Source organism: Salmonella sp. K21076 (genome assembly GCF_039650795.1).
Taxonomy (GTDB): domain Bacteria; phylum Pseudomonadota; class Gammaproteobacteria; order Enterobacterales; family Enterobacteriaceae; genus Salmonella; species Salmonella enterica.
The window spans coordinates 57,672-115,342 of the sequence record NZ_JBCLYA010000047.1 but is presented as its reverse complement, the minus strand read 5'-3'; the positions used below and the strand labels follow the sequence as shown (position 1 = coordinate 115,342).

At 54.1% G+C, this 57,671-nt stretch carries 47 protein-coding genes and 1 pseudogene (2 of these 48 cut by a window edge); 29 read left to right on the top strand and 19 right to left on the bottom strand.

The features are described 5' to 3' along the window. The 9 genes from livM to ugpQ form a co-directional block, all read left to right on the top strand. Positions 1-771, top strand: the 3' portion of a protein-coding gene (gene livM / locus AAYN39_RS15455; protein WP_000803764.1) for a branched chain amino acid ABC transporter permease LivM. Its footprint begins 507 nt before the window's first position; only the last 771 of its 1,278 coding nucleotides appear in the window; the start codon falls outside the window, past its left edge; the stop codon is at positions 769-771. Continuing rightward, positions 768-1,535, top strand: coding sequence for a high-affinity branched-chain amino acid ABC transporter ATP-binding protein LivG (gene livG / locus AAYN39_RS15450; RefSeq protein ID WP_000082083.1), 768 nt, complete (start codon positions 768-770; stop codon positions 1,533-1,535). The genes livM and livG overlap by 4 nt, the downstream gene beginning before the upstream one ends. A gap of 1 nt (position 1,536) precedes the next feature. Next, positions 1,537-2,250 carry a high-affinity branched-chain amino acid ABC transporter ATP-binding protein LivF gene (gene livF / locus AAYN39_RS15445; protein WP_000416114.1) on the top strand — a complete coding sequence of 238 codons (714 nt, stop codon included), beginning with the start codon at positions 1,537-1,539 and terminating at the stop codon, positions 2,248-2,250. A gap of 163 nt (positions 2,251-2,413) precedes the next feature. Continuing rightward, on the top strand, positions 2,414-2,692 hold the full coding sequence (locus tag AAYN39_RS15440) for a hypothetical protein (RefSeq protein WP_000621260.1): 279 nt from the start codon (positions 2,414-2,416) through the stop codon (positions 2,690-2,692). A 231-nt stretch (positions 2,693-2,923) separates the two neighbouring features. Further along, positions 2,924-4,240, top strand: coding sequence for a sn-glycerol-3-phosphate ABC transporter substrate-binding protein UgpB (gene ugpB / locus AAYN39_RS15435; protein ID WP_000624747.1), 1,317 nt, complete (start codon positions 2,924-2,926; stop codon positions 4,238-4,240). A gap of 104 nt (positions 4,241-4,344) precedes the next feature. After that, on the top strand, positions 4,345-5,232 hold the full coding sequence (gene ugpA, locus AAYN39_RS15430; RefSeq protein WP_000099302.1) for a sn-glycerol-3-phosphate ABC transporter permease UgpA: 888 nt from the start codon (positions 4,345-4,347) through the stop codon (positions 5,230-5,232). Further along, the gene (gene ugpE, locus AAYN39_RS15425) at positions 5,229-6,074 is read left to right on the top strand and encodes a sn-glycerol-3-phosphate ABC transporter permease UgpE (protein WP_000572199.1); all 846 of its coding nucleotides are present in this window, start codon (positions 5,229-5,231) and stop codon (positions 6,072-6,074) included. The genes ugpA and ugpE overlap by 4 nt, the downstream gene beginning before the upstream one ends. A gap of 2 nt (positions 6,075-6,076) precedes the next feature. Then, a complete protein-coding gene (locus AAYN39_RS15420; protein WP_000907851.1) occupies positions 6,077-7,147 on the top strand; it encodes a sn-glycerol-3-phosphate import ATP-binding protein UgpC in 1,071 nt (356 codons plus the stop codon). Beyond that, on the top strand, positions 7,144-7,884 hold the full coding sequence (gene ugpQ / locus AAYN39_RS15415; RefSeq protein WP_000073552.1) for a glycerophosphodiester phosphodiesterase: 741 nt from the start codon (positions 7,144-7,146) through the stop codon (positions 7,882-7,884). Before AAYN39_RS15420 ends, ugpQ begins: the two co-directional genes overlap by 4 nt. On the opposite strand, the gene AAYN39_RS15410 is transcribed toward ugpQ, so the two are convergent. Continuing rightward, entirely contained in the window at positions 7,881-8,252 is a 372-nt protein-coding gene (locus AAYN39_RS15410) for a DUF2756 family protein (protein WP_000826039.1), read from the bottom strand. The two genes, ugpQ and AAYN39_RS15410, sit on opposite strands and share 4 nt — an antisense overlap. A gap of 125 nt (positions 8,253-8,377) precedes the next feature. Between AAYN39_RS15410 and ggt the strand changes: the two genes are divergently transcribed. Beyond that, positions 8,378-10,120 carry a gamma-glutamyltransferase gene (gene ggt, locus AAYN39_RS15405; protein ID WP_000805086.1) on the top strand — a complete coding sequence of 581 codons (1,743 nt, stop codon included), beginning with the start codon at positions 8,378-8,380 and terminating at the stop codon, positions 10,118-10,120. A gap of 44 nt (positions 10,121-10,164) precedes the next feature. On the opposite strand, the gene AAYN39_RS15400 is transcribed toward ggt, so the two are convergent. The 5 genes from AAYN39_RS15400 to yhhY form a co-directional block, all read right to left on the bottom strand. Next, complete coding sequence (locus AAYN39_RS15400; RefSeq protein ID WP_000675710.1) at positions 10,165-11,199, bottom strand: phosphotriesterase; 1,035 nt, start codon at positions 11,197-11,199, stop codon at positions 10,165-10,167. After that, entirely contained in the window at positions 11,196-12,167 is a 972-nt protein-coding gene (locus tag AAYN39_RS15395; protein WP_001038946.1) for a DMT family transporter, read from the bottom strand. The genes AAYN39_RS15400 and AAYN39_RS15395 overlap by 4 nt, the downstream gene beginning before the upstream one ends. Before the next feature lie 53 nt (positions 12,168-12,220). Further along, on the bottom strand, positions 12,221-12,982 hold the full coding sequence (locus AAYN39_RS15390; protein ID WP_001066512.1) for a glutamine amidotransferase: 762 nt from the start codon (positions 12,980-12,982) through the stop codon (positions 12,221-12,223). Positions 12,983-12,997: 15 nt separating this feature from the next. After that, entirely contained in the window at positions 12,998-14,212 is a 1,215-nt protein-coding gene (locus AAYN39_RS15385; protein WP_000667442.1) for a PfkB family carbohydrate kinase, read from the bottom strand. Positions 14,213-14,476: 264 nt separating this feature from the next. Then, positions 14,477-14,965, bottom strand: a complete 489-nt coding sequence (gene yhhY / locus AAYN39_RS15380; RefSeq protein ID WP_001290280.1) for an N-acetyltransferase — start codon at positions 14,963-14,965, stop codon at positions 14,477-14,479. Between the two features lie 466 nt (positions 14,966-15,431). Here yhhY and AAYN39_RS15375 point away from each other — a divergent pair, with 466 nt between their 5' ends. The 5 genes from AAYN39_RS15375 (at position 15,432) to gntU (ending at position 20,659) form a co-directional block, all read left to right on the top strand. After that, complete coding sequence (locus AAYN39_RS15375) at positions 15,432-16,469, top strand: oxidoreductase (RefSeq protein WP_000172399.1); 1,038 nt, start codon at positions 15,432-15,434, stop codon at positions 16,467-16,469. A 123-nt stretch (positions 16,470-16,592) separates the two neighbouring features. Next, on the top strand, positions 16,593-17,288 hold the full coding sequence (locus tag AAYN39_RS15370) for a pirin family protein (RefSeq protein WP_000639789.1): 696 nt from the start codon (positions 16,593-16,595) through the stop codon (positions 17,286-17,288). A gap of 366 nt (positions 17,289-17,654) precedes the next feature. Next, positions 17,655-18,650 carry a gluconate operon transcriptional repressor GntR gene (gntR, locus tag AAYN39_RS15365; protein WP_000730239.1) on the top strand — a complete coding sequence of 332 codons (996 nt, stop codon included), beginning with the start codon at positions 17,655-17,657 and terminating at the stop codon, positions 18,648-18,650. 138 nt (positions 18,651-18,788) lie between these two features. After that, entirely contained in the window at positions 18,789-19,322 is a 534-nt protein-coding gene (gene gntK, locus AAYN39_RS15360; protein WP_000108342.1) for a gluconokinase, read from the top strand. Continuing rightward, positions 19,319-20,659, top strand: a complete 1,341-nt coding sequence (gene gntU / locus AAYN39_RS15355; RefSeq protein ID WP_000105950.1) for a gluconate transporter — start codon at positions 19,319-19,321, stop codon at positions 20,657-20,659. The genes gntK and gntU overlap by 4 nt, the downstream gene beginning before the upstream one ends. Here gntU and AAYN39_RS15350 read toward each other — a convergent pair. Beyond that, positions 20,582-20,956, bottom strand: a pseudogene (locus tag AAYN39_RS15350) (MarC family protein); the annotation flags it as partial. The gene gntU and the pseudogene AAYN39_RS15350 overlap by 78 nt on opposite strands. A gap of 125 nt (positions 20,957-21,081) precedes the next feature. Here AAYN39_RS15350 and asd point away from each other — a divergent pair. The 6 genes from asd to glgP all read left to right on the top strand — a co-directional run bounded on the left by asd (position 21,082) and on the right by glgP (position 31,921). Next, positions 21,082-22,188, top strand: a complete 1,107-nt coding sequence (asd, locus tag AAYN39_RS15345) for an aspartate-semialdehyde dehydrogenase (RefSeq protein ID WP_000799940.1) — start codon at positions 21,082-21,084, stop codon at positions 22,186-22,188. A 375-nt stretch (positions 22,189-22,563) separates the two neighbouring features. Beyond that, entirely contained in the window at positions 22,564-24,750 is a 2,187-nt protein-coding gene (gene glgB, locus AAYN39_RS15340; RefSeq protein WP_000098552.1) for a 1,4-alpha-glucan branching enzyme, read from the top strand. After that, positions 24,747-26,711: a glycogen debranching protein GlgX gene (glgX, locus tag AAYN39_RS15335; RefSeq protein ID WP_000192475.1), complete on the top strand. Its 1,965-nt coding sequence runs from the start codon at positions 24,747-24,749 to the stop codon at positions 26,709-26,711. Before glgB ends, glgX begins: the two co-directional genes overlap by 4 nt. A 14-nt stretch (positions 26,712-26,725) precedes the next feature. Beyond that, positions 26,726-28,021, top strand: a complete 1,296-nt coding sequence (glgC, locus tag AAYN39_RS15330; RefSeq protein WP_000253993.1) for a glucose-1-phosphate adenylyltransferase — start codon at positions 26,726-26,728, stop codon at positions 28,019-28,021. Further along, entirely contained in the window at positions 28,021-29,454 is a 1,434-nt protein-coding gene (gene glgA, locus AAYN39_RS15325; protein WP_001197660.1) for a glycogen synthase GlgA, read from the top strand. The genes glgC and glgA overlap by 1 nt, the downstream gene beginning before the upstream one ends. Positions 29,455-29,473: 19 nt before the next feature. Beyond that, positions 29,474-31,921 (top strand): glycogen phosphorylase, encoded by a 2,448-nt coding sequence (glgP, locus tag AAYN39_RS15320; protein WP_000993423.1) that lies wholly within the window; start codon positions 29,474-29,476, stop codon positions 31,919-31,921. A gap of 91 nt (positions 31,922-32,012) precedes the next feature. On the opposite strand, the gene glpD is transcribed toward glgP, so the two are convergent. Then, on the bottom strand, positions 32,013-33,521 hold the full coding sequence (gene glpD, locus AAYN39_RS15315) for a glycerol-3-phosphate dehydrogenase (RefSeq protein ID WP_000448178.1): 1,509 nt from the start codon (positions 33,519-33,521) through the stop codon (positions 32,013-32,015). A gap of 198 nt (positions 33,522-33,719) precedes the next feature. On the opposite strand from glpD, the gene glpE reads away from it, so the two are divergent. The 3 genes from glpE (at position 33,720) to AAYN39_RS15300 (ending at position 35,803) form a co-directional block, all read left to right on the top strand. After that, a complete protein-coding gene (gene glpE / locus AAYN39_RS15310; RefSeq protein ID WP_000434523.1) occupies positions 33,720-34,046 on the top strand; it encodes a thiosulfate sulfurtransferase GlpE in 327 nt (108 codons plus the stop codon). A 75-nt stretch (positions 34,047-34,121) separates the two neighbouring features. Next, complete coding sequence (glpG, locus tag AAYN39_RS15305) at positions 34,122-34,952, top strand: rhomboid family intramembrane serine protease GlpG (RefSeq protein WP_000928705.1); 831 nt, start codon at positions 34,122-34,124, stop codon at positions 34,950-34,952. A gap of 92 nt (positions 34,953-35,044) precedes the next feature. Further along, entirely contained in the window at positions 35,045-35,803 is a 759-nt protein-coding gene (locus AAYN39_RS15300) for a DeoR/GlpR family transcriptional regulator (protein WP_000815087.1), read from the top strand. A gap of 73 nt (positions 35,804-35,876) precedes the next feature. Here the strand turns inward: AAYN39_RS15300 and malT are convergent, their stop codons facing one another. Continuing rightward, positions 35,877-38,582, bottom strand: coding sequence for an HTH-type transcriptional regulator MalT (gene malT / locus AAYN39_RS15295; RefSeq protein WP_000907046.1), 2,706 nt, complete (start codon positions 38,580-38,582; stop codon positions 35,877-35,879). 593 nt (positions 38,583-39,175) lie between these two features. On the opposite strand from malT, the gene malP reads away from it, so the two are divergent. Then, positions 39,176-41,569 carry a maltodextrin phosphorylase gene (gene malP, locus AAYN39_RS15290; protein ID WP_000082255.1) on the top strand — a complete coding sequence of 798 codons (2,394 nt, stop codon included), beginning with the start codon at positions 39,176-39,178 and terminating at the stop codon, positions 41,567-41,569. Positions 41,570-41,578: 9 nt separating this feature from the next. Next, complete coding sequence (gene malQ / locus AAYN39_RS15285; RefSeq protein ID WP_000428711.1) at positions 41,579-43,660, top strand: 4-alpha-glucanotransferase; 2,082 nt, start codon at positions 41,579-41,581, stop codon at positions 43,658-43,660. Positions 43,661-43,778: 118 nt separating this feature from the next. Here malQ and gntT read toward each other — a convergent pair whose 3' ends face one another. From gntT to gntX, 3 genes are all read right to left on the bottom strand, one after another. Further along, on the bottom strand, positions 43,779-45,095 hold the full coding sequence (gene gntT / locus AAYN39_RS15280; protein ID WP_001131741.1) for a gluconate transporter: 1,317 nt from the start codon (positions 45,093-45,095) through the stop codon (positions 43,779-43,781). A 376-nt stretch (positions 45,096-45,471) separates the two neighbouring features. Further along, positions 45,472-46,047, bottom strand: a complete 576-nt coding sequence (nfuA, locus tag AAYN39_RS15275) for a Fe-S biogenesis protein NfuA (RefSeq protein ID WP_000619394.1) — start codon at positions 46,045-46,047, stop codon at positions 45,472-45,474. 58 nt (positions 46,048-46,105) lie between these two features. After that, on the bottom strand, positions 46,106-46,789 hold the full coding sequence (gene gntX / locus AAYN39_RS15270; RefSeq protein WP_000958739.1) for a DNA utilization protein GntX: 684 nt from the start codon (positions 46,787-46,789) through the stop codon (positions 46,106-46,108). 37 nt (positions 46,790-46,826) lie between these two features. Here gntX and bioH point away from each other — a divergent pair, with 37 nt between their 5' ends. After that, positions 46,827-47,597 (top strand): pimeloyl-ACP methyl ester esterase BioH, encoded by a 771-nt coding sequence (gene bioH / locus AAYN39_RS15265; protein ID WP_000998145.1) that lies wholly within the window; start codon positions 46,827-46,829, stop codon positions 47,595-47,597. 35 nt (positions 47,598-47,632) lie between these two features. Here bioH and AAYN39_RS15260 read toward each other — a convergent pair whose 3' ends face one another. The 6 genes from AAYN39_RS15260 to greB all read right to left on the bottom strand — a co-directional run bounded on the left by AAYN39_RS15260 (position 47,633) and on the right by greB (position 54,946). Next, on the bottom strand, positions 47,633-48,559 hold the full coding sequence (locus tag AAYN39_RS15260) for an Rpn family recombination-promoting nuclease/putative transposase (protein ID WP_000235943.1): 927 nt from the start codon (positions 48,557-48,559) through the stop codon (positions 47,633-47,635). A gap of 234 nt (positions 48,560-48,793) precedes the next feature. Beyond that, positions 48,794-49,030, bottom strand: coding sequence for a [Fe-S]-dependent transcriptional repressor FeoC (gene feoC / locus AAYN39_RS15255; protein ID WP_000157589.1), 237 nt, complete (start codon positions 49,028-49,030; stop codon positions 48,794-48,796). Positions 49,031-49,042: 12 nt separating this feature from the next. Next, entirely contained in the window at positions 49,043-51,361 is a 2,319-nt protein-coding gene (feoB, locus tag AAYN39_RS15250) for a Fe(2+) transporter permease subunit FeoB (RefSeq protein ID WP_000736984.1), read from the bottom strand. A gap of 18 nt (positions 51,362-51,379) precedes the next feature. Beyond that, positions 51,380-51,607 carry a ferrous iron transporter A gene (gene feoA / locus AAYN39_RS15245; RefSeq protein WP_001160955.1) on the bottom strand — a complete coding sequence of 76 codons (228 nt, stop codon included), beginning with the start codon at positions 51,605-51,607 and terminating at the stop codon, positions 51,380-51,382. A 436-nt stretch (positions 51,608-52,043) separates the two neighbouring features. Further along, positions 52,044-54,374, bottom strand: coding sequence for a Tex family protein (locus AAYN39_RS15240; protein ID WP_000980674.1), 2,331 nt, complete (start codon positions 54,372-54,374; stop codon positions 52,044-52,046). A gap of 98 nt (positions 54,375-54,472) precedes the next feature. Beyond that, entirely contained in the window at positions 54,473-54,946 is a 474-nt protein-coding gene (greB, locus tag AAYN39_RS15235) for a transcription elongation factor GreB (RefSeq protein WP_000856695.1), read from the bottom strand. A 225-nt stretch (positions 54,947-55,171) separates the two neighbouring features. Here greB and ompR point away from each other — a divergent pair, with 225 nt between their 5' ends. Next, on the top strand, positions 55,172-55,891 hold the full coding sequence (gene ompR / locus AAYN39_RS15230; RefSeq protein WP_001157751.1) for a two-component system response regulator OmpR: 720 nt from the start codon (positions 55,172-55,174) through the stop codon (positions 55,889-55,891). After that, complete coding sequence (gene envZ, locus AAYN39_RS15225; protein WP_001253815.1) at positions 55,888-57,240, top strand: two-component system sensor histidine kinase EnvZ; 1,353 nt, start codon at positions 55,888-55,890, stop codon at positions 57,238-57,240. Before ompR ends, envZ begins: the two co-directional genes overlap by 4 nt. A gap of 74 nt (positions 57,241-57,314) precedes the next feature. Here the strand turns inward: envZ and pckA are convergent, their stop codons facing one another. Then, positions 57,315-57,671, bottom strand: partial view of a phosphoenolpyruvate carboxykinase (ATP) gene (gene pckA / locus AAYN39_RS15220; RefSeq protein ID WP_001265689.1) — the end only. It continues 1,263 nt past the right edge of the window; 357 of the gene's 1,620 nt are visible here — the last part of the coding sequence; its start codon lies beyond the right edge, outside the window — the gene reads right to left on this strand; the stop codon is at positions 57,315-57,317.

The following is a 57,671-nucleotide window of genomic DNA, read 5'->3' as shown; positions in this document are numbered from 1 at the left end:
CTGGCGGGACTGGTCTCCGCCGCCGCCGGTTTCCTGCTCGGCTTCCCGGTACTGCGCCTGCGCGGCGACTATCTGGCGATTGTGACGCTCGGCTTCGGCGAAATCGTCCGTATCCTGTTGCTCAACAACACTGAAATTACCGGCGGCCCGAACGGCATCAGCCAGATCCCCAAACCGACGCTGTTTGGTCTGGAGTTTAGCCGCAACACCCGAGAAGGCGGCTGGGATACCTTCAGCAATTTCTTTGGCGTGAAGTACGACCCATCCGACCGGGTCATTTTCCTCTATCTGGTGGCCCTGTTGCTGGTGGTCCTGTCGCTGTTTGTCATTAACCGCCTGCTGCGTATGCCGCTGGGCCGGGCGTGGGAAGCGTTGCGTGAAGATGAGATCGCCTGTCGCTCATTAGGTTTAAGCCCGACGCGCATCAAGCTGACCGCTTTTACTATCAGCGCCGCGTTTGCCGGTTTCGCCGGGACGTTGTTTGCCGCCCGCCAGGGCTTTGTCAGCCCGGAATCCTTCACTTTCGCCGAATCCGCCTTCGTGCTGGCGATTGTGGTGCTGGGCGGAATGGGCTCGCAGTTTGCGGTGATCCTGGCGGCGGTTCTGTTGGTGGTGTCGCGCGAGTTGATGCGCGATTTCAACGAATACAGCATGTTGATGCTCGGCGGTTTAATGGTGTTGATGATGATCTGGCGCCCGCAGGGATTGCTGCCGATGACGCGTCCGCAGTTGAAGCTGAAAAGTGGTCAGGCGAAAGGAGAGCAGGCATGAGTCAGCCATTATTAGCGGTTAACGGCCTGATGATGCGCTTTGGCGGTTTGCTGGCGGTCAACAATGTATCGCTGGAATTGCGTGAGCGGGAAATTGTGTCGCTGATTGGCCCTAACGGCGCGGGTAAAACGACGGTGTTTAACTGCCTGACCGGTTTTTATAAGCCGACAGGCGGTACGATCACGTTGCGCGAGCGGCATCTGGAAGGATTGCCGGGCCAGCAGATCGCCCGCATGGGCGTGGTACGCACTTTCCAGCATGTGCGCCTGTTTCGCGAAATGACGGTGATTGAAAACCTGCTGGTGGCGCAGCACCAGCAACTGAAAACGGGCCTCTTTTCCGGCCTGTTGAAAACGCCCGCTTTCCGCCGCGCGCAAAGTGAAGCGCTGGACCGCGCGGCGACCTGGCTTGAGCGTATTGGCCTGCTGGAACATGCCAACCGCCAGGCCAGTAATCTGGCCTACGGCGACCAGCGCCGGCTGGAGATTGCCCGCTGCATGGTGACGCAGCCAGAAATTCTGATGCTCGACGAACCGGCGGCCGGCCTTAACCCGAAAGAGACCAAAGAGCTGGATGAGCTGATTGCCGAACTACGTAACCATCACAACACCACTATCTTGCTGATTGAACACGATATGAAGCTGGTGATGGGCATTTCCGATCGCATTTACGTGGTGAACCAGGGCACGCCGCTGGCGAACGGCACGCCGGAAGAGATCCGCAACAACCCGGACGTCATCCGCGCTTATCTGGGTGAGGCATAAGATGGAAAAAACGATGTTAACGTTTGAAAAAGTCAGCGCCCACTACGGCAAGATTCAGGCGCTGCACGACGTCAGTCTGCACATCAACCAGGGGGAAATCGTTACCCTGATTGGCGCTAACGGCGCGGGGAAAACGACGCTGCTTGGCACCTTGTGCGGCGATCCGCGCGCCTCCAGCGGACGGGTGGTGTTTGACGGTAAAGACATCACCGACTGGCAGACGGCGAAAATCATGCGTGAAGCGGTGGCGATAGTGCCGGAAGGGCGGCGCGTCTTCTCGCGGATGACGGTGGAAGAGAACCTGGCGATGGGCGGTTTTTTTGCCGAGCGCGATCGGTTTCAGGAGCGTATCAAATGGGTGTACGAGCTGTTTCCGCGCCTGCATGAACGCCGTATCCAGCGAGCGGGCACCATGTCCGGCGGCGAACAGCAGATGCTGGCGATTGGTCGCGCGCTGATGAGCCAGCCGCGCCTGTTGCTGCTGGATGAACCGTCGCTGGGGCTGGCGCCGATCATCATCCAGCAGATCTTCGACACCATTGAGCAGTTGCGCGAGCAGGGTATGACCATCTTCCTTGTCGAGCAAAACGCTAACCAGGCGCTGAAGCTCGCCGACCGCGGTTATGTGCTGGAAAACGGCCACGTGGTGCTATCCGATACCGGTGATGCGCTGCTGGCGAACGAAGCGGTGCGCAGCGCCTATCTGGGCGGATAAGGCGCAGTTTACAGCTGCCATCTGGCAAACGCGCCCGGTGGCGCTACCGCTTACCGGACCTGGCGGATTACTCGGCATTCGGCAAATCAGTAGAACATTTTTCGTACCAATATGTTATAGTTGAGAATAGTTATCAACTATAACCACCGAAGAAGGAGCAAGGATGATACGTTCAGGCGCCTGCATAATGGGAACGCTGTTGTTCGCGGCTTCGTTCAGTGTTAACGCCTTAACCTCAAACGATTTTGATCCCCGCGATCCTGCTATCTGGCAAGAAGAAACCGCAACGCCTTATCCACTGGCCGCAACGACCTGCGAAGTGCGTCATCATCCGGATTGTGCAACGTGGGAGGATGAAAAATCCGACATTCAGCGTGAACGCGAGCGGCGAGATCAGCGGCGCTTACAAAATCTGTACAAAAAGTATTCTCATCGTGATTAACTGCTGACGCCAGCCAAATAACGCATGTCTGGTCAGCATTACGCTGTCAGACGTGCCGTAGCTCCCACTTTTCTTTTCCGGCGCTTTCACTGCCTTGCCATCTCTCTGTCGCCTTACTATCTTTTTTTGTAATAAAAAAGTTATTTTTCTGTCATTCGAGCATGTCATGTTACCCCCGCGAACATAAAACGCGTGATATCGCGCATCCCGGCACAAAAAGAGAGATAACCGATGATATCGTTACGACATACAGCTTTAGGACTGGCGCTGAGTCTGGCATTTACGGGTCAGGCGTTGGCCGTCACCACTATTCCATTCTGGCATTCAATGGAAGGGGAGTTAGGCAAAGAAGTTGATTCACTGGCGCAACGTTTCAACCAGGCCAATCCGGATTACAAAATCGTTCCGGTCTATAAGGGGAACTATGAACAGAACCTGAGCGCCGGGATCGCGGCATTCCGTACCGGCAACGCGCCGGCAATATTGCAGGTTTATGAGGTTGGGACAGCGACCATGATGGCCTCGAAAGCCATTAAGCCGGTTTATGAAGTGTTTAAAGACGCCGGTATTAACTTTGACGAGTCCCAGTTTGTACCAACCGTTGCAGGCTACTACACCGATGCTAAAAGCGGGCATCTGCTCTCCCAGCCCTTTAACAGCTCCACGCCGGTACTGTACTACAACAAAGACGCCTTTAAGAAAGCCGGTTTAGATCCGGAGCAGCCGCCGAAAACTTGGCAGGAGCTGGCTGACTATACCGCGAAATTGAGAGCGGCAGGCATGAAATGCGGTTACGCCAGCGGCTGGCAAGGCTGGATCCAACTGGAAAACTTCAGCGCCTGGAACGGTCTCCCCTTCGCCAGTAAAAACAATGGCTTTGACGGTACAGATGCGGTGCTGGAGTTTAATAAGCCAGAGCAGGTGAAACATATCGCGCTGCTGGAAGAGATGAATAAGAAAGGCGATTTTAGCTATGTTGGGCGTAAGGACGAGTCTACCGAGAAGTTTTATAACGGTGACTGCGCGATGACAACCGCGTCCTCCGGCTCGCTCGCCAATATCCGCCAGTATGCCAAATTTAACTATGGCGTGGGTATGATGCCGTATGACGCTGATATCAAGGGCGCGCCGCAAAACGCCATTATCGGCGGAGCCAGCCTATGGGTCATGCAGGGTAAAGATAAAGAAACCTATACCGGCGTCGCCAAATTCCTCGACTTCCTGGCAAAACCGGAAAACGCTGCTGAATGGCATCAAAAAACCGGCTACCTGCCGATTACCACCGCCGCCTACGAGCTGACCCGAGAGCAGGGTTATTACGATAAAAACCCCGGTGCGGATATCGCCACTCGCCAGATGTTGAATAAGCCGCCGTTACCCTTCACCAAAGGCTTGCGTCTGGGCAATATGCCGCAGATTCGTACCATCGTGGACGAAGAGCTGGAAAGCGTCTGGACCGGGAAGAAAACCCCACAACAGGCGTTGGATACCGCGGTGGATCGCGGGAATCAGTTACTGCGTCGTTTTGAGAAAGCGAGCAAATCTTAAGTGTATAAGTGCCTGATGGCGCTGCGCTTATCAGGCCTACAGCGTTTGTAGGCCGGATAAGGTGCTTGCACCGCCATCCGGCACCTTCCAGGAAAAGAACCTTCATGTCATCATCCCGTCCGGTGTTCCGCTCGCGCTGGCTGCCGTATTTACTGGTTGCTCCGCAGTTGGTTATCACCGTTATTTTCTTTATCTGGCCTGCGGGCGAAGCGCTGTGGTATTCGCTGCAAAGCGTCGATCCGTTTGGTTTTTCCAGCCAATTTGTCGGGCTGGAGAATTTCGTCGCGCTTTTTCACGACAGTTATTATCTCGACGCCTTCTGGACGACGATTAAATTCAGCGCGCTGGTCACGTTTAGCGGCCTGCTGGTCTCATTGTTTTTCGCCGCCCTGGTGGATTACGTGGTGCGCGGCAGCCGTTTTTATCAGACGCTGATGCTGCTGCCTTATGCCGTCGCGCCCGCCGTCGCCGCCGTATTGTGGATTTTCCTGTTTAACCCGGGGCGGGGATTAATCACCCATTTCCTCGGCGAATTCGGCTATGACTGGAACCACGCGCAAAACAGCGGTCAGGCGATGTTCCTGGTGGTATTTGCGTCAGTCTGGAAGCAGATTAGTTACAACTTTTTATTCTTCTTTGCCGCGCTGCAATCTATTCCCCGCTCGCTGGTGGAAGCGGCGGCCATTGACGGCGCCGGGCCGATTCGTCGTTTCTTCCGGCTTTCTTTGCCGCTTATTGCGCCGGTCAGTTTCTTCCTGCTGGTGGTCAACCTGGTGTATGCCTTTTTCGACACCTTCCCGGTGATTGACGCCGCGACCGCCGGCGGGCCGGTACAAGCCACCACGACGCTGATTTATAAGATTTATTGCGAAGGGTTTACCGGCCTGGATCTCTCGGCGTCCGCCGCGCAGTCGGTGGTGTTGATGTTCCTCGTCATCATTCTGACGGTGGTGCAGTTCCGCTATGTGGAAAGTAAGGTGCGTTACCAATGATAGAGAATCGTCGCGGGCTGACAATATTCAGCCATACCATGCTGATTCTGGGGATCGCGGTCATTTTGTTTCCGCTGTATGTCGCGTTTGTCGCGGCGACGCTGGACGACCGCGCGGTGTTTGAGACGCCGATGACGCTGCTTCCCGGCACGCAGTTACTGGAGAATATCAAAACTATTTGGGTCAACGGCGTCGGTGTTAATAGCGCGCCATTCTGGCTGATGATGCTTAACAGTTTCATTATGGCGTTCAGCATTACGGTAGGCAAAATCACGGTATCTATGCTTTCCGCATTCGCCATCGTCTGGTTTCGTTTTCCCCTGCGTAACCTGTTCTTCTGGATGATTTTTATCACCCTGATGTTGCCGGTTGAAGTGCGTATCTTCCCGACGGTGGAAGTGATCGCCAACCTGAAAATGCTCAACAGCTATGCCGGTCTGACGTTACCGCTGATGGCGTCCGCTACCGCCACTTTCCTGTTTCGTCAATTCTTCATGACGCTTCCGGATGAACTGGTGGAGGCGGCCCGTATTGACGGCGCGTCGCCGATGCGCTTTTTCCGCGACATCGTGTTGCCGCTGTCAAAAACCAACCTGGCGGCGTTATTCGTCATCACCTTTATCTACGGCTGGAACCAGTATCTGTGGCCGCTGTTGATTATCACCGACGTGAATCTTGGCACTGCCGTAGCGGGTATCAAAGGGATGATCGCCACTGGCGAAGGTACCACGCAATGGAACCAGGTGATGGCGGCAATGCTGCTGACTCTGATTCCCCCGGTCGTAATTGTGTTAGCCATGCAACGGGCGTTTGTGCGTGGTTTAGTGGACAGTGAGAAATAAAAATGGCTGGTTTAAAACTACAGGCAGTAACCAAAAGCTGGGGCGGCAAAACCCAGGTCATTCAACCGCTGACGCTGGACGTGGCGGATGGCGAATTTATCGTGATGGTCGGGCCGTCCGGCTGCGGCAAATCAACGTTGTTGCGGATGGTGGCCGGTCTGGAACGCGTGACCAGCGGCGATATCTGGATTGATCGCAAACGGGTCACCGAGATGGAGCCCAAAGATCGCGGCATCGCGATGGTATTTCAGAACTATGCTCTCTATCCCCATATGAGCGTAGAGGAGAACATGGCGTGGGGGCTGAAAATTCGCGGTATGAGCAAAGCGCATATTGAAGAACGCGTGCGGGAGGCGGCGCGCATTCTGGAGCTGGACGGCCTGCTTAAACGCCGTCCACGCGAGCTTTCCGGCGGTCAACGGCAGCGCGTGGCAATGGGGCGCGCGATCGTCCGCGAGCCGGCAGTCTTTTTATTCGACGAACCGCTCTCTAACCTCGACGCCAAGCTGCGCGTGCAGATGCGTCTGGAGTTACAACATCTGCATCGTCGCCTTCGTACCACCTCGCTCTATGTTACTCACGATCAGGTAGAGGCGATGACGCTGGCCCAGCGGGTGATGGTGATGAATAAAGGCGTCGCAGAACAGATTGGCACGCCGGTAGAGGTGTATGAAAAACCGGCCAGTCGCTTCGTGGCGAGCTTTATTGGCAGCCCGGCGATGAATCTGTTGGACGGCGTTATCAGCGCTTCCGGCGACCGTTTCGAATTGCCTGGCGGTCTGGCGTTGCCGATTGGTGCGGGCTATCGGGGTCATGCTGGACGTAAAATGACGCTGGGTATCCGCCCGGAGCATATTGCGTTAAGCTCGCAGGCGGAAGGCGGCGTGCCGTTAACGGTAGACACGCTGGAGATTCTGGGCGCGGATAATCTGGCGCATGGGCGCTGGGGCGATCAGAAACTGGTGGTGCGGTTGGCGCATCAGCAGCGCCCGGCGGCGGGCAGTACGCTATGGCTGCGTCTGCCGGAACATCAGCGACATCTTTTTGATGGCGAAACAGGACAACGTGTATGAGTAACTGGCCTTATCCTCACATTGTCGCCCATCGCGGCGGCGGTAAACTGGCGCCGGAAAACACTCTGGCGGCGATTGACGTGGGCGCGCGATACGGGCACACCATGATTGAGTTTGATGCCAAGCTGTCGAAAGACGGCGAAATTTTCCTGCTGCATGACGATAACCTGGAGCGCACCAGCAATGGTTGGGGTGTGGCGGGCGAGTTGAACTGGCAGGATTTATTGCGTGTGGACGCTGGCGGTTGGTTTAGCGGCGAATTTAAAGGCGAGCCGCTGCCGTTGCTCTCGCAGGTGGCGGAGCGCTGCCGTAAACACGGCATGATGGCGAATATTGAGATCAAACCGACAACGGGGAGCGGAAGGCTAACAGGACGTGTCGTGGCGTTGGCCGCCCGCGAACTGTGGGCCGGGATGACGCCGCCGCTGCTTTCTTCCTTTGAGATAGAGGCGCTGGAAGCGGCGCAGGCGGCAGTACCTGAACTGCCGCGCGGGTTACTACTGGATAAATGGCGTGAAGACTGGCGTGAACTGACGACCCGTCTGGGCTGTGTTTCCCTCCATCTCAACCATAAATTACTCGATGAGACGCGAGTGCAAGAGATTAAGGCCGCGGGTCTGCGGATTCTGGTGTATACCGTCAATCAGCCCCAGCGGGCGGCAGAGCTGCTGCGCTGGGGCGTGGATTGTATCTGCACCGATCGCATTGATGACATCGGCCCTCACTTTCAGTTTTAAGGGCTGATAGTTTTCAGCGGGATGTCAGGCTGCGGCGTCCCGCTGTCCTGCTGCAACATTGGCTGGGAATGGTTTAGCATCCGGTCCGGATTTCCGCTGCCGCTGAGCATTCCGCCCTGCGTATTGGGCAGCGTTTGCTGACCGAGCATACCGTTGCCCGGCTGTCCCTGCTGAACCCGCTGCGTATTGGCATTCAACTGCGACTGTAGATTTTGCTGCTGGCTGCGCGCCTGCGTTTGCATCTGCGTCTGCATACGCTGCTGGCTGGGGATTTGATAACCTGGCTGATTAGGATTATTCATAGTGTTAATTGGCTGGGCCAATACAGCAAAGGGTAATAAAGCCGTAATAAGTAGTAAGCGTTTCATTGTCGTCTCCTCCCGATGAGGCCTCTTTTTAAGTGTACCTCTATTTCGCCATGATGATGATTTTTTAAGCGTTGTGGACCAGGATTAAACGGGACATACACCCCTTTATCTGGAGAAAAACAACGATGAAACCAACGTTTATGCGCTGGGTGGCGATCGCCGCTCTGCTGGCCGGGGGGACGTTTAGCGCGGTGGCCAATCCTCCCGTCGCGCCGCCAGTCTCCTATGGTGTTGAAGAAGATGTCTTTCATCCTGTACGGGCGACGCAAGGGATGGTGGCGTCCGTGGATGCAATGGCGACGCAGGTTGGCGTGGATATCTTAAAGCAGGGCGGTAATGCCGTGGATGCCGCCGTCGCCGTGGGCTATGCGCTGGCTGTCACGCATCCGCAAGCCGGGAATCTGGGCGGCGGGGGATTTATGCTGCTGCGCACTAAAGATGGCGCTACCACGGCGATCGATTTTCGTGAAATGGCGCCGGCTGCCGCGACCCGTGATATGTTCCTCGACGATCAGGGTAACGCCGATGCGAAAAAGTCGCTGACGTCGCATCTGGCATCCGGTACGCCGGGTACCGTGGCGGGTTTCTCGCTGGCGCTGGAGAAATACGGCACGATGCCGCTGAATAAAGTGGTGCGTCCGGCGATGAAGCTGGCGGAAGAGGGTTTTGTGGTTAACGATGCGCTGGCCGACGACTTAAAAACTTACGGCAGCGAAGTGATCCCCAACCATGAGAACAGCAAAGCCATTTTCTGGAAAGACGGCGAGCCGCTGAAAAAAGGCGATAAGCTGATCCAGAAGAATCTGGCGAAAAGCCTGGAAATGATTGCCGAAAACGGCCCGGCTGCGTTTTATAAAGGGGCGATTGCCGACCAGATTGCCGGGGAAATGCAGAAGAACGGCGGTCTGATGACCAAAGAGGATTTAGCCAGCTATAAAGCCGTTGAGCGTACGCCAATCAGCGGTGACTATCGCGGGTATCAGGTTTTCTCCATGCCGCCGCCGTCCTCGGGCGGTATTCACATCGTGCAAATCCTCAATATTCTTGAAAATTTCGACATGAAGAAGTACGGCTTTGGCAGCGCCGATGCCATGCAAATCATGGCGGAAGCGGAAAAATACGCCTACGCTGACCGCTCAGAGTATCTGGGCGATCCGGACTTTGTGAAAGTGCCGTGGCAGGCGCTGACCAACAAAGCCTATGCGAAAACGTTGGCCGATCAAATAGATATTAATAAGGCAAAACCTTCCAGCCAGATCAAACCGGGCAAGCTCGCCCCGTATGAAAGCAACCAGACCACCCACTTCTCGGTGGTGGATAAAGACGGCAATGCTGTGGCGGTGACCTATACCCTGAACACCACCTTCGGCACAGGAATTGTGGCGGGAAATACCGGTATTCTGCTGAATAATCAAATGGATGATTTTTCTGCTAAGCCTGGTGTACCCAATGTTTATGGCCTAGTGGGCGGCGATGCTAACGCGGTCGAACCAAAAAAACGTCCGCTGTCGTCGATGTCGCCGACTATCGTGGTAAAAGACGGCAAAACCTGGCTGGTGACCGGTAGCCCTGGCGGGAGTCGAATCATCACTACTGTGCTGCAAATGGTAGTGAACAGCATTGATTTTGGCATGAACGTCGCCGAAGCGACCAACGCGCCGCGTTTCCATCATCAATGGTTGCCGGACGAACTGCGGGTAGAAAAGGGCTTCAGCCCCGATACGCTGAAGTTGCTGGAACAGAAAGGGCAGAAAGTCGCGCTGAAAGAAGCGATGGGCAGCACCCAAAGTATTATGGTTGGACCGGATGGCGAACTGTACGGTGCGTCTGACCCGCGTTCCGTGGATGATTTAACGGCGGGATACTGATTTTTAATTCCAGGCCCGGTGTCAGACACCGGGCTATTTGCAGATTATGCCGTGAGTAATCGGGCTGGATTATCAATACAAAGCTTGCGCAGAGTATCGTTGTCTACTCCGCGAGCAGCCAAATAGGCGAGGAAAACATTCGGGACAAACCCCCAGCCATTTCCGCCATTTTTCGCCCACATCTGTTTGAGAAAAACATCATGGCTTAAAACGATTTGGTCGGCGTAACCCAGTGCAATCAGATTCGCTACTGCATCTGCGGTCTCCTGAACGCCCGGCGCGACACCTTCTTTTGGAAAGGTGATGTCCAGACCAATCATGTCAAATTCAAGCCATACGCCGCGGTCGAGCATTTTACGTTGATAGACGACATCTTTTCCTGAAGGGTCCGAATGCGCCAGCGAGACTTTTGCCGGAGAGACGTTCATTTCTTCCAGCACGATATCCAGCACCTCATCACCCAGTCGCAGCCACCCTGGCATATGGATATTCATCGCCGTGTGGGGGTTGTTACATTGTGCCAGAGACGCTGCCCGCAGGCTGTTACGCTCCGCTTGGGTAAACGCGGGAGATACGCCGATTTCACCGATCATGCCAGCGCGAATATCCGTCTCGCCAATACCCTGATTCAGTTCTTTATCAATGAGTGAGGCTAACAGCTCAACAGGTTTATGGATCCGGGTGCTTTCAAATTTCTCCAGATAAGGCCCGGATGACGCAACGATATTCAAACCCGTTTTTAAGGCAACTTCTCGTAGCGCTGAGGCATCCCGTCCAATGGATTCTGAACCGGTGGCGTCGACAATCGTCCTGCCGCCCAAAGACATAAAGTTATTGATTTCGAAGATAACATCATCAATCTCTTTTCTGTCCATGTTATCGGCGCAGCAGTATGGGTCGTGTTTCAGCCCCCACTGCAGGTCAGCACTGACTTTCTTTCCCACCAGTTGCTGTGAAAAAGCATAATGTGGCTCGTCTACGACCGAAGACAGATCGTTAAACAGATGTTCATGCGGTAGCGTCAGCCCCATATCCGTATGCGCCACCGGGCCTGTTACGGTTTGCAGGAAACCTTTCATTCTGACACCTCCATTTTTTGCGCCATTTTGGATGCTCTGTATTCAGGGATGGTGGTCACAATCGCACCGACTAACGCGAACAGCGTACCGATGATGGTGACCAGGTAGACCGTATTGCCTAATGAAGGGATCAATTCATCAATTAGCACTGAGCCAAGCAGTTGGCCTGCTGTTGACGCTACGCCCAGCATCAATAGCCCTAAGCCTCTCACCAGAATCGCCATTAGCCCGATGGATAGCAGACCCAGCGGACCACCGAGATACATCCACCATGTATCGGGTAACTGGATGGTGACATGGCCTAATGCGATACGTATCGCCAGCGCCGCGCCCAGGACACAAAAGCCGACGATGAAGTTCCATGTAATGGACACCAGCATGGAGCCCGTTGCCTCGGCGACTTTCGCATTCCCCGCAGGCTGCCAGCCAGCGAGTAACCCTGCCAAAAAGGGGAGGATAGCGAGCAGGATAAACGAGGTTGAGTGCCACTGTGGCGACACGACAAAAATGGTGGCGATAACGGCGAACAATGCGCCAGTAATGCGCCATGGCGTAAAATATTTTTTCTCCTCCACGCCGATGCCAAAACGGTCGCACAGCAGGCCGGAAAGAAGCAGAGCGGAAATTAATGCCGTTTGAAAGGTGGCAACGCCCAGCGCGCTGGCGGATGCGCCTTCAGAAAATACGACCATCGCCCCGCATAATCCTGCAAACCAATTCCATAGCGGGATTTTTCTCTTTTTAATCAGAGTAGGGATTGAGGCGAATTGCTGGCGTGTTTCTTTGCGCGCAATAATAATAAAAAACATGACGACCAGACCGCTGGCAAACGAGATTACTGCGCAAGCATTACCGTCTTGTAACCAATGTCCTAACTGCCCATTAACGGCAGACTGCATCGGGGAAAGCATACCGGCTAAGATGGTGGCAAGCATCAGTAAGGGGGTTGAGTACTTATTCTTGTTCATACATCAATCCTTATATTTTATAAAAGGAGTAACTTTCGTTACTCCATTGTTTTTTATTTTCTGGCGATGAATTGAAGCGTGTTGACCCACAGGTCGGTATAAAATGGCCATGACATAAACTGCTGGGTTCCCCAGTGTGGGGAGCAGTCACTCATAAAGCAGGCGGTTTTACCCTGTTGGTATTCACCGAACACTAACAATGGGTCATTATTTATTGTTAATACGACATCGGCATCGTCTCTGGCGACGACCTGGTTATATCCAAGAAATACCGGGTAATCTGAGAACCCGTTAACAACAGGATGTTCAGGTGAGACAGCCTCAGCACAAATACCCTCTGGCTTTTCTACCCGGTCATCGCCGTCAAGCATAATAACTGGCAGAACCTCAGCAAGAACGGTGTTCTTATAATTGGCTTTTGCCTCAATACCCATAAATGACAGATAACCGCCAATCATGAGTAGTCCACCGCCATTTTTGACGTACTCTTTAATGGATTCCAGAGCGTTTGGTTTTATTTTTAGCTGATAGAAGGTTTCATTTTGTAGCAGGAAGGTATTACTACCAATGTCGCTAATAACAATCACATCATAACGATTTAATTCGTCAATACTCTCTGGAAAGGCAATTTGTACCGTGTGGGCAGGCATGTAATCAATATCAACGCCGCCTTTCCTCAGGCATTCCAGTAACCATGTCGCGCCTTCTTCATATTTACTGGAGGTGAAACTGTCATAACCTTTTGAATGAATCATATGAATATGCCAGGATTCTCCAATAAAGAGCACCTTTAGTTTTTTCTGCGTATTGTTCATAGTCTGCTCCTTGATTTAGTGAGTAGAGATAGTTTGTTTGTAATGTGAACCCTGAATACGATGAAGAACGGAGTCGTTTTCCGGCATATCAGAGGCATTAGGCGTTTCAACCGCAAGTGAGGCAAATGCGCTGGCGTAGCACAATGCGGATGCCAGTGACTTTCCTTTTGCAAGGCCAGATGAGAGGGCGCCATTGAAAGCGTCACCCGCTCCCGCCGTATTTTTTACAACTGCCGGAAATGCCGGGGAATAGATGAATTGTGTGCCGTCATAAGCAAGCGAACCTTTGCTACCTAATGTAATAATGGTATTTTTGACGCCTTTCTGGTGAATAATTTTGGCCGCGCATTTGGCTGATTCGATATCATTAACCGCCATATTGGCCAGCAGGCCGGCTTCCGTTTCATTTGGCGTAATATAGTCAATGTTATCAATGATGGTGTTAACCATGTCATTGTACGGCGCTGGATTGATGATGACCGGTATGTCATTTTTTTGTGCGAGACGAATTGTTTGCTGCAGCGCTTCGTAATTCGTCTCCAGTTGGACAAGAACAATATCTGAATGAACAATGGCTTCTTTTTGAATGGTGATTTCATCAGGGGAAATTGTCATGTTGGCGCCAGGGTAGATAGCGATGACATTATCTCCGGTATCACCATTCACCATGATGGTTGCTGTACCTGTTTGTGTTTCTTTGGTCTGGTAGATAACACTTTTATGGATTTTTGATGAGTTTATAAAATTAATGGCGTAATCGCTAAAATGATCTGAGCCGACTTTAGTAATAAAATGCACATCAGAATCGGCATAGCTTGCTGCTAATGCCTGATTACATCCCTTACCGCCGGGTGAAAAAATAAATTTATCGGCCAGCAATGATTCTCCCGTTGAGGGTAATCTCGGTAGATAACTGATAATATCAACATTGAACGAGCCAATAACACATACATTATTTTTCATGGCAGAGAGACCTTTTTTTATTTTCTGCGCTGATTCATATTTTTCCAGCACATAAGCAATTTCATTTTTTGCGACGTTATCAAGAGAATCAAGGGTAATAAATGCACCACCATGACAGCGAGTAAGATATCCCTGTCCGGCAAGTTCATTGAGATCTGAACGAATAGTTTCCTTTGTTACCTTGAGACTTTTCGCCAGATTTGAAACTTTTACAACTCCCGAAATACTGAGTTCCTTCAATATTCTATGATGGCGTTCAAATTTCATTTTTTACCTCACCGTGGTTAAATTAGTCCCGGGAGGAGTATATTGTTGTGATTGTCACCATAAAGTGATGGCAGAAACCAAAAAAAAACAAAAATGTAATATTAATATTGCTAAAATTACGGAAAAAACGGTGATAAAGCTTAAAGTGGTAATAACCATGAAATTCAAGTGGTTATTGTTTTGATATAGGGGAAGTAGGCTGCAATAACTGGAATGTTGTGAAGGTTTGTGACGTTTCGCCCCACAGGGTGGGGCGGGGAAGCGCTATTTCACGCGCGCCATAAAGTACGTATCAACGTACTCACCGTTGCGCAGGCCGTATTTCTTACCGGTGCCTTCGATTTCAAAGCCGTACTTCTTATACACCGCCACCGCGGGCTCGTTATCAACAAACACCGTTAACTCAATACGCTCGACGCGCAGCCAGTTGTCACACATGTCGATCATCGTGCGGATCAGCGCGCTGGCAATGCCGCGATTGTGCCACCGGGCATCCACGCAGATACCAAAATCGGCCACGTGGCTGCGACGGGGACGTTGGGTGACCTGAATAGAAAGATGGCCAACGACAATATCGTCAATGCAGGCAACCAGTTGTTTAACCCCGGCTTGCTCGGTTAGCCGCGCCTGCCACATTTCGAGGGAAGGATGAGGAACCTGTAGCGTGTTGTGGTACACCTCCGGCTGGGCGTGGATCTGACGAATGGCGTCGTAATCTTTCGGTTCAGCGTGGCGTATCACTATTTCACTCATTCCTTATCTCCTGCAGGGTTAATTGTGTATTTACACTCGCTGAGAAAGAAAATTCCGTCAACCGCATTTTTTTGCAAAAAGAAGTAGACAAGTGCGAATGAGAATGATTATTATTGCCTTGCATTCAGGGGAACCCCTACGGATAACCTGAAAGCATGACATTGCTCACATTGCTTCCAGTTTTATTTTGGCCAGCTTTTGCTGGCTTTTTTTTTGGTTTTGTTTCAGCCTGGCTTACTTGTCATTTTGTCCCCGGGAAGTGCTCGTGCTCCTCACGTACATTTAGTACGCTCCGGGCCCTGCGCGCTTGCCGTGAACAAACTGACCGCGACGCTGACGGCCGATCTTGAGGCATCTGCTTTTGTAGGCCCGAAAAGGCTTCTCCGCCACCGTCAAAGAATCCAACATTCAGTCTCCTCACGCTTTGCGCTATGGTGTAAACAATCATCTTCAAAAGGATCGTCTCATGACCTTACACTGCGCATTTATTGGATTCGGCAAAAGTACCACCCGTTACCATCTCCCCTACGTTCTGAATCGTAAAGATACCTGGCATGTCGCGCATATTTTCCGTCGTCACGCTAAACCGGAAGAGCAGGCGCCGCAGTATTCGCATATTCACTTCACCAGCGATCTGGATGAGGTGTTGGGCGATCCGCAGGTAAAACTGGTGATCGTCTGTACGCATGCTGACAGCCATTTCGAATACGCCAAACGCGCGCTGGAAGCGGGTAAAAATGTGCTGGTTGAGAAACCTTTCACGCCGACGCTGGCGGAGGCAAAAGTGTTGTTCGAACTGGCGCGAAGCAAAGGACTGACCGTCACGCCATATCAGAATCGGCGTTTTGATTCCTGTTTTCTCACTGCTAAAAAAGCGATTGAGAGCGGGAAACTGGGCAAGATTGTCGAAATTGAAAGCCATTTCGATTATTACCGCCCGGTAGCAGAAACCAAACCGGGCCTGCCGCAGGATGGCGCATTCTATGGACTTGGCGTCCACACTATGGATCAAATTATTTCGCTATTTGGCCGCCCGGATCATGTCGCGTATGACATTCGTAGCCTGCGTAATAAAGCGAATCCGGATGACACCTTTGAAGCGCAATTGTTCTACGGTGCCCTGAAAGCCATTGTGAAAACCAGCCATCTGGTGAAAATCGACTATCCGAAGTTTATTGTTCACGGCACCAAAGGTTCGTTTGTGAAATACGGTATCGATCAACAAGAAACCAGCCTGAAAGCGAACATTATGCCTGGCGAGCCGGGTTTTGCCGCTGACGAATCCGTCGGTGTGCTGGAATATGTTAACGATGAAGGCGTTACGGTGAAAGAAGAGGTGAAACCGGAAACGGGTGACTATGGTCGCGTCTATGATGCGCTGTACCAGACGTTGACCATCGGTACGCCTAATTATGTCAAGGAATCTGAAGTTCTTACCAATCTGGAAATCCTCGAACGTGCCTTCGAACAGGCAACGCCTGCGACGATAACCCTCGCTAAATAGCCCTTACAGACTCCTCTGCGCTTATTCATATTTTTTGAACAGAGGAGTCAATTTTCACCCTCTATGATCCCGGACGGAATGAGTCCACACTTATTCCATCGAAAACATCTGGGGGTGAACACAATGATCTACTTACGCAAAGCAAACGACCGCGGTCATGCGAATCATGGCTGGCTTGACTCCTGGCATACCTTTTCTTTTGCCGATTATTACGATCCGAACTTTATGGGGTTCTCGGCGCTACGTGTGATTAACGACGATGTGATCGACGCAGGCCAGGGTTTCGGCACGCATCCGCATAAAGACATGGAAATTTTGACCTATGTGCTGGAAGGTGCTGTAGAACACCAGGACAGTATGGGCAATAAAGAACAGGTTCCGGCAGGTGAATTCCAGATTATGAGCGCCGGGACCGGCGTTCGCCACTCCGAGTACAACCCGAGCAAAACGGATCGTCTGCGGCTGTACCAGATCTGGATCATTCCGCAAGAAACAGGCATCACGCCGCGCTACGAACAGCGCCGCTTCGACGCCGCGCAGGGCAAGCAACTGGTGCTTTCGCCAGATGCTCGCGATGGTTCGCTGAAGGTCCACCAGGATATGGAGCTGTACCGCTGGGCGCTGCTCAAAGATGAGCAATCGGTGCATCAGATTGCCGCCGAGCGCCGCGTCTGGATACAGGTGGTAAAAGGTAACGTGACCATTAACGGTACCAAAGCGACGACCAGCGACGGCCTGGCGATTTGGGATGAGCAGGCAATCTCGATTCATGCCGACAGCGACAGTGAAGTGTTACTGTTTGACCTGCCGCCAGTCTAAAAATACACGTCATCCTTCAAGCTGCATCTGTGTTGGCTTTATTACTCGGCCCATCCATAGGCCTCGCCCCTTCGGGGCCGCTGCGAGCAGCGTTCAAATCTGCTCCCGGCAGATTTGTCGCTCACCCCGGTCGCGTACTTAATGTACGCTCCCGGGGATTTACTGAGGGACATCCTTGTCCCTCACCAGAGGCAACCTTCGGTTGTTCAAATTCGTTCCTGACGAATTTGTCACTGCGTCGCCGCCTTGATGCAACTCGAATGATTTTGTGTATTTCTCATAATAAAAACTCCTTTTTCTCTGCGAAGGTTCACGCACGTCCGTGGTAAACTGGGGAAATCTATCCCTTTTTAACGCTTCAGGACGATGAAAAAGAAAAGACCCGTACTTCAGGATGTAGCCGACCGCGTGGGCGTGACCAAAATGACGGTCAGCCGCTTTTTGCGTAACCCGGAGCAGGTCTCCGTGGCGCTGCGGGGCAAAATTGCCGCTGCACTTGATGAGCTGGGTTATATTCCCAATCGCGCTCCTGATATCCTTTCTAACGCCACCAGTCGCGCTATCGGCGTGCTGTTACCGTCTCTCACCAACCAGGTCTTTGCGGAAGTGTTACGCGGCATTGAGGCCGTCACCGATGCCCACGGGTATCAGACCATGCTGGCGCACTACGGCTATAAACCGGAGATGGAGCAGGAGCGCCTGGAATCGATGCTCTCCTGGAATATCGACGGTCTTATCCTCACAGAACGTACCCATACGCCGCGCACCTTAAAAATGATCGAAGTCGCCGGGATTCCGGTGGTGGAACTGATGGACAGCCAGTCGCCGTGTCTCGATATTGCCGTTGGTTTTGACAACTTCGAGGCCGCCCGTCAGATGACCGCCGCGATTATCGCGCGTGGTCATCGTCATATCGCCTATCTGGGGGCGCGCCTCGACGAACGTACTATCATCAAGCAGAAGGGCTATGAACAGGCGATGCGGGACGCCGGCCTGGTTCCTTACAGTGTGATGATGGAGCAATCTTCATCCTACTCTTCCGGTATCGAACTCATGCGCCAGGCGCGACGCGAATACCCACAGCTTGACGGTATTTTTTGCACCAACGATGACCTGGCGGTGGGGGCGGCCTTCGAATGCCAGCGCCTGGGGCTAAAAATCCCGGACGACATGGCGATCGCCGGGTTCCACGGTCATGACATCGGCCAGGTGATGGAACCGCGTCTGGCAAGCGTCCTGACGCCGCGCGAGCGAATGGGCAGCATTGGCGCGGAACGTCTGTTGGCCCGCATTCGCGGCGAAACGGTCACGCCGAAAATGTTAGATTTAGGTTTCACCTTGTCACCGGGCGGATCTATTTAGTCTGACAACTTTGAAGTAGCTCACACTTATTCACTTTTGGCACGAATGGTCATTGCGTCGTGAATGGTGCGGTTGGACAATGTTACCGATAACAGTTACCCGTAACAAATTTTGCAACTTGTAGAGTGGGGTCCCGCTTTGAGCACGACTAATCATGATCACCACGTTTACGTTCTGATGGGCGTATCAGGCAGCGGTAAATCCGCTGTCGCAAGCGCCGTGGCGCATCAGCTTCATGCCGCGTTTCTGGACGGCGATTTTCTGCATCCGCGCTGCAATATTGAAAAAATGGCTTCCGGCGAGCCGTTGAATGATGATGACCGCAAACCGTGGTTGCAGGCGCTGAACGACGCCGCTTTCGCGATGCAGCGTACCAATAAAATCTCGCTGATTGTCTGTTCCGCACTGAAAAAACACTATCGCGACCTGCTGCGCGAGGGAAACCCGAATCTCTCCTTTATCTATCTGAAAGGTGATTTCGACGTCATTGAAAGCCGTCTGAAAGCGCGCAAAGGTCATTTCTTCAAAACCCAGATGCTGGTGACGCAGTTTGAAACGCTGCAAGAGCCGGGTGCCGACGAACGCGATGTTCTGGTGGTGGATATCGACCAGCCGCTGGAAGGCGTTGTGGCGAGCACCATTGAGGTCATCAATAAAGGCAGTACGCTGTGAGTACATTAACACTGGTTTTAACCGCCGTCGGTTCCGTCTTACTGCTGCTGTTTCTCGTGATGAAGGCGCGTATGCACGCCTTCGTCGCGTTAATGGTCGTCTCAATGGGCGCGGGGCTTTTTTCAGGGATGCCGCTTGATAAAATCGCCGCGACCATGGAAAAAGGGATGGGCGGCACGCTGGGCTTCCTGGCGATTGTGGTCGCGCTGGGGGCGATGTTCGGTAAAATTCTGCATGAAACCGGCGCGGTCGATCAGATAGCCGTGAAAATGCTTAAATCCTTTGGCCATAACCGCGCGCACTATGCGATTGGCCTTGCCGGGCTGATTTGCGCGCTCCCGCTATTCTTTGAAGTGGCGATTGTGCTGCTGATAAGTGTGGCGTTCTCTATGGCGCGTCATACCGGCACAAACCTGGTGAAGCTGGTCATTCCGCTGTTTGCGGGCGTGGCGGCAGCCGCGGCGTTTTTGTTGCCTGGGCCTGCGCCGATGCTGCTGGCTTCCCAGATGCATGCTGATTTCGGCTGGATGATCCTGATTGGGCTGTGCGCCGCCATTCCTGGCATGATTATCGCCGGGCCGCTGTGGGGGAATTTTATCAGCCGTTACGTTGAGCTGCGTATTCCTGACGACATTACCGAGCCGCATCTGGGCGAAGGCAAAATGCCTTCTTTCGGCTTCAGCCTGTCGCTGATCCTGCTGCCGTTGGTGCTGGTAGGACTGAAAACGATCGCCGCGCGCTTTGTGCCGGAAGGTTCCACCGCTTATGAATGGTTTGAGTTTATCGGCCACCCCTTCACTGCGATTCTGGTCGCTTGTCTGGTAGCGATTTACGGCCTGGCGATGCGCCAGGGGATGCCGAAAGACAAAGTGATGGAAATCTGCGGCCACGCGCTACAACCGGCGGGCATTATTCTGCTGGTGATTGGCGCAGGCGGGGTGTTCAAACAGGTACTGGTTGACTCCGGCGTCGGCCCGGCGCTGGGCGAAGCGTTAACCGGTATGGGACTGCCGATTGCCATTACCTGCTTTGTGCTGGCGGCGGCGGTGCGCATCATTCAGGGTTCCGCGACCGTGGCGTGTTTAACCGCGGTCGGTCTGGTGATGCCGGTCATTGAGCAACTGAATTTCTCCGGCGCGCAGATGGCGGCGCTCTCTATCTGTATCGCCGGCGGTTCAATTGTGGTTTCTCATGTTAACGACGCTGGCTTCTGGCTGTTCGGTAAATTTACCGGCGCGACCGAAGCGCAGACGCTGAAGACCTGGACGATGATGGAAACTATCCTCGGCACGGTCGGCGCGATTGTCGGGATGATTGCTTTCCAACTGCTGAGCTGAGTCTTGTTGCCCGGTGGCGCTGTGCTTACCGGGCCTGGAAACGGGCACATATCGATACCGTAAGCCGGGTAAGGCGTAATCGCTACCCGGTTTTTTTATTGAGGTGTGCATGGCAATCGCCCAACGACATTTTGCCTCGCCATGTTTCAGTACGCGCATAAAAGCAGGCAAATTTCTACGCTGATCCATAATTAGGATCAATAAAACAGCGACGGAAATGATTCCCTTCCTAACGCAAATTCCCTGATAATCGCCACTGGACTTTCTGCTTGCGCGGTAAGGCAGGATAAGTCGCATTACTGATGGCTTCGCTATCATTGATTAATTTCACTTGCGACTTTGGCTGCTTTTTGTATGGTGAAGGATGCGCCACAGGATACTGGCGCGCATACACAGCACATCTCTTTGCAGGAAAAAACGCTATGAAAAATGTTGGTTTTATCGGCTGGCGCGGAATGGTCGGCTCTGTTCTCATGCAACGCATGGTAGAGGAGCGCGATTTCGACGCTATTCGCCCTGTTTTCTTTTCTACCTCCCAGTTTGGACAGGCGGCGCCCACCTTCGGCGACACCTCCACCGGCACGCTACAGGACGCTTTTGATCTGGATGCGCTAAAAGCGCTCGATATCATCGTGACCTGCCAGGGCGGCGATTATACCAACGAAATTTATCCAAAGCTGCGCGAAAGCGGATGGCAGGGTTACTGGATTGACGCGGCTTCTACGCTGCGCATGAAAGATGATGCCATTATTATTCTCGACCCGGTCAACCAGGACGTGATTACCGACGGACTGAACAATGGCGTGAAGACCTTTGTGGGCGGTAACTGTACCGTTAGCCTGATGTTGATGTCGCTGGGCGGTCTCTTTGCCCATAATCTCGTTGACTGGGTATCCGTCGCGACCTATCAGGCCGCCTCCGGCGGCGGCGCGCGCCATATGCGCGAGCTGTTAACCCAAATGGGGCAGTTGTATGGCCATGTCGCCGATGAACTGGCGACGCCGTCTTCCGCAATTCTTGATATTGAACGCAAAGTTACGGCATTGACCCGCAGCGGCGAGCTGCCGGTGGATAACTTTGGCGTACCGCTGGCGGGAAGCCTGATCCCCTGGATCGACAAACAGCTTGATAACGGCCAAAGCCGCGAAGAGTGGAAAGGCCAGGCGGAAACCAACAAGATCCTCAATACTGCCTCTGTGATCCCGGTTGATGGTTTGTGCGTGCGCGTCGGCGCGCTGCGCTGTCACAGCCAGGCGTTCACCATTAAGCTGAAAAAAGAGGTATCCATTCCGACGGTGGAAGAACTGCTGGCGGCACATAATCCGTGGGCGAAAGTGGTGCCGAACGATCGTGATATCACTATGCGCGAATTAACCCCGGCGGCGGTGACCGGCACGTTGACTACGCCGGTTGGTCGTCTGCGTAAGCTGAACATGGGGCCAGAGTTCTTGTCGGCGTTTACCGTAGGCGACCAGTTGTTATGGGGCGCCGCCGAGCCGCTGCGTCGAATGCTGCGCCAGTTGGCGTAGTGGCTATTGCAGCGCTTATCGGGCCTGCGTGTGGTTCTGTAGGCCGGATAAGGCGTGTCAGCGCCGCCATCCGGCAATATCCGCCAGATAAGGCGTAGTCGGCAAGCAGACGTCAGATTGATATGTAGGGTGCATCGTCACCTTTTTTTGCGTAATACAGGAGTAAACGCAGATGTTTCATTTTTATCAGGAGTTAAGCAGAGCATTGGCTATTCTTTAAGGGTAGCTTAATCCCACGGGTATTAAGCCTAACCTGAAGGTAGGACGACGCAGATAGGATGCACAGTGTGCTGCGCCGTTCAGGTCAAAGAAGTGTCACTACCTGATGTTGAATTCAGTGAGATGGAGTGACGCCACAAAACAGGATAACAAACCATGTCCAGTCGTATCGATAGAGACGTGATTAATGCGCTAATTGCAGGACATTTTGCGGACCCTTTTTCCGTACTCGGAATGCACCAGACCCAAGCCGGACTAGAAGTCCGCGCCCTATTACCTGACGCCACCGACGTATGGGTGATTGAACCCAAAACCGGACGTAAAGTCGGCAAACTGGAATGTCTCGACGCTCGCGGTTTTTTCTGCGGCGTTTTACCCCGACGTAAAAATTTCTTTCGCTATCAGCTCGCCGTGACCTGGCACGGACAGCAGAACCTCATCGACGATCCTTACCGTTTTGGTCCATTAATACAGGAAATGGATGCCTGGCTATTGTCGGAAGGCACCCACCTGCGTCCTTATGAAACGCTGGGCGCGCACGCCGATACGATGGATGGCGTCACCGGCACCCGTTTCTCCGTCTGGGCGCCTAATGCCCGTCGCGTTTCGGTTGTCGGGCAATTCAACTATTGGGATGGGCGTCGCCACCCGATGCGTCTGCGCAAAGAGAGCGGTATTTGGGAGCTGTTTATCCCCGGCGCGCATAATGGACAACTGTATAAATTCGAGCTGCTTGATGCGAACGGTAATCTGCGCATTAAAGCCGATCCCTATGCTTTTGAGGCGCAGATGCGTCCGGAAACGGCGTCGATGATTTGCGGACTGCCGGAGAAAGTGACGCCAAGCGAAGAACGACAAAAAGCCAATCAGTTTGATGCGCCGATCTCGATTTATGAGGTGCATTTAGGTTCATGGCGCCGCCATACGGATAACAATTTCTGGCTGAGCTATCGTGAGCTGGCGGATCAGCTTGTGCCTTACGCCAAATGGATGGGCTTTACGCACCTTGAACTCTTGCCGGTTAACGAACATCCGTTTGACGGCAGTTGGGGCTACCAGCCGACCGGCCTCTACGCGCCGACCCGCCGCTTTGGTACGCGGGACGACTTCCGCTATTTCATCAATGCGGCCCATGCGGCGGGCCTTAACGTCATTCTCGACTGGGTGCCGGGCCATTTCCCGTCCGATGAATTTAGCCTCGCGGAGTTTGACGGCACCCACCTCTATGAGCATAGCGACCCGCGCGAGGGCTATCACCAGGACTGGAATACGCTGATCTACAACTATGGTCGTCGTGAAGTCAGTAATTATCTGGTGGGTAACGCCCTGTACTGGATGGAGCGTTTTGGGATTGATGCGCTGCGTGTCGATGCGGTGGCCTCTATGATCTACCGCGACTACAGCCGCAAAGAGGGCGAGTGGATACCGAACGAGTTCGGCGGTCGTGAAAACCTGGAAGCCATTGAGTTTCTGCGTAATACCAACCGCATTATTGGCGAGCAGGTGCCCGGCGCGGTCAGCATGGCGGAAGAGTCGACAGACTTCTCTGGCGTGACGCGTCCACCGGAAACGGGTGGGCTGGGGTTCTGGTACAAGTGGAATCTGGGCTGGATGCACGACACGCTGGACTACATGAAGCTGGACCCGGTGTACCGCCAGTATCATCACGACAAGCTGACCTTTGGTATGTTGTACAACCATACCGAAAACTTTGTTCTGCCGCTGTCGCACGATGAGGTGGTTCACGGCAAGAAATCCATTCTCGATCGTATGCCGGGCGATGCGTGGCAAAAATTCGCCAACCTGCGCGCCTATTATGGCTGGATGTGGGCCTTCCCCGGCAAGAAACTGCTGTTTATGGGGAATGAGTTTGCCCAGGGACGCGAGTGGAACCATGACGCCAGCCTCGACTGGCACCTGCTGGAGGGGGGCGATAACTGGCACCACGGGGTTCAGCGTCTGGTGCGCGATCTCAACCACACCTATCGCCACCATAAAGCGTTGCATGAGCTGGATTTCGATGCTTACGGCTTTGAGTGGCTGGTGGTCGATGACAATGAACGCTCAGTACTGATTTTTGTACGCCGTGATAAAGCCGGTAACGAGATCATCGTCGCCAGCAACTTTACGCCCGTTCCTCGCCACGACTACCGCTTTGGCATCAACCAGCCGGGACGCTGGCGTGAAATTCTCAATACTGATTCGATGCATTATCACGGTAGCAACACCGGCAATGGCGGTGTGGTGCACAGCGATGAGATCGAAAGCCATGGCCGTCAGCACTCTCTTAACCTGACGTTACCGCCGTTGGCGACGATCTGGCTGATGCGGGAGGGGGAATGACGCAGCTTGCGATCGGCGAAGCAACGCCGCATGGCGCAACGTATGACGGTCATGGCGTGAATTTCACGCTCTTTTCCGCCCATGCGGAGCGCGTAGAGCTGTGCGTTTTTGATTCCCGAGGGAATGAGCGTCGCTATGACCTGCCAGGACGTCGCGGCGATGTCTGGCATGGTTATCTGGCAGGCGCCAGGCCAGGTTTGCGCTATGGCTATCGCGTACATGGCCCGTGGCAGCCAGCGCAGGGGCATCGGTTTAATCCGGCGAAGTTACTGCTTGACCCTTATGCGCGCCAAGTCGAGGGCGAACTAAAAGATCATCCGCTGTTGCACGGCGGACACGATGAACCGGACTACCGCGATAACGCGGCGGTGGCGCCGAAAAGCGTGGTAATCAGCGACCATTATGACTGGGAAGATGACGCCGCGCCGCGCACGCCGTGGGGAAAAACGGTCATCTATGAAGCGCATGTCAAAGGGCTTACCTATCTGCATCCGGAACTCCCCCAGGAGATACGCGGCACCTATAAAGCGCTCGGTCATCCGGTCATGGTGGCGTACTTCAAACAGCTTGGCATTACGGCGCTGGAACTGTTGCCGGTGGCGCAGTTTGCCAGCGAGCCGCGTCTGCAACGTATGGGGCTGACCAATTATTGGGGTTATAACCCAATGGCGATGTTTGCGCTGCATCCCGCCTGGGCCAGTTCGCCCGAGACGGCGCTGGACGAGTTTCGCGATGCGGTGAAAGCGCTGCATCGCGCGGGGATTGAGGTCATTCTGGACATCGTATTAAACCATAGCGCCGAGCTGGATCTGGACGGTCCAACCTTCTCCCTGCGCGGAATTGATAACCGTAGCTATTATTGGATAAGGGACGATGGCGATTATCACAACTGGACGGGGTGCGGCAACACGCTCAATTTAAGCCATCCCGGCGTGGTGGAATACGCGTGCGAGTGTTTGCGCTATTGGATGGAAACCTGTCATGTCGATGGTTTTCGTTTTGATTTGGCGTCCGTCATGGGGCGCACGCCGACGTTTCGCCAGGATGCGCCGCTGTTCGCCGCGATTAAAGCGTGTCCTGTGTTATCAACGGTCAAGCTGATTGCTGAACCGTGGGATATTGGCGAGGGCGGCTATCAGGTCGGGAATTTTCCGCCACCGTTTGCCGAGTGGAACGATCATTTTCGCGATGCGGCCCGCCGATTCTGGTTGCCGCGTAACCTGACGACCGGGGAGTTTGCCTGTCGTTTCGCCGCTTCCAGCGATGTGTTTAAACGCAATGGCCGCGCGCCCGGCGCCTCTGTCAATCTGCTCACGGCGCATGACGGTTTTACGCTCCGGGACTGCGTCTGTTTCAATCAGAAACACAATGAGGCGAACGGTGAGGAAAATCGCGACGGCACCAACAGCAATTACAGCGACAATCATGGTAAAGAAGGATTAGGCGGTCCGCTTGATTTAATGGAGCGGCGGCGCGACAGCATTCATGCCCTGCTGGCGACGCTACTGCTCTCTCAGGGAACGCCGATGCTGCTGGCAGGCGATGAACACGGCCATAGCCAGCACGGCAACAATAACGCCTACTGTCAGGATAATGCCTTAACCTGGCTGGACTGGCAGCAGGCAAATCGTGGGTTAACCACGTTTACCGCCGCGCTGATTCGTTTGCGTCAGCAGATACCGGCTTTAACCGGCAATAGCTGGTGGGAAGAAGGCGATGGCAACGTGCGTTGGCTAAATAAAAACGCGCAACCCTTGAGTGCGGATGAGTGGCAAAACGGACCTAAGCTGATGCAAATTCTGTTGTCGGACCGTTTTCTGATTGCGATAAATGCCACGCTTGAGGTGACAGATATAGTTTTACCCGAAGGGGAATGGCGCGCCGTTCCCCCATTCGCTGGAGAGGATAATCCGGTGATAACGGCGGTCTGGCAGGGACTGTGTGTGTTCCAGAGAGGATAAAAAAGGAGTTAATCATGGTGAGTTTAGAGAAGAACGATCGTGTAATGTTGGCGCGCCAGCTGCCATTGAAATCTGTTGCCCTAATCCTGGCCGGCGGCCGCGGCACGCGTCTAAAAGATTTAACGAACAAACGCGCCAAACCAGCCGTCCACTTTGGTGGGAAGTTCCGCATCATCGATTTCGCCTTATCTAATTGTCTGAACTCCGGGATTCGCCGTATCGGCGTGATCACTCAGTATCAGTCCCACACGCTGGTGCAGCATATTCAGCGCGGCTGGTCACTGTTTAGCGAAGAGATGAACGAATTTGTCGATCTGCTGCCAGCCCAACAGCGTATGAAGGGCGAAAACTGGTATCGCGGCACGGCAGACGCGGTGACCCAGAACCTGGATATTATTCGTTGCTATAAAGCGGAATATGTCGTCATCCTGGCAGGCGATCATATCTACAAGCAGGACTACTCGCGTATGTTGATCGATCACGTTGAAAAGGGCGCGCGTTGCACGGTGGCCTGTATGCCGGTGCCGATCAAAGAAGCGACGGCGTTCGGCGTGATGGCGGTCGATGAAAACGACAAGATTATTGATTTTGTCGAAAAACCGGCGAATCCCCCCGCAATGCCTGGTGACGCCAGCAAATCGCTGGCCAGTATGGGCATTTACGTTTTTGACGCCGATTACCTGTATGAATTGTTGGCGGCAGACGATAAAGATGACGCTTCCAGCCACGATTTCGGTAAAGACATTATCCCCAAAATCACCCGCGAAGGTATGGCTTACGCGCATCCTTTCCCGCTCTCCTGCGTGCAGTCCGATCCACAAGCCGAACCGTACTGGCGTGATGTAGGTACGCTGGAAGCTTACTGGAAGGCGAACCTGGATTTAGCCTCGGTGACGCCGGAGCTGGATATGTATGACCAGAACTGGCCTATCCGTACGCATATGGAATCGCTACCGCCTGCGAAATTCGTGCAGGACCGCTCCGGTAGCCACGGTATGACGCTGAACTCGCTGGTCTCCGGCGGCTGCATTATCTCTGGTTCGGTGGTGGTGCAATCTGTGCTCTTCCCACGGGTGAGAATAAATTCTTTTTGTAATATTGATTCGGCAGTGTTGTTACCTGAGGTTTGGGTAGGGCGCTCCTGCCGTTTACGTCGCTGTGTTATTGACCGTGCCTGTATTATCCCGGAAGGCATGGTGATTGGTGAAAATGCGGAAGAGGACGCTCGTCGTTTCTACCGTTCAGAAGAAGGTATTGTACTGGTCACGCGTGAAATGCTGCGCAAACTGCAGGTCAAACAGGAGCGATAATGCAGGTTTTACATGTATGTTCAGAGATGTTCCCCCTGCTGAAGACTGGGGGGCTGGCGGATGTGATAGGCGCGTTGCCTGCGGCACAAATTGCGGATGGTGTTGATGTTCGCGTTCTGCTTCCTGGGTTTCCCGATATCCGTCGGGGGATACCCGATGCGCATGTGGTGAGCCGCCGCGATACTTTCGCAGGTAAGATATCGCTGCTGTTCGGGCATTATAACGGCGTGGGCATTTATCTGATCGACGCGCCGCATCTGTACGAGCGTCCAGGCAGTCCCTATCACGATACGAATTTATATGCCTATATCGATAACGTGCTGCGCTTTGCCCTGTTAGGGTGGGTCGGCTGTGAAATGGCCTGCGGACTTGATCCATTCTGGCGCCCCGACGTGGTGCACGCCCATGACTGGCACGCCGGGCTGGCGCCCGCCTATCTGGCGGCGCGCGGGCGGCCGGCGAAATCGGTCTTTACCGTACACAACCTGGCCTATCAAGGCATGTTTTATGCAAAGCATATGGATGACATCGAGCTGCCGTGGTCATTCTTTAATATGCATGGGCTGGAGTTCAACGGACAACTCTCCTTTTTGAAGGCCGGTTTGTACTATGCCGACCATATTACGGCGGTGAGCCCGACCTATGCGCGTGAAATTACCGAACCGCAGTTTGCTTATGGTATGGAAGGCCTGTTGCGTCAGCGTCATCTGGAAGGGCGCTTGTCCGGCATACTGAACGGCGTGGATGAGAAGATCTGGAACCCGGAATCCGATCTGCTGCTGGCGTCGCGCTACACGCGCGATACCCTGGAAGAGAAGGCGGAAAACAAACGTCAGCTACAAATTGCGATGGGGTTGAAGGTTAACGACAAAGTGCCGCTGTTCGCCGTGGTAAGCCGTCTGACCAACCAGAAAGGTCTGGATCTGGTGCTGGAGGCGTTACCGGGGCTGCTGGAGCAGGGCGGCCAGTTGGCGCTACTTGGCGCGGGCGATCCGGTGCTTCAGGAGGGGTTCCTCGCGGCGGCGGCGGAACACCCAGGGCAGGCTGGCGTACAGATCGGCTATCACGAAGCTTTCTCGCATCGCATTATGGGCGGCGCGGACGTTATTCTGGTGCCCAGTCGTTTCGAACCGTGCGGCTTAACGCAGTTATATGGCTTAAAGTATGGCACGCTGCCTCTGGTGCGGCGTACCGGGGGGTTGGCCGATACGGTCTCCGACAGTTCGCTGGAAAATCTGGCGGACGGTATCGCCAGCGGTTTTGTCTTTGAAGACAGTAATGCCTGGTCGTTGCTACGCGCGATTCGGCGTGCTTTTGTGTTGTGGTCACGGCCTTCGCTTTGGCGGTTTGTACAACGGCAGGCGATGGCGATGGATTTTAGCTGGCAAGTTGCCGCGAAATCATACCGCGAGCTGTACTATCGCTTGAAATAGTCATCCAGGAATCATTTATATGAATGCTCCGTTTACTTATGCATCGCCCACACTCAGCGTTGAGGCGCTTAAGCATTCTATTGCCTATAAGCTGATGTTTACGATTGGTAAAGACCCGGTCATTGCCAATAAACACGAATGGCTGAACGCCACGTTGTTCGCGGTGCGCGATCGTCTGGTGGAGCGCTGGCTGCGTTCTAATCGAGCCCAATTATCGCAGGAAACCCGGCAGGTTTATTACCTGTCGATGGAGTTTTTGATTGGTCGTACTCTCTCTAACGCGCTGCTCTCGCTGGGCATTTATGACGACGTTAAAGGCGCGCTGGAGGCCATGGGCTTAGATCTCGAAGAGCTGATCGATGAAGAGAATGACCCAGGGCTTGGCAACGGCGGCTTAGGACGGCTGGCGGCTTGCTTCCTGGACTCGCTGGCGACGCTAGGATTACCGGGTCGCGGGTATGGCATTCGCTACGACTACGGCATGTTTAAGCAGAATATTGTCGACGGGCGGCAAAAAGAATCTCCGGATTACTGGCTGGAATATGGCAACCCGTGGGAGTTCAAGCGCCACAATACGCGCTATAAGGTGCTTTTTGGCGGGCGCATTCAGCAGGAAGGTAAAAAAGCGCGCTGGATTGAGACGGAAGAGATTCTGGCCGTCGCGTATGATCAGATCATCCCCGGTTACGACACCGACGCCACTAACACACTGCGGCTGTGGAATGCGCAGGCCAGTAGTGAAATCAACCTCGGTAAATTCAACCAGGGCGACTACTTTGCGGCGGTGGAAGATAAAAACCACTCTGAGAACGTTTCACGGGTGCTCTACCCGGACGATTCCACCTATTCCGGACGCGAGCTACGCCTGCGCCAGGAGTATTTTCTGGTCTCGGCGACGGTACAGGATATCCTGCACCGTCATTATCAACTGCATAAAACCTATGAGAATCTGGCGGATAAAATCGCCATTCACCTCAATGATACGCATCCGGTGCTGTCAATTCCGGAGCTGATGCGCCTGCTGATTGATGAACATAAATTTAGCTGGGACGACGCGTTTGAGGTGTGCTGTCAGGTCTTCTCTTATACCAACCATACGTTGATGAGCGAGGCGCTGGAAACCTGGCCCGTCGATATGCTGGGGAAAATTCTGCCCCGTCACCTGCAGATTATCTTCGAGATTAACGACTATTTCCTGAAAACGTTGCAGGAGCAATATCCCAACGATACCAGCCTGCTTGGACGCGCGTCGATTATTGATGAGTCGAACGGTCGCCGGGTACGGATGGCCTGGCTGGCGGTGGTAGTCAGCCATAAAGTCAACGGCGTTTCTGAACTCCATTCCAACCTGATGGTGCAGTCGCTGTTCGCGGATTTTGCGAAGATTTTCCCGACCCGTTTTTGTAACGTCACGAACGGCGTTACGCCGCGCCGCTGGCTGGCGCTGGCAAACCCGCCGCTTTCTGACGTGCTGGATGAGAATATTGGTCGTACCTGGCGTACCGATCTTAGTCAGCTCAGCGAGCTGAAGCAGCATTGTGATTATCCGCTGGTCAATCATGCGGTGCGTCAGGCGAAGCTGGAAAATAAAAAGCGGCTGGCGGTAGTGATAGCGCAACAACTGAATGTGGTGGTGAACCCTAAAGCGTTATTCGACGTGCAGATTAAGCGTATTCACGAATACAAGCGGCAGTTGATGAACGTACTGCATGTCATTACCCGCTATAACCGCATTAAAGAAAATCCGGAGGCCGACTGGGTGCCGCGGGTGAATATTTTTGCCGGTAAGGCGGCTTCCGCCTATTACATGGCAAAACATATCATTCATCTGATCAACGACGTGGCGAAAGTGATTAACAACGATCCGCAGATTGGCGACAAGCTGAAAGTAGTGTTTATCCCGAACTACAGTGTCAGTCTGGCGCAGGTGATCATTCCCGCTGCCGACCTGTCTGAGCAGATTTCGCTGGCAGGGACAGAAGCTTCCGGCACCAGTAATATGAAATTTGCCCTGAACGGCGCGCTCACCATTGGTACGCTGGATGGCGCGAACGTAGAGATGCAGGAGCATGTCGGCGAGGAGAATATCTTTATCTTCGGTAATACTGCAGAAGAGGTGGAAGCGTTGCGCAGACAGGGTTATAAGCCTCGCGACTATTATGAAAAAGATGAAGAGCTACATCAGGTACTGACGCAGATTGGTAACGGCGTCTTTAATCCGGAAGAGCCAGGCCGTTACCGCGATCTGGTAGATTCGCTGATTAACTTTGGCGATCACTATCAGGTGCTGGCGGACTACCGCAGCTACGTGGACTGCCAGGATAAGGTGGATGAGTTGTATCGTCGCCCGGAAGAGTGGACGACGAAAGCGATGCTCAACATTGCCAATATGGGCTACTTCTCATCGGACAGAACCATCAAAGAGTATGCCGAAAATATCTGGCATATTGATCCGGTGCGGTTGTAAATCCCGATGCCGACGGCGCTTCGCTTGCCCGGCCTACGTTTATGTATCCTTGTAGGCCGGATCAGGCGTTAGCCGCCATCCGGCATTTTTCTCAGGACGCCAGTGAAAGTTGGTGTTTCTCAACATACGCCGCCAGCCACTGGGTGATGCGGGACTGCTGCTCGGCGGTCAGCCACATGCCTTCTTTGGTGCGACGCCAGATAGCGTCTTCAGTACGGCGCACCCATTCGTGATCCACCAAGTATTTGAGTTCCGCTTCGTAAAACTCATGACCGAAATCTTCGCCTAAATCAAGCAGTGACGTGGCTTCGCCGAGAATCCACTCCGTGTTGCTGCCGTAAGTGCGCGAATAGTGGCGCGCCAGCGATTCCGTCAGGAACGGATAACGACGACGCAGCTTCGCCGCGTAATCTTCGCGGCTGCCGTCGATGTCGCCGCCGGGCAGTACGCACGTTTTGGTCCATGCCGGCCCGATGCCTGGATAATAAGACGCCAGTTTTTCCATCGCATGTTCGGCCAGCTTACGGTAGGTCGTGAGCTTACCGCCAAACACGGAAAGCAGCGGCGCTTTGCCGTTTTCATCATGGATATCAAGGGTATAATCGCGAGTGATCGCCTGCGGCGAGTCGGACTCATCATCGCACAGCGGACGGACACCGGAGTACGTCCAGACGATGTCATCGCGCCCCAGTTGTTTCTGGAAGTGCGCGTTATAGACCTTCAACAGGTAATTAATTTCGCTCTCTTCAATTTTTACCGCTTTCGGATCGCCTTTATATTCGACATCGGTTGTGCCAATGATCGAAAACTCTTCCATCCACGGAATGACAAAGACGATACGCTTATCTTCGTTTTGCAGAATATACGCCTGTTTCTGATTATGGACGCGCGGCACGACGATATGGCTGCCTTTGATCAGGCGGATGCCATACGGCGACGGCAGGTGCATCCCTTCGTCGAAGAACTGTTTGACCCACGGGCCGGTGGCGTTAACCAGTCCGCGCGCCTGCCAGACATATTTTTTACCGGTGTCGATATCTTCCGCTTCGACAATCCACAGGCCATTTTCCCGACGAGCGGCGGTTGCGCGAGTACGGGTAAGGACTTCGCCGCCTTTACGCACCACCATCTGTGCGTTGGCCAGTACCAGACGCGCATCGTCTACCCAGCAGTCGGAGTATTCGAATCCGCGCACGATTTCAGGTTTGAGTACCGAATCTGCGCCAAACCGCACACCGGTGGAACCGGGTAAACTGGTACGTTTGCCGAGGTGATCGTACATAAACAGACCGATACGGATCATCCAGGCTGGACGTAAGTGCGGGCGGTGCGGCAGACGAAAACGCATCGGGAAGGCGATGTGCGGCGCCATTTTCAACAGCACTTCACGTTCGGCCAGCGCTTCGCTGACCAGACGGAACTCGTAGTGTTCAAGGTAGCGTAAGCCGCCGTGGATAAGTTTCGAACTGGCGGAAGAGGTTGCGCAGGCCAAATCCTGCGCTTCCAGCATGAGTACGGACAAACCGCGTCCGGCGGCATCAGCCGCGATGCCTGCACCGTTAATGCCCCCGCCTATCACGATCAGATCTTTGGTTTCCATGCTGCCCTCTTGCACTTTCGTTAAAGTTCAAAAATGTTCGTTATCGAACATAATAGCAAAGAAACGCGCTATTGGTAACATCGAAAAAACATTTTAGAGTGATATGTATAACATTATGGCGTTAAGCTACTCCGTCAACGTACACTGGGCGATAAAATGCCTTAATTGGCTTCACCGGCAATAATGAAAGAGCGATTCATGGAACAATTTGAATGTATCACTGTAGAAGAGGCGTATCAGAAACTGCACCAGGGCGCGGCGGTGCTGGTCGATATTCGCGATCCGCAAAGTTATGCCATGGGTCATGCGCCGCAGGCGTTTCACTTGACTAACGATACGCTGGGCGCGTTTATGCGTGAGCATGGTTTCGATACCGCCGTGATGGTAATGTGCTATCACGGCAACAGTAGTAAAGGCGCCGCGCAGTATCTGCTCCAGCAAGGCTATGATGCGGTTTACAGCATTGACGGCGGGTTTGAGGCCTGGCATCGCCGTTTCCCTGCCGATGTCGCGAATGGCGCGTAATCCCATAAAGATGCAGCCTCCGACGAGAAGGGTATATATACTGTCTTCTTTTGTATGGACTAAGCGACAGCAATAATGTTGATGATTACTTCCTTTGCGAATCCTCGCGTGGCGCAGGCATTTGTTGATTACATGGCCACCCAGGGCGTCATTCTTACTATTCAGCAACATAATCAAAGCGATATCTGGCTGGCGGATGAATCGCAGGCCGAACGTGTGCGGGTCGAGCTGGCGCGGTTTATAGAAAATCCCGGCGATCCGCGTTATCTGGCGGCTAGCTGGCAGTCCGGGCAGACTAACAGCGGGCTACGCTACCGCCGTTTTCCCTTTCTCGCCACGCTGCGTGAACGAGCCGGCCCTGTTACCTGGATCGTGATGCTCGCCTGCGTGGTGGTCTATATCGCGATGAGTCTCATCGGCGATCAGACGGTGATGGTGTGGCTGGCGTGGCCGTTCGATCCGGTTTTAAAATTTGAAGTCTGGCGCTACTTCACCCATATCTTTATGCACTTCTCACTGATGCATATTCTTTTTAACCTGCTGTGGTGGTGGTATCTCGGCGGGGCGGTAGAGAAGCGCCTGGGCAGCGGTAAATTAATCGTCATTACGGTGATAAGCGCGCTGCTAAGCGGCTATGTACAGCAGAAATTTAGCGGCCCGTGGTTTGGCGGGCTGTCCGGCGTCGTCTATGCGCTGATGGGGTACGTGTGGCTGCGCGGAGAGCGCGATCCGCAAAGCGGAATTTACCTCCAGCGCGGCTTAATTATTTTTGCATTATTGTGGATAGTTGCTGGTTGGTTTGACTGGTTTGGCATGTCTATGGCGAACGGCGCGCACATCGCCGGGCTTATCGTCGGTTTAGCGATGGCCTTTGTTGATACGCTGAATGCGCGAAAACGAACGTGAGGCGTATCCGGCCTGTGGTCGAGATATTTTTCCAGGCCGGGTAGGGCGATGCCGCTATCCGGCGCAAGGTTGGTTACTTTCAGAGATTATTCATGAAACAAACACAACGGCATGACGCGATCATTGAACTGGTGAAAAAACAGGGGTACGTCAGTACGGAAGAGCTGGTGGAGCATTTTTCTGTCAGCCCGCAAACCATTCGTCGGGATCTTAACGATCTGGCGGAACAGAATATGATTTTGCGCCACCACGGCGGCGCGGCGTTGCCCTCCAGCTCGGTGAACACGCCGTGGCACGATCGTAAGGCGACGCAAACGGAAGAAAAAGAGCGCATCGCTCGCAAAGTCGCGGCCCAGATCCCCAATGGTTCAACGCTGTTTATTGATATCGGCACGACGCCGGAAGCCGTAGCGCACACCCTGTTAGGGCACAGTAATTTGCGGATCGTGACCAACAATTTGAACGTAGCGAACACGCTAATGGCGAAAGAGGATTTTCGTATTATCCTCGCCGGCGGCGAACTCCGTAGCCGCGACGGCGGCATTATTGGCGAAGCGACGCAGGACTTTATCGCCCAGTTCCGTCTCGATTTCGGCATTCTCGGTATTAGCGGTATTGATAGCGACGGCTCATTGCTGGAATTTGACTACCATGAGGTACGCACCAAGCGCGCGATTATCGAAAATTCGCGCCACGTGATGCTGGTGGTGGATCACTCTAAATTTGGCCGTAACGCGATGGTAAACATGGGCAGCATTAGTATGGTCGATGCGGTCTACACCGATACCCTACCACCGCCGGGCGTGATGCAGGTGATTGCCGACCACCATATTCAATTAGAGCTGTGCTAAAAAGACTGTCTTATCAGGCCTACACTCTGCGCGCGATGGTAGGCCTGATAAGCGAAGCGCCATCAGGCACACGTTAAACCCCATACCCCATCATCTTCAGCAACTGCTGCGCGTGCTGTACCGCGTCCTGACGGTGCGCGACGCCGAGTTTCTGGTAGAGGTTGCGGATATGCGTCTTAATGGTGGTCGCGGCCACCGCCAGTTCGCCGGCAATCTGTTCGTTGCTGTAACCGGAATAGATAAGTCCTAACACCTGCCATTCACGCTGGGTGAGCGGGCTGGTGCGAATAAGCTCCGGGACATCCGGATGGTTAAGCAGACGCTCGACGAAGCCTTCGTCAAAATGGGCGAATTTATGCCGGTGATGTTGGTTAATATATCGCAGGATGCGCTGCGCGCGATGCTGCTCCATCTCCGGCAGCGTATTGAGCTGGATAAGCTGACGCAATTGTTGCGCCATGGCTTCTCCTTCAATCACAAAATGGCTGATAAATCCGGTGCGGTTGGCGAGCTGTAAGGCATCAAGCAATACGCGCTGGGCGTCGTTTTTCCGCCCGGATTGCCAGTAAAGCTGATTGAGTAACAGCAGATTGCGGTTTAAATCGCTCATTAAGCGCAGGCTACGGGCATTCTCATTTAACTCTTCCAGCACGATTTCCGCAGGCTCGAATTCGCCCAGCAGGATCTGCGCGCGGGCGATATTGCGCCACTGGCCTTGCAGAAAATGGTTATTGGCAAACGCCGGTTTTGGCGTATGGCGTAACCAGTTGGCGGCGGATTTCTTGTCGCCGGTTAACTGCCAGTAAATGACACGCACCTTATCGGCGTTAGAGATCCAGTCGCAGTGATAACGACCATTGCCTAATAATTTTTCCAGTCGGTTAAGCTGACTACGGGCATTATCCAGATCGCCGCGCGCCAGCGAGCACTGCACCAGTAACGTCAGGCACTGCAACTGTTGTTGCGGCTGGAAGGTGGACAGCACAGCGATACCGCTGCGCGCCGAGGCTTCCGCTTCGTCAAGGCGCGCCCACGCCCACAGCAATTGCGCGCGGATACGTACCAGAAACTCATGCATCGGCAGTTGTTCCAGATGTTGCTCTTTGATCAACTGGAAGGCTCTCTCCTGCGTTTCCCATGCGGCCTGCAGGAATCCCTGGGCGAACTGAATTTCGCTTTGTTGAATTAAGCTCCACAGCGCGTAATGCCAGACGTCATGATGGCGCGCCATTTGTTCGGTTTGCTGCATCAGCGATAAAGACTGGCTGAGATTGCCTTTACAGTGCAGCACTTCGCCGTGAACGGAGGTCGCGACAATGCGGCTATAAAACCAGGCGAGAGGAAGCTCATCCAGCGCCAGTTTCGCCAGCCGCTCTGCCTCTTCCGGATTGCCGTCGTTGATGGCGACCTGGGCGCGCAGCGCGTTAAATTCAGCATGCAGCGTGCCGTCCATGACCCCTTTGATCTCTTGCTCGGCGCGCGCCAGCAGCGTATTCACTTCGCTGTAGCGGTGTTGGCTTTGCATCAGCCAGGCCTGTAACAACACCAGCCGCGGATTTTCCAGCAGGCTTTCCCACGGCAGCGCTTTTAATGACTCTTCCAGCAGCGCCAGTTCACTGTGATTAAACAGCCCCCACGCATGGTTAAGCAGGATATCGCGCAGCATTTGCGCGTCACCCGCCGCCAGCGCATGATGTATAGCTTCGCTGGGAAAACCCTGTTCCATCCAGCTTTCCGCGGCCGCACGGTGGATCTCCGGCAGTTCCGCCGCCAGTTCCCACTGGCAACGCTGGCGCAGAAAGCTACCAAACAACGGGTGATAGCTAAACCATTCGCCCGTGTCGTCCATGCGTTGCAGGAATAACCCCTGGCGCTCAATCTCCTCCAGCCGCATCTGGCCGTTTTCTTCGCCGGTCACGCGCACGATCAACGCGTCATTCATTGAGCGTAAGATCGCGCTTTTAAGTAAGAAATGTCGGGTGCTGACATCCACGTTATCCAGTACTTCGTCCACCAGATAATCAGAAAGGTGGCTGGCATTAATCCCGGCAAGACGGCGGGCGGAGTGATGCGCAGAGGTATGGTTCTGGCGCGCGGAGAGGGCGATCAACTGTAGCGCAGTGGCCCAACCGGCCACATCATCGCACATGCGGCTGCTCTCAGCGGCTTCAATGGGCGACGAAAGACGACGGTCAAAAAATTGCTTTGCTTCCTGATGGTTAAAAGCCAACTGCTGGCTGCCGATTTCCAACAGCTGATCGCGCACGCGCAGGTTAGCGATGCCCAGTTGCGGCAAATTACGCGATAACACCACCAGGGTGAAATTTTCCGGCTGATGCCGTAAGAAAAAGCGCATCGCGTCGTGAATCACCGGATTGGTAATCAAATGGTAGTCGTCAATCACCAGATAAAGCGGGCGATGCCACTGCGCCAGTTCAATAAAGAGCTGTGCGAAGAGAGACGTCAGGCTGGCGTACTGACGTTTTTGCGCCATCGCTTCGCTGGTAGAGCAGTGTCCGCCGGTGGCCTGTTGGATAGCGGCGATTAAGTAACTGGCGAATCGCTCTTGCTGGTTATCGCCTTCGTCGAGAGAGTACCAGCCTAATTCATTTTTGCCCGCCGCCCACTGTGAGACAAGCGTGGTTTTCCCATAGCCAGCAGGACTGGTTACCAGGAGGAGCCTGAAATTGTTCGCGCCGGAAAGTTTAGCCAACAGCCGCTCACGAACCACGGTATGGTCGAGACGAACCGGACGACTTAATTTAGACGGAATCAACATAGCAATCACTTCACTGTGGGAAATGGGGGAACTGCGATTTTTTTTTGCGCTTCGTAATTAATAGATATAAGGTCGGCCAGAAAGCATTTTAATGCAAGCTAAGCAGACTTTTTATGTGTCTGAATTTGCACTCTGTCACAATTCTAAATAACGGTATTAAAAAAGTATTCGGCGCGGTTGAAACGAGCGTCAGAGCTGGGCTGAGGTCATATTTCCGTTATTGTAAATAATGTCCTGGACAGGATGCGGATTTAACACAATGGCGATACCAGGCGTTTAATTAATTATGTTAAGTTAGTGAACCTCCCGCCGCTGAATATTTCAGGTAATAAACTATTTTGGCGTTCATATAATCTTCGAAAATATCCCTCCGCGGTTTACTGTTATTTCTGTTTATTCATTTGATTATGCGTAACACTGGGTGTCGTTGACAGGAATCGGCGCGTTTATACAGGGGTAAGTGGCGGCGATCACACTTTTATGCTCATCCCCGCTCCTCCTCCCTCCCTAATCAGTGCCGGGAGGAGGAAGGTCAACATCGAGCCTGGCAAACTAGCGATAACGTTGTTTTATTACCCGAGGACGGATTTCCTATGTCACAGCCAACCTTCAATAAAGATCAATTCCAGGCCGCCCTGACGCGTCAGTGGCAGCGTTTCGGTTTACTGTCGGCGTCCGACATGACGCCTCGTCAGTGGTGGCAGGCCGTTAGCGGCGCGCTGGCGGAATTACTGAGCGCGCAACCGGTAGCGCAGCCGACGAAAGGCCAGCGTCATGTGAACTACATTTCGATGGAATTTTTGATTGGCCGCCTGACGGGAAATAACCTGTTAAATCTGGGGTGGTACCAGGACGTTAGCGATGTGCTGAAAGCGCACGATATTAATCTGACCGATCTGCTGGAAGAGGAAGTCGATCCGGCGCTCGGCAACGGTGGTCTGGGACGTCTGGCCGCCTGCTTCCTCGATTCGATGGCCACCGTCGGGCAGTCCGCTACGGGCTATGGTCTGAACTACCAGTATGGGCTGTTCCGTCAGTCATTTGTTGAAGGCAAGCAGATGGAAGCGCCGGATGACTGGCATCGCGGCAGCTATCCGTGGTTCCGCCACAACGAGGCGCTGGACGTCCAGGTTGGAATCGGCGGTAAAGTCACCAAAGAAGGGCGCTGGAAACCAGGTTTTGTGATTACAGGCCAGTCCTGGGATCTGCCGGTGTTAGGCTATCGTAACGGCGTCGCGCAACCGCTGCGTTTGTGGCAGGCGACCCACGCGCATCCGTTTGATCTGACCAAATTCAACGACGGCGCTTTCCTGCGGGCGGAACAGCAGGGTATCGATGCGGAAAAACTGACGAAGGTGCTTTATCCCAACGATAACCACACGGCGGGCAAAAAACTGCGCCTGATGCAGCAATACTTCCAGTGCGCCTGCTCGGTAGCGGATATTCTGCGCCGCCATCATCTGGCCGGACGCAAGCTGCATGAGCTGGCGGATTATGAGGTCATTCAGCTAAATGATACCCACCCGACTATTGCCATCCCTGAACTGCTGCGCGTATTGCTGGATGAACACCAGATGAGCTGGGATGACGCCTGGGCTATCACCAGCAAAACCTTCGCCTACACCAACCACACCCTGATGCCAGAAGCGCTGGAGTGCTGGGATGAGAGGTTAATCAAAGCGCTGTTGCCGCGTCATATGCAGATTATCAAGCAGATTAACGATCGCTTTAAGGCGCTGGTCGATAACACCTGGCCTGGCGATAAGCAGGTATGGGCAAAACTGGCGGTGGTGCATGACCGTCAGGTGCGCATGGCCAATATGTGCGTGGTCAGCGGCTTTGCGGTCAACGGTGTGGCGGCGCTGCACTCCGATCTGGTGGTGAAAGATCTGTTCCCGGAATATCACCAGCTTTGGCCGAACAAATTCCACAATGTCACCAACGGCATTACACCGCGTCGCTGGATTAAACAGTGCAATCCGCAGCTTGCGGCGTTGCTGGATAAAACGCTGAAAAAAGAGTGGGCTAACGATCTCGACCAGTTGATCAACCTCGAAAAATACGCTGACGACGCCACATTCCGTCAACAATATCGCGACATCAAACGGGCGAACAAAGAACGGCTGGTGAAATTCATCCAGGCCCGTACCGGGATTGAGATTTCGAGCCATGCGATTTTTGATATTCAGATCAAACGCCTGCACGAGTACAAGCGTCAGCATCTGAATCTGTTGCATATTCTGGCGCTGTACAAAGAGATCCGCGAAAACCCGCAGGCTGACCGCGTACCGCGCGTATTCCTGTTTGGCGCGAAGGCGGCGCCGGGCTATTACCTGGCGAAGAACATCATTTTTGCTATCAATAAGGTTGCGGAAGCCATTAATAACGACCCGGCGGTGGGTGACAAGCTGAAGGTGGTTTTCCTGCCGGATTACTGCGTCTCGGCGGCGGAAATGCTCATTCCGGCGGCGGATATTTCCGAGCAAATTTCTACTGCCGGGAAAGAGGCGTCCGGCACCGGCAACATGAAACTGGCGCTGAACGGGGCGTTGACAGTGGGAACGCTGGACGGCGCTAACGTTGAAATCGCTGAAAAGGTGGGTGAAGAGAATATCTTTATCTTTGGCCATACTGTGGAAGAGGTCAAGGCGCTCAAAGCCAAAGGCTACGATCCGGTGAAATGGCGTAAAAAAGACAAAGTGCTGGATGCGGTACTAAAAGAGCTGGAAAGCGGTCAATACAGCGATGGCGATAAACATGCCTTTGACCAGATGCTGCATAGCCTCGGCAAACAGGGGGGCGATCCGTACCTGGTCATGGCGGACTTCGCCGCTTATGTCGAGGCGCAAAAGCAGGTGGATGCGCTGTATCGCGACCAGGAAGCGTGGACGCGCGCCGCGATCCTCAATACCGCGCGCTGCGGTATGTTCAGTTCCGATCGCTCTATTCGCGATTATCAGGCCCGTATCTGGCAGGCAAAACGCTAAGGGAGCGCGATGGAAAATAAACGTCTCGATAGTGCCGCGCTGGCGGCGGGGATCAGCCCCAGTTACATCAATGCTCATGGCAAACCGCAGTCTATTGGCGCTGAAACCAAGAGACGTTTGCTGGCGGCGATGCACGGCACGACAACAGGACCACAGGCGGTCGTGCCGAATGTGAAGGTTTATACCGCGGGTAAAAAAATGGCGTTGCCGGTAGAGGGGCGCGGTGAGTTTGCCTGGCTGCTGACTACGGAAGAGGGCGAGCATTACAAAGGGCGCGTGACGGGCGGTAAAAAACTTAACCTGCCGGCTACGTTGCCGGAGGGCTACCACACCCTGACGTTGACCCAGGATGAACAGCGTACGCACTGCCGTATTATCGTTGCCCCGCCGCGATGCTATGAGCCGCAGGCGCTGCTGGAGGGGAAAAAACTGTGGGGGGCCTGCGTCCAGCTTTATACTCTGCGTTCAGAAAAAAACTGGGGTATTGGCGATTTCGGCGATTTGAAGTCGATGCTGGTCGACGTGGCGACACGCGGCGGCGCGTTTATCGGCCTGAACCCGATCCACGCGCTTTATCCGGCGAATCCGGAGAGCGCCAGTCCCTACAGCCCCTCGTCTCGTCGCTGGCTGAACGTGATATATATCGACGTCAACGCCGTCGAAGATTTCCGCCTGAGCGAAGAGGCGCAGGCATGGTGGCAAATGCCCGCCACACAGCAAAAGCTGCGACAGGCGCGCGATGCGCAATGGGTGGATTACGCTACCGTTACCGCGCTGAAAATCACGGCGCTGCGGATGGCGTGGACGCGGTTTGCCGCTCGCGACGATGCGCAAATGGCGGAGTTTCGTCACTTTATCGCCCGCGAAGGCGAAAGCCTTTACTGGCAGGCGGCATTCGACGCGCTGCATGCGTATCAGGTGAAAGAGGATGGGCAGCGCTGGGGCTGGCCAGCCTGGCCGGAGGCGTACCAGTCGGTAGAGTCTCCCGCTGTAAAACAATTCTGTGAAGCGCACCGCGAAGAGGTGGAGTTTTATCTCTGGCTTCAGTGGCTGGCCTGGCGCCAATTCGCCGCCTGCTGGGATACCTGCCAGAGTTTTAAACTACCGATTGGTCTGTACCGCGATCTGGCGGTTGGCGTAGCGGAAGGCGGCGCGGAAACCTGGTGCGACCGGGAGCTGTACTGCCTGAAAGCATCTGTCGGCGCGCCGCCGGATATCCTCGGCCCGCTCGGTCAGAACTGGGGGCTGCCGCCGATGGACCCGCATATCATTGTCGCCCGGGCGTATGAGCCCTTTATCGACCTGCTGCGCGCCAATATGCAAAACTGCGGCGCGTTGCGCATTGACCATGTCATGTCGTTGCTGCGCCTGTGGTGGATACCGTATGACGAAACAGCGGATCAGGGGGCTTACGTCCATTATCCGGTAGATGATTTGCTTTCTATTCTGGCGCTGGAGAGCCAACGTCACCGCTGTATGGTGATAGGCGAAGATCTGGGGACGGTGCCAGTTGAGATTGTCGGCAAGCTGCGCGATAGCGGGGTCTATTCTTATAAAGTGCTGTGGTTTGAAAATGACCTTGAGAAAAACTTCCGCGCGCCAGGCGCATATCCGCAACAATCGATGGCTGTCGCCTCGACGCACGATCTCCCCACGCTGCGCGGCTATTGGGAATGCGGTGACCTGACGTTGGGTAAAGCTCTGGGGCTTTATCCGGATGAAGTGATTCTGCGCGGGCTGTATGAGGATCGCGAGCGGGCGAAACAGGGGCTATTGGACGCGCTGCATAAATATGGCTGTCTGCCAAAACGCGCCGGGCATAAGGCATTGTTAATGTCGATGACGCCAACGCTAAATCGCGGACTTCAGCGCTATATCGCCGACAGTAACAGCGGTCTGTTGGGGCTTCAGCCGGAGGACTGGCTGGATATGGCCGATCCGGTTAACGTACCGGGCACCAGCGATCAGTATAAAAACTGGCGGCGGAAATTGTCTGCATCTCTTGAGGCTATGTTTGCCGATGAGGGCGTAAACAAGCTGATTAAGGATTTGGATAAGCGCCGAAAAGCGGCCGCGAAGAAGAAGAAGTAATAAAGCCGGGGATTTCCCCGGCTTTATGATGGTGAGAGCACGTAGGCCTGATAAGCGCAGCGCCATCAGGCAATTCTGGCGCACATTGCTGCCTTATCCGGCCTGCAAACCGCCTCGCTTAAACCACCATACCCAGTAGCAGACAGCCGATCAGGCCGCAGACGGAGATGATCGTTTCCAGCATCGACCAGGATTTAATGGTCTCGCCGATAGTCAAATTGAAATACTCTTTGAACAGCCAGAAGCCTGGGTCGTTGACGTGAGAGAAAATCACGCTCCCGGAACCGACTGCGATAACCATCAGTTCAGGACTAACGCCGGTCGTGGCGATCAGTGGCGCCGCAATGCCGCCTGCGGTAATCGCCGCGACAGTCGCAGAGCCCAGCGCGATACGCAGCACCGCCGCGATAGACCACGCCATCAACAGCGGAGAGACATTGGTTTCATGCATCATTGAAGCGATGTATTTATCCACGCCGCTATCGACCAGCACCTGCTTGAACGCGCCGCCGCCGCCGATGATCAGCAGCATCATGGCGATAATTTTGATGGAAGAGACCAGCGTATCGTTAATCTGATCCATTGAACGCCCGCGGTTCAGGCCAAAGGTGAACATTGCAATCAGTACGGCAATCAACGTAGCCATTACCGGGTCGCCCAGGAACTCGGCAACGGGCAGGAAAGCGTGGCCTTTTGGCAGAATCATCTCGGCAACCGCACGCATCGCCATCAGAATCACCGGAACCAGCGACGTCCAGACGCTGACGCCAAAGCCCGGCATCTCTTCTTCCGTAAAGGTTTTCGCGCTGTACAGGCCTTCCGGGATCGGCTTATCGATGCCTTTCAGAAAACGGGCGTAAACCGGTCCGGCAAGGATCACGGTCGGGATCGCCAGAATCGTACCAAACAGCAGCGTTTTACCCATATCGGCATGGAAAATCGTGGCGATCGCGGTTGGACCCGGGTGCGGCGGCAGGAAGCCGTGTGTGACGGAGAGCGCCGCGGCCATCGGCACGCCGACGTACAGTAACGGGATATTCGCCGCTGCGGCAATGGTGAATACCAGCGGCAGCATCAGAACGAAGCCCACTTCATAGAACAGAGCGAAGCCGACGGTAAAGCCGGTTAACACTACGGCCCACTGAATATGCTTTTTACCAAATTTCGCGATCAGGGTAGTGGCGATACGTTGAGCGCCGCCGCAGTCGGCAAGCATTTTGCCCAGCATGGCGCCGAACCCCATAATCAGGGCCAGACTGCCAAGCGTACCGCCGACACCGGCTTTGATGGAGCCGATGACTTTATCCAGCGGCATTCCCTGCATCAACCCGACAGCGAGCGCTACCAGGACAAGGGCGATAAATCCGTTCATTTTGAAGCGGATCATCAGAAGAAGTAACAAGATAACACCGATAGCAACGATGACTAATGGCATGATTTACCTGGCCTTTACTTTGTTATGGGTAACGTCATTGTTTCGACGACAAATTCCTGTTGTTCCCGACGGGAACAGAGTCGCAATAGCACCAATACTGATTACCGTTGAAACGAATGAGCGTAGTCAGATGTTATATGGATGTTAGGTGCCCATAAGAATGATACGGGTAACATATGGGTGTTGAAAATGACCCTGGCAGGCAAAATTTAAATTATGAGACACAGGTCATGTTATCGGCGAAAGAAGAAGAACCATTGTTCTGAGATGTGGCTGATGGCGCAGAATGGCGGCGTAGACGCCTTATTCGGCCTACGGTGGGGCAGACAAGGCCCGACAGGCGCAAGCGCCATCGGGCATGGATGCGGGGAAAATCTTAGTAGTATGAGTGCTCGCCGCGCTGGTGTTCGGTCAGATCGCGAACCCCTTTCAGTTCCGGGAATTCATTCAGCAACTGTTTCTCGATCCCTTCTTTCAGCGTGACGTCAACCATCGAGCAACCGTTACAACCGCCGCCAAACTGCAGAATTGCATAGCCTTCATCGGTAATTTCCATCAGCGAGACGCGACCGCCGTGGCCCGCCAACTGCGGGTTAATCTGCGATTGCAGAGCATATTCCACGCGCTCCATCAGCGGCGCGTCATCGGCCACTTTGCGCATCTTCGCGTTTGGCGCTTTCAATGTGAGTTGAGAACCTAGCTGGTCGGTCACGAAATCAATTTCCGCGTCTTCCAGATAGGGCGCGCTCAGCTCGTCGACATAAGCGGTCAACAGGTCAAATTTCAGTGCAGTATCGGTGGCTTCTACGGCGTCGGGCGGACAATAAGAAACGCCGCACTCTGCGTTAGGAGTGCCGGGATTAATGACAAATACGCGGATTTGCGTCCCTTCTTTCTGATTTGCCAGCAGTTTGGCAAAGTGCGCTTGTGCAGCATCGGAAATACGGATCATAGTAATGGCCTAATAGTTGACTATTTTAGTTGGTTATAATACGCCCGTCATCGAGGCTCTACAAGGTTCGACACAGGCACCATACCTGGACAGTCGCTGCGCCGTTGCGCAAAAGCAGTTGCGCGATTTCCGCGACGGTACTTCCGGTAGTGACGACATCATCCACAATAACCATATGGAGACCCTGTACCGGCAATTCAAGGCGAAACGCGTTTTTCAAATTGCGCTTACGTAACCTGGCGCTGAGATGATGTTGTGTTGCGGTCGCCCGTACCCGCGTGATGGTCTGGCTGTCCCACGCGCAGCCCAGCCAGTGCGCTAACGGTTGGCATAACAGATCGCTTTGGTTAAATCCCCGCCGCCAGTGTCGGCGCGACCAGAGCGGAACGCTGACGATTCTGTCGGGAAGCGGCAAGCCAGTGCTGCGGCGCGCCATAAGTACTTCCTGCAACAGTAGACGCGCCAGAGCGGCGGCAATTTCGCTGCGGCGGGTAAATTTAAGCTGATGCACCAGTAAACTCAAGGGCGGCGTATAGTCACTGACGCTCACCAGACGCTGCCAGGGCGGCGGTTTTTGCAGGCAGCGACCGCAGGGGAGCGAAGGATGCCCGGCAGGTAATCCGCATTGCGGACACAGGCTGACGCGCTGACGAACGGCGCGCGCGCATACGGAGCAAATCCCCCAGTGGCTTAACGCCAGCGGCATTCGGCATAGCCAGCATAATCCCGGTACTGTTAGCATAGGTGCATCCTTGTTAGACAAAAGAGAACAGTAACTGATGAATGACATCTGGTGGCAGACCTACGGCGAGGGAAATTGTCATCTTGTGCTGCTGCACGGATGGGGATTGAACGCGGAGGTGTGGCATTGCATTCGCGAGGAACTCGGCTCGCATTTTACGCTGCATCTGGTCGACTTGCCGGGCTATGGCCGTAGTTCGGGGTTTGGTGCCATGACGCTTGAAGAGATGACGGCGCAGGTAGCGAAAAACGCGCCGGACCAGGCTATCTGGCTTGGCTGGAGTCTGGGCGGCCTGGTGGCGAGTCAGATGGCGCTCACCCACCCTGAACGCGTTCAGGCGCTGGTGACAGTCGCCTCTTCGCCATGCTTTAGCGCGCGTGAGGGGTGGCCGGGAATAAAACCAGAAATCCTCGGCGGATTCCAGCAGCAGCTTAGCGACGATTTTCAGCGCACGGTGGAGCGTTTTCTGGCGCTGCAAACGTTAGGGACGGAGACGGCGCGTCAGGATGCCCGCACCTTAAAAAGCGTAGTGCTGGCGCAGCCTATGCCGGATGTAGAGGTGCTCAATGGCGGACTGGAAATCTTAAAAACGGTCGATCTACGAGAAGCGCTTAAAAATGTGAACATGCCGTTTTTGCGTTTGTATGGTTATCTGGACGGTCTGGTGCCGCGTAAAATCGCGCCTTTGCTCGATACGTTATGGCCGCACAGTACATCACAGATAATGGCGAAGGCGGCCCATGCGCCGTTTATCTCGCATCCGGCGGCGTTTTGCCAGGCGCTGATGACGCTAAAATCATCGCTGTAACCAGGGCGTTGCCGGGCCCAGGCCATTCTGCCAGATTAATGGCTTTCAGACGCCAGATCGGCAGGCGCCAGCCCGGTAACCCTAAGCACAGTATCGCGATCGAAACCATCGTTTAGCATGGAGCGGGCAATGCGCAATGCGGCGAGCCGTTGGCCTTCCTGTTTGCCTTGTTGTAGCCCTTTCTGTAACCCGTTACGATGTCCTTCCTGACGTAATCTTTCTGCGATAGTCATGATCTTCTCCTTATGCTGTGGGATACGCATAGCCACCTGGCGGATAAACGTATTGAAGCGCGCGGCGTCGCCAGTGTGCATCATGTAATTAAACAGACTTTGAAGCTGGGTGTCATTAGCGTATCCCTTAACCAGCAGGGCGACCAGCTGTTCGACAAGCCCCATCAGATCACGCTGGCGGATGTGTTTTTGTATGAGTTCCAGCAGCGCGACCCGTCGGTGCCGCATAATCTCGTCGTCCGGCACGACCGTAATATCGACCAGAGGAAAGGCGGTGGCGTATAGCTTACGCGCCATCACCGGGTCGGCAAATTCATCCAGCCAGCATAATGAGAACGGATACGGGCTTCGGTTTCCGTGGTAAAACAGCATTGGCACCACTAATGGCAACGTCTTATGCCCGGCCTCCAGGTGCCGTTGCATTGCAGCCATTGCGTAACGCATCAGCCGAAATGCCATATGCGCGTCCGGCGTACTCTGATGTTCAATAACCACGTAAATGTAACCGTCACCTTCACTTGTTTCCAGCGACCAAAGGATATCGGAATAATGGGGGCGTAAATCCTCTTCAATAAAGCTACCGGACTCCAGCCGTAACGTATTCAGATTACAGATTTGACGTAATGTCGACGGAAGATGGATTTCCAAAAAATCCCGTGCAGTATCGGGGTGGCATAAAAACTGTTTGAATACCGCGTCATGCGGCGTGGATGTTGTTGAGGTCGCCATATCGATCCGTCACCGGTGAAGCTCAATGGCGTGACACTACGCGCAGACCGGGCTGATTGCAGTAGAGGATTAGTGCGCTTGCGAGGCGCGTGGGGAGATAAATGCGCACGGCGGTAACGCTTTCATCTTTGTGGAAGGCATGACGCAAAATTGCCCGGCAGCGTGACGCGTACCGGGCAATATAACGCGGGATAAAGGCCGGATAAGACGCGTTACGTCGCTACCCGGCGAAGGTCAACGCAAGGCCCACCATTCGCGCAGGCAGGCTTTACCTTCCGGACAGCTTTTACAACTGCCTGAAAGGCAACCGTCCGGTTCTTCCGGGATACGTACCGCTTTACCCATGATCTCCAGTTGATTCAGCATGGCGTCGATCATGGGCTGCGGAGCGTGCAGCGTATGGCTGATCTGCGTTGCCTCCATACGCCCCCGCAGCGCCAGTAGATCGCGAACCTGTATCAATGAAGCCATTTTTTACATCCCTTAGTGACAATTGCCCGCAGTGCCCGAACAACAGGATGTGACGCTTTTGCGGGTTGCCAGCAGTTCAATGTCTACACGGCTGCGGGCGCGGCGTAGCAGACTTAATACCACAACGTTAAAGACGATTACCGCCAGAATACAGATCAGGCTGTAAGTCGGGTGCTGACTGAAGCTAGTAACCTGGTAGAACAGCGTGGCGAGCGAATAGGCGATATTCAGCCCCCACAGGATGGAGAAGCTCATCCAGCCGCGGCTGGACTCGCGGGCGATAGCGCCCATTACCGAGATACACGGTACGTAAAGCAGGACGAAAATCAGGTAACTGTACGCCGCCGCGGCGCTGCCGAATTTTTGATCCATCACGCCCATCGCGCCGGTCGCCATTTCGCCGTCGCCTTTACTCGCTTCGATCGGGTTAGCCAGTACGCTCAGGCTAAAGGTGTCTTTCAGGCTTTGCCAGGTATCGTCAACCGCGCCCAGCAGTTCATCGCCGAGGTGAAAGTCGGCAGGATTAAACGCTTCGTCCTGAATATTTTCGGCGGTGTAGAGCGTGTTCAGCGTACCGACGACAACCTCTTTCGCCATGGCGCCCGTAAACAGACCCACGGTAGCTTGCCAGTTATCCTCATGGACGCCGATCGGTTTAAAGACTGGCGTGATGACCCGGCTTACAGAGGCGAGGGCGGAGTCATTAATGTTATCGACGATTTTGCCGCTCAGCGAGAAACTGTTAAACGCGCTCAGGAAAATACTCACGATGATAATGACTTTACCGGCGCGTAGTACAAAACCTTTCAGGCGTTGCCAGGTCTGGATGATCAGGCTCTTGATATGCGGTACGTGGTAAACCGGCAGCTCCATCACAAACGGAGAGGCTTCGCCACGCATAATGGTATGTTTCAGCATCAGGCCGGTTAATACCGCCATGACAATACCCAGCACGTATAGCGAGAAGACCGCCAGCGCGCCGTTTTGCCCGAAGAAGGCGGCGGCAAAGACGGCGAAAATCGCCAGGCGCGCGCCACAGGACATAAACGGCGCCATCATGATGGTCATCAGGCGTTCGCGCGGAGCGTCAAGCGTGCGGGCGCCCATCACGGAAGGTACGTTACAGCCGAAGCCGACAATCAGCGGCACGAAGGATTTACCCGGTAGTCCCAGCGCCTGCATCAGGCGATCCATGACGAAGGCCGCGCGCGCCATATAACCGGAGTCTTCAAGGAAGGAGAGGAACAGGTACATCATCCCGATTTGCGGCACCAGCGGCAGGACGGTATTGATCCCGCCGCCAAGACCTTGCGCCAGGAAGATGGTTAACCAATCCGGGAAGTGCAGCGTGTAGCCAATCCATTGAATGCCATGAATAAAGATGGCGACGGAACCGGCATCAAACAGGGGTTGCAACGCGCCGCCGATGTTAATGGCGAGCAGGAACATCAGGTACATCACGAACAAAAAAATCGGTAAGCCGAGGAAGCGGTTCAGGATAATTTTATCGACCGCCCTGGTGAAGCGGCTGGGTTCGGCTGTCAGGGTATTGCTGACCACGTCGCAAATAGCGGCGATACACTGGTAACGGGCGTCGGCGATATGCAGCGCCGGGTCGTCCATTTCGTCCTTCAGACGGGCAAGGGAGGTGTCCAGGTTTTGCGCCGCCTCGCCTGCGTAAGCCCGGCTGTAGATATCGCCCTCCAGCATTTGCAGACCCAGCCAGCGGCGCTGTTGTAAAGGCATCTCCTGGGCCATCGCGTCGGCCAGGAAACCCGCTTCGCGCAGCAGCGGCTGGGCATAATGCACCAGTTCGACGTTGTCGTTAGCGTTGTGACGATCAATGGCCAGTTTCAGCGCCTCGATACCGCGACCGCGAGTCGATACCAGCGGTACGACAGGGCAACCCAGACGCGTGGACAGAGCGTCGACATCAATACGAACCTGCTGTTTTTCGGCGATATCCAGCATGTTGAGCGCGACAATACAGGGGATACCCAGCTCCAGCAGCTGCAGCGTCAAATAGAGGTTGCGCTCCAGATTGGAGGCGTCCACAACGTTTATCAACAGGTCGGCGTCGCCGCTCAGGATGTAGTGGCAGGCGATCTGTTCGTCGAGAGAGGTTTGTGACGAGATGGTCGTCAGAGAATAGGTGCCGGGTAAATCTACCAGCGTGACCTGGTGGTCAGTTGTCGCGAACTGGCCCTCTTTACGCTCGACGGTGACGCCCGCCCAGTTCCCCACGCGCTGACGCGCGCCGGTGAGTTGGTTAAATAAGGTGGTCTTGCCGGAATTAGGATTACCAATTAAACCAATGGTTAATTTTTTCATTTTTATAGACTCACTGTATTAACAGGAAACCGCTTCCACTTCTATTAACGCCAAATCCTTTTTACGCAAAACCAGACTCACGCGTCGTGTTTCGATATGGATCGGATCCCCTAAGGGCGCGACGCGGACAACATTAAATGAAGAGCCGGGCAACATGCCGAGCGAAAGCAGTTTTTGACGATACGCCGGGCTGATTTCACGCGCAAAGCCGGTGATTTTCCACGCAGTGTCAGGAGTGAATTGCATACGACCTACTTGTTTCTTACTAACTGGATGTATACCTCATGCGGCGCTCAGGGGGGCGGCAGGAGACCCGATGTTTAGCCAACGAAGGAAAGAGTAAATAATCAACAACACAATGATAATGAGAATGGTTTCTATCTTCAACGATTAAAATGTGACGGAATGTACAAATAAGCGATAATTTGCGCCGATGTTGATATGGCTCAACATTTATTTGTCTTTTTGCAAATACCTCTAATGTGCAAATATTCACCGTTTTTAATGTTTAATTAAGGTTTCATCTGTTAATAAAGTGATAATTAATAGTGCGGATAGCAGAAGGAAATTAATTAACAGATTCTAATGGGTAAGATTTAATTGTTAATTAAAAAAGAAAGGGTTGGACGTATTGCAAAATCGCAGGCCGGATAAGAAGTAACCCGGCCTGCGTATTACCCGATTAGCGTTTTTTTCCCATTGCCGCTGCCAGCGCGTCCATCATGGCGCTGTTACCGGCTGGCTGGGCGTCACGACCGCGCGGTTTCGCCGCTTTTGACGCCGGGCGGTTGCCCTGAGCGCGATCGGCACCGCCGCCGCGGCGAGCGGCGGTTTCGCCGGGCTGTTCGTCCAGACGCATCGTCAGCGCAATACGCTTACGTTGCAGATCCACTTCCAGCACTTTCACCTTCACGATGTCGCCAGCTTTTACCACGGTGTGTGGATCGTCGACGAACTTAGTCGACAGGGAAGAGATGTGGACCAGGCCATCCTGATGAACGCCGATATCGACAAACGCGCCGAAGTTAGTGACGTTAGTGACTGCCCCTTCCAGAATCATCCCCGGCAGCAGGTCGTTCATGGTTTCGACGCCATCGGCGAATTGCGCGGTTTTAAATTCAGGACGCGGGTCGCGGCCCGGTTTTTCCAGCTCTTTGATGATATCGCTCACGGTCGGCACGCCGAATTTATCGTCGGTAAAATCAGCGGCCTTGAGGTGACGCAATTCGTTGCTGTTGCCCATCAGATCTTTTAGCGCTTGCTGCGTCGCCGCCAGAATGCGTTCGACAACCGGATAGGCTTCCGGGTGGACGGTGGAGGCATCCAGCGGGTTATCGCCGTGGTTAATACGCAGGAAGCCCGCGCACTGCTCAAACGCTTTCGGCCCCAGACGGCTCACCTTCAACAGTTGCTGGCGGTTCTGGAACTGACCGTTCTCATCGCGCCAGGCGACGATGTTTTGCGCCATCATGCGCGTTAAGCCTGCGACGCGGGTCAGCAGCGGTACGGAGGCGGTATTCAAATCGACGCCGACGGCGTTTACGCAGTCTTCGACCACCGCATCCAGTTTACGGGCCAATTGGGTCTGGCTGACATCGTGTTGATATTGGCCGACGCCGATCGATTTCGGATCGATTTTCACCAGTTCCGCCAGCGGATCCTGCAGACGACGCGCGATAGAGACCGCGCCGCGCAGGGAGACGTCGAGATCCGGAAACTCCTGCGCCGCCAGCTCAGAAGCGGAATACACGGACGCCCCCGCTTCGCTGACGATCACTTTCTGCGCCGTCACGTTCGGGAACTGTTTCTGTACGTCGAGATAGAAACGTTCGGTTTCACGCGAAGCCGTACCGTTGCCAATCGCGACCAGTTCGACGTGGTATTTTTCGCACAGCGCGGCGATCACGGTAGCCGCTTTGGCCGCCTGACCGGTATGCGGATAAATGGTATCCGTCGCCACCAGCTTGCCGGTGCCGTCAACGACAGCGACTTTTACGCCGGTACGCAGGCCAGGATCAAGGCCCATCGTGGCGCGCAGGCCTGCGGGGGCTGCCATCAGCAGGTCGTGCAGGTTACGCGCAAACACGTTAATCGCTTCGTCTTCCGCACGTTCGCGCACGGTGCCCATCAGTTCGGTTTCGAGGTGCATTAAGACTTTGATACGCCACGTCCAGCTCACTACGCCTTTGCGCCAGCTATCCGCCGGGGCGTTATTTAGCCGCAGGCCGAGATGGTCCATGATGATTTGCTCGCAGTAGCTCTCTTTCGGCGGCTCATCAAACTGTGGGTCGGCATTGAGCGAAAGTTGCAGAATGCCTTCGTTACGACCACGGAACATGGCCAGCGCACGGTGAGACGGGACGTTAGCAATGGGCTCATGATGGTCGAAATAGTCGCGGAATTTTGCCCCTTCTTCCTCTTTGCCGCTCACGACTGTGGCGACCAGATGGGCATTCTTCCACAGGTAATCACGCACTTTCGCCAGCAATGCGGCGTCTTCGGCAAAGCGCTCCATCAGAATGTAGCGTGCGCCGTCGAGCGCGGCTTTCGTGTCCGCCACGCCTTTGTCGCCATCAATGTACTTTGCCGCTTTCACGTCAGGATCGTGGGACGGTTCGTTCCAGAGCAGATCGGCCAGCGGCTCAAGGCCGGCTTCAATGGCGATTTGTCCACGGGTGCGGCGTTTAGGTTTATAGGGCAGGTAGAGGTCTTCGAGCTCGGTCTTACTTAACGTAGCGTTGATGGCGCCAGCCAGCTCATCGGTCAGTTTGCCTTGTTCGGAAATGGACTTGAGGATGGCCTGACGCCTGTCTTCCAGCTCACGCAGATAGCCCAGACGCGTTTCCAGGTTACGCAACTGCGTGTCATCCAGACCGCCGGTGATTTCTTTACGATAACGTGCGATAAACGGCACGGTGTTCCCTTCGTCAAGCAGGCGAACGGCAGCTTCAACCTGCCCGGCATTTGCCTGGATTTCACCCGCAATAATGCGGCAGAAAGAATCATTCATCATGGGTTAGCTTCGTCTTCAGGATAAAAATCAGGGGATAGTTATACGGATTGGCTGGCAAAAATGCCAGCCATCAGCGGGGGCTTAGGATTCTTCTTGTCTTATTTGACGTATTCGATCGCATTGACGTACCAGTTTGCTTCGCCGACAGGGGTGTTGACCACCGCCAGATCGCCCACTTCTTTTTTCAGTAGCGCCCGCGCCATCGGCGAGTCGATAGAGATGTAATCCTTACGTCCGAAAATTTCATCGTAGCCGACAATGCGGAACTTCAGCGTATCGCCGTCATCATTTTCGATTTCCACCCAGGCGCCGAAGAAGACTTTGCCCTCCTGCTGCGGGGAATAATCCACGATTTTGAGATTTTCCATGCATTTGGTCAGATATCTGACGCGTCTGTCGATCTCACGCAGGCGCTTTTTATTATACTGATAGTCGGCATTCTCGCTGCGGTCGCCCAGACTCGCAGCCCAGGTCACTTTTTTGGTGACCTCCGGGCGCTCTTCACGCCAGAGATAATTGAGCTCTTGTTTGAGTGTTTCGTACCCTTCGCGGGTGATCAGGGGCGTTTTCATCTCGTTGATTTACCTTTGCTGTCGATATTGCGCACACGGGGTATAACGTGATCGTCCCGACAGAATAAATAATGGGGTTGCCGATTAATTGTATATTTAAGCTGCTGTTAAATATGCTTTGTAACAATTTAGCCTGAAATTCATACCAGAATTTGCTGGTGACTCACGTGAGCTTTTTTAAGAATACACACTTACATTTGTTGCGAACCTTTGGGAGTACAGACAATGCAAGAGAATTATAAGATTCTGGTGGTTGATGACGATATGCGTCTGCGGGCGCTACTGGAACGTTATCTGACCGAGCAGGGCTTCCAGGTTCGAAGCGTCGCTAACGCCGAGCAGATGGATCGTCTGCTGACCCGTGAATCTTTCCATCTCATGGTACTGGATTTAATGCTGCCAGGTGAAGATGGTCTGTCGATTTGTCGTCGCCTGCGTAGTCAAAGTAATCCAATGCCGATCATTATGGTCACGGCGAAGGGTGAAGAGGTTGACCGTATCGTCGGGCTGGAAATCGGCGCCGATGACTACATTCCTAAACCGTTTAACCCGCGCGAGCTGTTGGCGCGTATCCGCGCCGTGCTACGTCGTCAGGCAAACGAACTGCCCGGCGCGCCGTCGCAGGAAGAGGCCGTTATCGCGTTCGGTAAGTTCAAACTGAACCTCGGTACGCGCGAGATGTTCCGTGAAGATGAACCGATGCCGCTGACCAGCGGGGAGTTTGCGGTACTGAAAGCGTTAGTCAGCCATCCGCGCGAGCCGCTCTCTCGCGACAAGCTGATGAATCTGGCCCGTGGCCGCGAGTATTCCGCGATGGAACGCTCCATCGACGTCCAGATCTCCCGCCTGCGCCGTATGGTGGAAGAAGATCCGGCGCATCCGCGTTATATTCAGACCGTATGGGGCCTGGGCTACGTCTTCGTACCGGACGGTTCTAAAGCATGAGGCGAATGCGCTTCTCGCCGCGAAGTTCATTTGCCCGCACGCTGTTGCTCATCGTCACCTTGCTGTTCGTCAGCCTGGTGACGACCTACCTGGTGGTGCTGAACTTCGCGATTTTGCCGAGCCTCCAGCAGTTTAATAAGGTTCTGGCTTACGAAGTCCGTATGCTGATGACCGATAAGCTGCAACTGGAGGACGGCACGCAGTTAGTCGTGCCGCCTGCGTTTCGCCGGGAAATCTATCGCGAGCTGGGGATCTCTCTCTACACCAACGAAGCCGCTGAAGAGGCCGGGCTGCGTTGGGCGCAACACTACGAATTCTTAAGCCACCAGATGGCGCAGCAATTAGGCGGCCCGACGGAAGTGCGGGTTGAGGTCAACAAAAGCTCGCCCGTCGTGTGGCTCAAAACCTGGCTGTCGCCCAATATCTGGGTGCGCGTGCCGCTGACCGAGATTCATCAGGGCGATTTTTCTCCGCTTTTCCGTTACACGCTGGCGATCATGCTCCTGGCGATAGGCGGCGCGTGGCTGTTTATTCGTATACAGAACAGACCGTTAGTGGATCTTGAACATGCCGCCTTGCAGGTAGGGAAGGGAATTATTCCGCCGCCGCTGCGTGAATATGGCGCCTCTGAGGTGCGCTCTGTGACCCGGGCGTTTAACCATATGGCAGCCGGCGTGAAACAATTGGCCGATGACCGTACGCTATTGATGGCGGGCGTCAGCCACGACTTACGCACGCCGCTGACCCGTATTCGTCTGGCGACGGAGATGATGGGCGAGGAAGACGGTTATCTCGCGGAGTCGATCAATAAAGACATCGAAGAGTGTAACGCCATTATCGAACAGTTTATTGACTATCTGCGTACCGGTCAGGAAATGCCAATGGAGATGGCGGATCTCAATTCCGTGCTGGGCGAGGTGATTGCGGCGGAAAGCGGCTATGAGCGTGAGATTAACACTGCGCTTCAGGCAGGCAGCATCCAGGTGAAAATGCACCCGCTCTCGATTAAGCGCGCGGTGGCGAATATGGTGGTCAATGCTGCCCGCTATGGCAACTGCTGGATTAAGGTCAGCAGCGGCACCGAGTCGCATCGCGCCTGGTTCCAGGTAGAAGATGACGGGCCGGGCATTAAGCCGGAGCAGCGTAAACATCTGTTCCAGCCTTTTGTGCGCGGCGACAGCGCCCGTAGCACCAGCGGCACAGGGCTGGGGCTGGCGATTGTGCAGCGCATTATTGATAACCATAACGGGATGCTGGAGATTGGCACCAGCGAGCGTGGCGGATTGTCGATTCGCGCCTGGCTACCGGTTCCTGTGGCTCGCGTCCAGGGGACGACAAAAGAGGCATAAGAAAGGGAGGTATTACCCTCCCTTTCTTCTTAACACTGGATGACGCTGTTCAAAGCCGCCATCCGGCCTGTTCCTTACAGCTTCGGTCCGGCGCTAACCAGCGCTTCGCCTGCCGGGGTATCCGTATACTTCTCGAAGTTCTCAATGAACAGTTTCGCCAGCGCGGTGGCTTTTTCCTGCCATTGTTCCGGCGACGCGTAGGTGTTACGTGGGTCGAGAATGTGGGTATCCACGCCTGGCAGTTCAGTCGGGATCGCCAGATCGAACAGCGGCAGGCGGAAGGTTTCCGCGTTATCAAGAGAACCGTTCAGAATAGCGTCAATAATCGCGCGCGTATCTTTGATGGAGATACGTTTGCCGGTGCCATTCCAGCCGGTGTTAACCAGATAAGCCTGTGCGCCTGCTGCCTGCATACGTTTCACCAGCACCTC

What these genes read in the sequence shown, in the direction of transcription:
- livG (WP_000082083.1), top strand. Translation starts at nt 768, where the DNA reads ATGAGTCAGCCATTATTAGCGGTTAACGGCCTGATGATGCGCTTTGGC.
- livF (WP_000416114.1), top strand. Translation starts at nt 1,537, where the DNA reads ATGGAAAAAACGATGTTAACGTTTGAAAAAGTCAGCGCCCACTACGGC.
- AAYN39_RS15440 (WP_000621260.1), top strand. Translation starts at nt 2,414, where the DNA reads ATGATACGTTCAGGCGCCTGCATAATGGGAACGCTGTTGTTCGCGGCT.
- ugpB (WP_000624747.1), top strand. Translation starts at nt 2,924, where the DNA reads ATGATATCGTTACGACATACAGCTTTAGGACTGGCGCTGAGTCTGGCA.
- ugpA (WP_000099302.1), top strand. Translation starts at nt 4,345, where the DNA reads ATGTCATCATCCCGTCCGGTGTTCCGCTCGCGCTGGCTGCCGTATTTA.
- ugpE (WP_000572199.1), top strand. Translation starts at nt 5,229, where the DNA reads ATGATAGAGAATCGTCGCGGGCTGACAATATTCAGCCATACCATGCTG.
- AAYN39_RS15420 (WP_000907851.1), top strand. Translation starts at nt 6,077, where the DNA reads ATGGCTGGTTTAAAACTACAGGCAGTAACCAAAAGCTGGGGCGGCAAA.
- ugpQ (WP_000073552.1), top strand. Translation starts at nt 7,144, where the DNA reads ATGAGTAACTGGCCTTATCCTCACATTGTCGCCCATCGCGGCGGCGGT.
- AAYN39_RS15410 (WP_000826039.1), bottom strand. Translation starts at nt 8,252, where the DNA reads ATGAAACGCTTACTACTTATTACGGCTTTATTACCCTTTGCTGTATTG.
- ggt (WP_000805086.1), top strand. Translation starts at nt 8,378, where the DNA reads ATGAAACCAACGTTTATGCGCTGGGTGGCGATCGCCGCTCTGCTGGCC.
- AAYN39_RS15400 (WP_000675710.1), bottom strand. Translation starts at nt 11,199, where the DNA reads ATGAAAGGTTTCCTGCAAACCGTAACAGGCCCGGTGGCGCATACGGAT.
- AAYN39_RS15395 (WP_001038946.1), bottom strand. Translation starts at nt 12,167, where the DNA reads ATGAACAAGAATAAGTACTCAACCCCCTTACTGATGCTTGCCACCATC.
- AAYN39_RS15390 (WP_001066512.1), bottom strand. Translation starts at nt 12,982, where the DNA reads ATGAACAATACGCAGAAAAAACTAAAGGTGCTCTTTATTGGAGAATCC.
- AAYN39_RS15385 (WP_000667442.1), bottom strand. Translation starts at nt 14,212, where the DNA reads ATGAAATTTGAACGCCATCATAGAATATTGAAGGAACTCAGTATTTCG.
- yhhY (WP_001290280.1), bottom strand. Translation starts at nt 14,965, where the DNA reads ATGAGTGAAATAGTGATACGCCACGCTGAACCGAAAGATTACGACGCC.
- AAYN39_RS15375 (WP_000172399.1), top strand. Translation starts at nt 15,432, where the DNA reads ATGACCTTACACTGCGCATTTATTGGATTCGGCAAAAGTACCACCCGT.
- AAYN39_RS15370 (WP_000639789.1), top strand. Translation starts at nt 16,593, where the DNA reads ATGATCTACTTACGCAAAGCAAACGACCGCGGTCATGCGAATCATGGC.
- gntR (WP_000730239.1), top strand. Translation starts at nt 17,655, where the DNA reads ATGAAAAAGAAAAGACCCGTACTTCAGGATGTAGCCGACCGCGTGGGC.
- asd (WP_000799940.1), top strand. Translation starts at nt 21,082, where the DNA reads ATGAAAAATGTTGGTTTTATCGGCTGGCGCGGAATGGTCGGCTCTGTT.
- glgB (WP_000098552.1), top strand. Translation starts at nt 22,564, where the DNA reads ATGTCCAGTCGTATCGATAGAGACGTGATTAATGCGCTAATTGCAGGA.
- glgX (WP_000192475.1), top strand. Translation starts at nt 24,747, where the DNA reads ATGACGCAGCTTGCGATCGGCGAAGCAACGCCGCATGGCGCAACGTAT.
- glgC (WP_000253993.1), top strand. Translation starts at nt 26,726, where the DNA reads ATGGTGAGTTTAGAGAAGAACGATCGTGTAATGTTGGCGCGCCAGCTG.
- glgA (WP_001197660.1), top strand. Translation starts at nt 28,021, where the DNA reads ATGCAGGTTTTACATGTATGTTCAGAGATGTTCCCCCTGCTGAAGACT.
- glgP (WP_000993423.1), top strand. Translation starts at nt 29,474, where the DNA reads ATGAATGCTCCGTTTACTTATGCATCGCCCACACTCAGCGTTGAGGCG.
- glpD (WP_000448178.1), bottom strand. Translation starts at nt 33,521, where the DNA reads ATGGAAACCAAAGATCTGATCGTGATAGGCGGGGGCATTAACGGTGCA.
- glpE (WP_000434523.1), top strand. Translation starts at nt 33,720, where the DNA reads ATGGAACAATTTGAATGTATCACTGTAGAAGAGGCGTATCAGAAACTG.
- glpG (WP_000928705.1), top strand. Translation starts at nt 34,122, where the DNA reads ATGTTGATGATTACTTCCTTTGCGAATCCTCGCGTGGCGCAGGCATTT.
- AAYN39_RS15300 (WP_000815087.1), top strand. Translation starts at nt 35,045, where the DNA reads ATGAAACAAACACAACGGCATGACGCGATCATTGAACTGGTGAAAAAA.
- malT (WP_000907046.1), bottom strand. Translation starts at nt 38,582, where the DNA reads ATGTTGATTCCGTCTAAATTAAGTCGTCCGGTTCGTCTCGACCATACC.
- malP (WP_000082255.1), top strand. Translation starts at nt 39,176, where the DNA reads ATGTCACAGCCAACCTTCAATAAAGATCAATTCCAGGCCGCCCTGACG.
- malQ (WP_000428711.1), top strand. Translation starts at nt 41,579, where the DNA reads ATGGAAAATAAACGTCTCGATAGTGCCGCGCTGGCGGCGGGGATCAGC.
- gntT (WP_001131741.1), bottom strand. Translation starts at nt 45,095, where the DNA reads ATGCCATTAGTCATCGTTGCTATCGGTGTTATCTTGTTACTTCTTCTG.
- nfuA (WP_000619394.1), bottom strand. Translation starts at nt 46,047, where the DNA reads ATGATCCGTATTTCCGATGCTGCACAAGCGCACTTTGCCAAACTGCTG.
- gntX (WP_000958739.1), bottom strand. Translation starts at nt 46,789, where the DNA reads ATGCTAACAGTACCGGGATTATGCTGGCTATGCCGAATGCCGCTGGCG.
- bioH (WP_000998145.1), top strand. Translation starts at nt 46,827, where the DNA reads ATGAATGACATCTGGTGGCAGACCTACGGCGAGGGAAATTGTCATCTT.
- AAYN39_RS15260 (WP_000235943.1), bottom strand. Translation starts at nt 48,559, where the DNA reads ATGGCGACCTCAACAACATCCACGCCGCATGACGCGGTATTCAAACAG.
- feoC (WP_000157589.1), bottom strand. Translation starts at nt 49,030, where the DNA reads ATGGCTTCATTGATACAGGTTCGCGATCTACTGGCGCTGCGGGGGCGT.
- feoB (WP_000736984.1), bottom strand. Translation starts at nt 51,361, where the DNA reads ATGAAAAAATTAACCATTGGTTTAATTGGTAATCCTAATTCCGGCAAG.
- feoA (WP_001160955.1), bottom strand. Translation starts at nt 51,607, where the DNA reads ATGCAATTCACTCCTGACACTGCGTGGAAAATCACCGGCTTTGCGCGT.
- AAYN39_RS15240 (WP_000980674.1), bottom strand. Translation starts at nt 54,374, where the DNA reads ATGATGAATGATTCTTTCTGCCGCATTATTGCGGGTGAAATCCAGGCA.
- greB (WP_000856695.1), bottom strand. Translation starts at nt 54,946, where the DNA reads ATGAAAACGCCCCTGATCACCCGCGAAGGGTACGAAACACTCAAACAA.
- ompR (WP_001157751.1), top strand. Translation starts at nt 55,172, where the DNA reads ATGCAAGAGAATTATAAGATTCTGGTGGTTGATGACGATATGCGTCTG.
- envZ (WP_001253815.1), top strand. Translation starts at nt 55,888, where the DNA reads ATGAGGCGAATGCGCTTCTCGCCGCGAAGTTCATTTGCCCGCACGCTG.